Genomic DNA, 56,366 nt, shown 5'->3' on the forward strand with positions numbered 1-56,366 from the left:
TGAGGCCGGCGAGGCCGCACTTCAGCGCCAGTAGTTGCGCGACCGAGAGCTGGGCGACCAGGAACCCGGCGTCCTGCGCCGTGGTGAACAGGGCGATCTGCTTGGTGGACAGGGCGGCGATCTGCGCCAGCGTCAGCGTGCCGATCTGGGCGGTCGTCAACGCGGCGATCTCGGTCGCGGTGAGGCCGGAGATCTGCGTCGTCGACAACAGCCACAACCTGAGTGCGCCGAACTGGGTCGCGTTCATGGCGGACAACTGGCTCGCCGACAGCGTCTGAACCTGCGCCCGCGTCAAGACGGCGATCTGGGCCGTGGTCAGCGCTGCGATTTCCGTCGTCGGGACCAGCGCGATCTGCGCGGCGGCGACGCCGCCGACCTGATCCGCGCTCAGCGTGTGGAACACGCCGGCGACGCCGGCCTTGAACTGGTCGGCCGACAGTTTGCCGACGGTGGCCCACGTCATGGACGCAATCTGCGCCGCCGACAGATAAGCGCCGTTGACCGCCGCGAGCGCCGACGTCGACAGCGCGTTGACTTGAATCGCCTGGAACAGGCTCTTGCTCATCCCTCGGATCTGCGCGGCGGTGACGGCGGCGGTCTGCGCGGCGGTCAAAGACGCCAGCGCAGTGGCCGACAGGCCGGAGAACGCGGCGGCGCTCACGGCGGCGATCTGGGCCGTCGACAGCTTGGGAACCTGCTTGTTGGTGAAGCCGGACATCTGGCCCGCCGACAGCCAGCCCATCTGTTTGGCGGTCAGGCCGGACACGCTGGCCGCGCCGATCGCGGCGACCTGTTTGGCGGCGAGGCCGGCGATCTGCGCCTGGGTCAGCGCCGCGATCTGGGCGACGCTGAAGGCCCCGACGGCGCTGACGGAGAGCGCGGCCACCTCGGCGGTCGTCAGCGCGGCGGCCTGACCGGTCGTCATCACCGCGATGTCCGCCGCCGTCAGGCCGGCGATCTGGGCGGTGGACAGGGCGGCGATCTGGGCGGCCGACAGGCCGGACAAAATGGACGTCATGGACGGTGGGTTCCTGGCTGGAGAACTTCGGGGCCGAACTCATTTCGGACGGGACTCGCCAGACGCCATCATGTCGTCCGCTAAGCGTTGGAAGCCTTAGCGCCTCCGCTGGGTCGCCACGCAGGACGCGCGATGCGTGCGCATGGGATCGGCGGCGGCGCGAGCGGCGGCGTCGGCTCGGCGCGCTCGGGCCAGATTGCGGCTCCGTCATTCCGATCCGGTTGTTGCGGATGATAAAATTCTAGGGAGTTCGCCGCCCGCCGCCGCGTGGTGAACAAGACGTTTCGCCGGCGTTTCCGGAGGGCCGCGTCAGCGTTCCTTCAGCGCCTTCGACGCGGTCTCCACCAGCGGCGAAAACACATATTCGAGGATGCGCCGCTTGCCGGTGGCGATCTCGATTTCCACGGTCATGCCGGGGCTCATCGGGATGCGCTCGCCCTCGATGGCGAGATGATCGGACTCTGGAGTGAGCGTGACGGGAAACACCAGATTCTGCACCCGCTGCGCCCCCGCGAACGTCCGGGCGTTGCGGTTCGATTTGGTCGCGTCTGCCTCCGCGTTCTGCGCGTCGGGTTCGGGAATGGCGTCGAAAGCGATGCGCTCGACCGTCGCCGCCAGCGAGCCGTAGCGCGTGAAGGGAAAGGCGTCGACCTTCACCACGGCGGCCTGTCCCTTTTTCACAAAACCGATGTCCTTGTTGGCGAGATAGGCCTCGATTTTCAGCCGCGCGCCCTCGGGCACGATTTTCGCCACATCCTCGCCGCTCCCCAGCACCTGGCCGATGGTGGTGACGGACAGGCCCATCACCACGCCGTCGATCGGCGAGGTCAGCGCCAGCCGGCCCGACTTGAGCCGGGTCTTGATGTGCTTCTGCTCGAAATCGTCGGTCTGGCGCTGGGCGTCGGCGAGCTTTTGCGTGTTTTCGGCGACAAAGGACGAGATGGTCTTGCGCCGGTCCTCCGTCAGAACCTTGATGGCGGCGATGGTCTGGGCGCGCTGGGCGATCTGGCCGTTCAGCGCGGTGGTTTCGCTCTGCATCCGTTCGGTGGCGTCGATCACCGACGCCTTGGAGCCGGCGCCGCTGGGCACCAGCGCCGCGCGCATGTCCACGCGCTGCCGCAGCGTGGCGATCAGCGCCTGTTGCGAGGCGATGGTGGCGGCGAGCTGGTCGCGTTCGGTTTCCTTCTGGGCGATCTGGGCGTCGAGCGAGGCCAGCGCCGAGGCGAGTTGCGCGAGGTCGCTGTCGAGCACTTTTTCCTCGCGCGCGCGATTGGCGGGCGGGATGTCGGCGGGCCAGACGATGGCGGCGGGCTCCGAGGTTTTTGGCGCGGCGTCGATCGCGGCGCGGCGGCGCAGCGCTTCGGCGCGCCACGCCGCCAGCGTCCCCGCGGCGTCGGTTTCGTCGGCCCTGGCGTCGCCGGGGTCCAGCTCCACGAGGATGTCGCCGGCCTTGACGTGCTGGCCGTTCTCGACATGCAGGGCGGCGACCTTGCCGCCTTCGAGCGGCTGGATGATCTTGGTGTCGCCGACCGGCTTGAACTTGCCCTGGGCCACCGCGACAATGTCGATCTTGCCGAAATAGCTCCAGGCCAGCGCGGCGGTCGCCAGCGCGCAGATCGTGACGATCATGGCCATGCGGACGGGGGAGGGCGGGGTGTCGAGAATCTCGATGTCGGCCGGGTGAAACTCCATGTCGGCGGCATGGGTGTCGTAGCGCGTCAGCGAGGGGAGGGACGGGGCCGGCTCCAGTCCCGCGCGCAGTTTGTTCAGCAGGGCGCGGGCGGTCATGCGACCTCCTTCCGCGCGCCGGTCGCGCCGTCGTCTTCGTCGCCGGTCGCGTTTTGCAGCTTCCACAGATAGGCGTAGAGGCCGTTCGGCTTCGCCAGCAGTTCGGCATGCGTTCCCGCTTCGGCGATGCGGCCGTCGAACATGCCGATGATCGTGTCGCAGTCGCGCACGGCGGCGAGCCGGTGGGCGATGATGAAGACGGTGCGCCCCTGGACGATGGCGCGCATGTTGCGCTGGATGATGCGTTCGCTCTCGTAGTCGAGCGCCGAGGTGGCCTCGTCGAAGATCAGGATGCGGGGATTGGTCGAGAGCGCCCGCGCGATGGCGATGCGCTGGCGCTGCCCGCCGGACAGATTGGCGCCGCGCTCCTCCAGCACCGTCTCGTAGCCTTCCGGCAGCTTGTTGATGAATTCCTCCGCGCCCGCGAGTCGGGCCATGGCGATGACATGCGCGCGCGACATCGACGGGTTGGCGAGCGCGATATTGTCGTGGATGGAGCGGTTGAACAGCAGGTTCTCCTGCAGCACGACGCCGATATTGGCGCGCAGCCACGCCGGGTCGAGATGGGCGAGATCCGCGCCGTCGAGCAGCACCTGGCCTTCCTCGGGACTGTAGAACCGCTGCGCCAGCTTGGTCAGGGTGGACTTGCCGGAGCCGGAGGGGCCGACAATGCCGATGCAGCGCCCCGGCGACACCGCGAACGAAATGTTCTTCAACACCTGCGGCGCATTGGGACGATAGCGGAAGCAGACATTTCTGAATTCGATATGCCCGCGCGGCGGCGGCAGCGGCGTCGAGATGGTCGGCGCATGTTCCGGCGCGCTGTTGAGGATATCGCCGAGCCGCTCGACGGAAATCTGCACCTGCTGGAAATCCTGCCACAGCTGCGACAGCCGCAGGATCGGCTGCGACACCTGTCCCGCGATCATGTTGAAGGCGACGAGTTCGCCGACGGTGAGTTCGCCGTCGATGACGGCCTTGGCGCCGAACAGCAGCAGCGCCGCCGACGACAGTTTCGACACGAACTGGATCGCCTGTTGCGCCTTGGCGCCGAGCATGGAGGCGCTGAACGAGGCCCGGACATAGGCCGCGAGCCGGTCCTCCCATTCCCGCGCCATGATCGGCTCGACGGCGGCCGCCTTGATGGTCTGCATGCCCACCACGGATTCGACCAGCATCTGCTGGCTTTCGGCGCCGCGATTGAATTTCTCGTTGAGCTTTTCCGACAGCAGCGGCCGCGCCAGCGTGGCGATCAGCAGGTAGAGCGGAATGGTGGCGATCACCACCAGCGTCAGCTTCCAGGAATAGGCGAACAACACGCCGATGAAGATGAAGCAGAACAACAGATCGAGCGCGGAAAACAGGCCTTGTCCGGTCAAGAAGCCGCGAATGCTCTCCAGCTCCCGCATGCGCGCCACGGTCTGCCCGGTGGCGCGGGTCTCGAAATAGGAGACCGGCAATTTCGCCAGATGCCGGAACAGCCGCTTGCCCAGCTCGACGTCGATGCGGTTGGTGGTGTGGGTCAGGGCGTAGCTGCGCAGATATTGCAGCACGGCGTCGAACACGCCGATGACGACGAGGCCCGCGACCAGCACGAACAGGGTGGAATAGCCGCGCTGCGTCAGAACCTTGTCGACGACGACCTGGAAGAACAGCGGCGACACCAGCGCGAAGATCTGCACGAACAGGCTGGCGAGCAGAACATGGCCGAACGGTTTGCGGTAGCGCCACAGCGAAGGCAGGAACCAGCGGAACCCGAACGTGCGGGGGTCGGCGCCGAAGCCGATGCGGCGGGTGACCAGCAGCACATGCGGCTTGATCGCGGCGGCGAGGTCGTCGAGCGCAAAATCCGTAGGCGCTTGCGTGATCGGGTTGAGCGTGCGCCATTGGGCGTCGGGCGTGCGTCCGGTGAGGATGAGGAACCCGCCGGTCTTGAGTTCGACCAGCGCGGGAACCGGCATGCCCGCGAGCCGCTCGGGCTTGCCGAAGCTGGTGAGGCGCGCCTTGAGGCCGAGGAAACGCGCGGCGATCATCAGATCCTTGCCGTCGGCGGCCGTCTTGTGCAGGGCGAGCTCCCGCAGCAGATGGGCGGGATCGGCGGCGATGCGGTAGTAGCCGGCGATGGCGCAGAGGCCGCACAGGCCGGATGCGTCCGGGGCGTCCAGAACAGGCTCTGACGAAACGCTGGAACTCATGAGGGATGTTGCAACCTTTGGGTGTATTAATTGACAAAATACAATTCCTGAGTGTCAATCCGGTTAATGGGCCGCCGGCGCGACGCGCGTCATCTTTATGTTTTCCTTATGCGGACGCATCGCATTCCACATCGCTTCCTTACGCGGCTTTGTGCGACTGTGCGGAAAACAGATCGTGACCGCCACGACAAAGGCCCAGCAGGATGCGTTGATGTCGCAAGACGCCTTAGAAGAGCCTTCCATCGAGTCTGCCGTTTCCGCCCCCTCGACGCTCCCGCAAGTCCCCGCCGGCCCCGACCCTCATCCCGAAGGGTTCTGGACCATGATGCTCGGCTCGATGGGCGTGGTGTTCGGGGATATCGGCACCAGCCCGCTCTATGCGCTGAAAACCGCGCTCGACCACATGAAGGCCGACGGCGTGGTGGAATCGGAGGTGATCGGCGTCGTTTCGCTGCTGATCTGGGCCTTGTTCATCACGGTGACGCTGAAATATGTCGCGTTTTTGATGCGGGCCGACAACAAGGGCGAAGGCGGCACGCTGTCGCTGATGGCGCTGGCGCGCAAGTCGCTTGGCCGCGGCTCGAAACTGATTTTCGTGCTCGGCGTCGCCGGCGCGGCGCTGTTTTCCGGCGACGCCATCATCACCCCGGCGATCTCGGTCCTGTCGGCGGTGGAGGGCCTCAACACGGCCTCGCCCGCGTTTCAGCCCTATGTCCTGCCGATCGCCGTGGTCATTCTGGTGTCGCTGTTCGTGGCGCAGAGCAACGGAACCGCGCGGGTGGCGTCGTTCTTCGGGCCGGTGATGGTGGTGTTTTTCGGCCTGCTCTCCGTGCTCGGCGTCGCCCACATTTCCGATGCCCCGCGCATTCTCACGGCGTTCAACCCTTTGCTGGGCCTGAGCTTCCTGTTCGGCCACGGCGCCGCGGGCTTTGTCACGCTCGGCCTCGTCTTCCTCGCCGTGACCGGCGCCGAGGCGCTTTACGCCGACATGGGCCATTTCGGCCGCAAGCCGATTCAAATCGCCTGGCTGTGCTTCGTGCTTCCGGCCTTGGTGTGCAATTACCTCGGGCAGGGCGCGCTGGTGCTGAACGACCCCGAGGCGGTCAAGGATCCATTTTATCTGATGGCGCCGCAATGGGCGCTGATTCCCTTCGTCCTGCTCGCCACGGCGGCGACCGTCATCGCCTCGCAGGCGGTGATCACCGGCGCGTTTTCGCTGTCGCGTCAGGCGATCCAGCTCGGTCTGCTCCCGCGCCTGGAAATCCAGCACACCTCCGCCAGCACGGAAGGGCAGATCTACGTGCCGCGTGTGAATCGGATGCTGCTGATCGGCGTGCTGCTGCTGGTGTTCCTGTTCCGCAGTTCGGACAATCTCGCCAACGCCTATGGCATCGCCGTCACCGGCACCATGCTGGTCACCACCAGCCTCGCCTTTTTCGTGGTGCGCAATTCATGGGGCTGGCCGCTCCGGGTCGCGCTGCCGGTGATCGGCTTCTTTCTGGCGGTCGATCTGGCGTTTATGGCGGCCAATCTGGTCAAGGTGTTCGAGGGCGGCTGGGCGCCGCTGACGATGGGCGCGCTGGCCATGGTCATCATGTGGACCTGGGTGCGCGGCTCCGACCTCCTGCGCAAGAAGACGCAGCGCGATTCCATTCCGACCGCCGATCTCATCCGGCTGCTGGAGAAATCGAGGCCGCAGCGCGTCGCCGGCACGGCGGTGTTCCTCACCGGCGATCCTCAGGTCGCGCCTTCGGCGCTGATGCACAACCTCAAGCATAACAAGGTGGTGCATGAGAATGTGGTGATCATGAACATCGTCACCGAGTCGATCCCGCGCGTGTCCGAGGCCTGCCGTTTCGAGATCGGAAAGCTGTCCGGGGATTTCCTCCAGGTCACCCTGCATTTCGGCTATATGGAAAGCCCGCGCGTGCCCGCCGCCATGGCGCTGATGCGCAAGGCCGGCTACAAGTTCGACATCATGACGACGTCGTTCTTCCTCGGCAAACGGACGCTGAAAACCTCGCCGGCGTCGGGAATGCCGGTCTGGCAGGACAAGCTGTTCGTCACGCTGGCGAAGCAATCGGCCAACGCCACCGACTTCTTCTCAATCCCGTCGGACCGGGTGATCGAACTGGGCGCGCAAGTCACCATCTGATACGGCGCTGTTCATTCGCCCGCGCACAGCCGATAGCCGACGCCGGCCTCGGTGCGGATCAGGCGGGGCGCGTCGGCGTCGGGTTCGAGCTTGGCCCGCAACTGGCCGACGAAAACCCGCAGGTATTGCGTGTCTTGCCGATGCGCCGGCCCCCAGACCTGCGTCAGGATTTCGCGGTGGGTGACGACCTTGCCGGCGTGGCGCACCAGAACCGCGAGCAGGTCGAATTCCTTCGGCGTCAGCTTGATCGACTGGCCGTCGCGGCTGACCAGCCGGGCGTCGAGATCGACGCTGAGGCCGTCCGCCTCGAACCGGGCGATCTCCTTTTCCGCAGTTGCGGCGTGGCGCAGCGCCGCCCGCAGCCGCGCCAGAAATTCGCCGATAGCGAAGGGTTTTTCCACATAATCGTCGGCGCCGAGGTCGAGCGCGGCGATCTTCTCCGCCTCGCGGTCCCGCGCCGACAGCACGATCACCGGCGCCTTCGAGAAAGCGCGCGCGCGTTCCAGCACCTCCTTGCCGTCCATGTCCGGCAGGCCCAGGTCGAGCACGATCACGTCGGGCGCGGCGGTGGCGATCAGATGCAGCGCCTGCCGGCCGGTCTCGGCCGTCAGCACGTCATAGCCGCTGGCGGCCAGCGCGGGCTTGAGGAAACGATGGATCGGGGCCTCGTCGTCGACCACCAGCACGCGCGCGTTCATGCCGGGTCGACCTTCAGCCGCGCGGCGGGAAAGCGCAGCAGGATTCGCGCGCCGCGCCGGCGCGTCGCCGGGCTTTGCGCCTCGATGGTTCCGCCCATGGCTTCCACCAATCCCTTGCAGATCGACAGGCCGAGGCCGGTGCCGGCCTTGCGCCCGTCGGGCCGCCCGCCGCGATAAAATTTCTCGAAGATGCGGGCGAGATCGGCCGGCTTCACGCCAGGACCGTCGTCGGTGACGCTGATGACCACGGTTTCGCTCCCGTCGCTCTGCTTCTCCCGCCGCGCGTGGATCGCGGCGTTTCCCGCATATTTATGCGCGTTGTCGAGCAGGTTGAACAGCACCTGCTCCAGCATTTGCGCGTCGCCGCCAATAAAAGGAAGGTCTGGCGCCACGCTGGTCTCGATGGGGAAGCCGGGAAAGGTTTTTTGGATGCGCTCGGCGGCGGCGCGCACGCTTTCCGACGGCTCGATCAGGTCGCGCCGCAGTTTTAACGCGCCCGATTCAATCCGCGACATGTCCAGCAGATTGGCGACGAAGCGCGACAGGCGCGCGGCCTCCTCCTCGATCGACGCCAGCAGGTCGTCGCGGTCCGTCTCCGGCATTTGCGCGCCGAGCTGCCGCAGCGTGGTCACCGCGCCGGTGATCGAGGACAGCGGCGTGCGCAAATCGTGCGACAGCGATGACAACAGCGTGGTGCGCAGCTTCTCGTTGTCTTCCAGCGCGGCGGCGCGCACCGCCTCGCCAATCAGCAGCGAACGGTCGATGGCCAGCGCCGTCTGTTCGAGCAGGGCGGCGAGTTCGCGCTCCTGCTCGGGCGCGAGCGGCGCGTCCGGCTGTTTCGGCGTGAAGCCGCACACGCCCACCGCGCCGCGCGGACTGAGCAGCGGGCGGAACTGCATGGCGAGATCGGGCAGGGTGTGCGTGCGCCAGCCCGAAACCTCCTGCTTGTCGAACGCCCATCGCGCCGCGCCGACTTCGCCCGCCGACAGCGCGCGGTCGGGCGGGCAGGCGACGCGCAACTGGAGGTCGCCGTCCTGCGGCAACAGCAGCGCGACGGCGTCGCCCTGCGTGCGGCGCAGATGGGTCGCGGAGGCCTGGAGCACGTCGTCGAGCCGCGCGGCGCCGGCGAGCTTGCGCGAGAAATCGTAAAGCGCGGCGATGGCCTCGGCGCGCTGGCTCGCCGCCGTCGCCTGATCGTGGACGCGGCCCGCCAGCGAGCCCGTCAGCACCGCGACGATCAGGAACACCAGCAGGGACAAAACCTCCTGCGGCTCGGCGATGCTTAAGGTGTGGAGCGGCTGGATGAAGAAGAAATTATAGGCGAGCGCCGACAGCAACGACGCCGCCACCGCCGACCACGGGCCATAGGTCGCGGCGCAGCCGAGCACCGCCAGCAGGAACACCATCGACAGATTGGGCAGGTCGAGCGCCAGCGTCAGCGCCTCGCCGACGCCCACCGCCAGCGCCACCCCGGCGAAGGCCGCCGCGATCCCGGTCCAGAGCCGGGCCGGGGGCGCCGGGATCGCCAGCGCGCGGCGGCGCGGCGGGGGCGCCGGCGCGTTGACCACATGCAGCGAAACGTCCGGCGCCCGTTCGGCCAGGGCGGCGACGAAACCCGCGCCGGTCAGCCGCCGCCATAGCGTTTGTCGCGGACGGCCCACGACGAACTGGGTGACGTTTTCGCGGCGGGCGAGCCGCAGGATTTCGCCGACCGTGTCGACCGCGATCAGCCGCCGCGTTTCCGCGCCGAGCCGCTCGGCCAGATGCAGGGCGGAGTCGAGCCGCTTCAGCCGGACGGGGTCGGTCTCCTCGCGGCCGGGGCGTTCGGCGTGGACGACGATCCACGCCGCGTTGAGCCGCGTGGCGAGACGACCGGCGGCGCGGATCACGATCTCGGCGCCCGCGTCGGCGCCGACGCACGCCAGCAGGCGGTCGGAAACCTCCCATGGCGCCTCGATGGCGTTTTGGCGCGGCGTATCGGCCATCGGGTCGTCGATCCCGTCTTTGGCGGTTGCGGTCATGCCCCATGTTAAAGCGTTTTCGAGCGAAGTGGATTCCGGTTTGCGCCGCCATCCCCGCGCGCGGAAAGGCGGCGTCGATCCCGCCGCGTCGATTCACATCGTATGCTTAAATTATAGGCAATTGTTGCCGAAAACATCATCAGCGCCCGACTAGGCATTTGGGGTTTGTCGCCGTAACCTATGAGGAGAGTTGGCGGCTAGGGTTCCGGTCTTTTTAAGAGACGCTGGTCCGAGAGTCGCCGCCCGAAGGGAGACATCCTTCGGAGCCACGGCGGGACAAAAACCCGGGAGACCTCGTAAAGCCAAGGGATTGGCGGTACGATGGTTTCTGCCGATCCCTCATCATGTCAAAATCTGTTCGTCAGATTCGAGGGATCATCATGCGCAAGACCTTCCTCCGCACCCTTCTGCTCGCCGGTTCGGCGCTCGCCCTGAGCCTCGGCGGCGTCCAGGCCGAACCCAAGAAAAGCTTCAAGGTCGCGTGGTCGATCTATGTCGGCTGGATGCCCTGGGGCTATGCCGCCGACGCCGGCATCGTCAAGAAATGGGCCGACAAATACGGCATCGCCATCGAGGTGAAGCAGTTCAACGACTATGTCGAGTCGATCAATCAATACACCGCCGGCGCCTATGACGCCGTGACCATCACCAATATGGACACGCTGTCCACCCCCTCCGCCGGCGGGGTGGATTCGACCGCCGTCATCGTCGGCGACTTCTCCAACGGCAACGATGCGGTGATCCTGAAGGGCAAGGACAAGCTCGCCGCCATCAAGGGCCAGAAGGTCAATCTGGTCGAGTTTTCCGTGTCGCATTACCTGCTCGCCCGCGCGCTCGAAAGCGTGAAAATGAGCGAGAAGGATGTGAAGGTGGTCAACACCTCCGACGCCGACATGGCGGCCGCCTACAAGACGTCCGATGTCACCGCCGTCGTCACCTGGAACCCGATCGTGTCGGAAGTCCTGGGCGACAAGGACGCGAAAAAAGTGTTCGATTCCTCGCAGATCCCCGGCGAGATCATGGATCTGATGGTCGCCAACACCCAGGTGGTCAAGGACAATCCCAATTTCGCCAAGGCGCTGGCCGGCATCTGGTACGAGACGATGGACAAGATGGCCGGCGCCGACGGCAAAGCCGCCAAGGAGGCCATGGCCAAGGCCTCGGGAACCGATCTCGCGGGCTTCGAAAGCCAGCTCGCCTCGACCAAATTGTTCGCCAAGCCGGCCGACGCCGTCGCCTTCGCCGAGAGCAAGGATGTCGGCGCGACGATGAACCACGTGCGCAGCTTCCTGTTCGACAAGGCGCTGCTCGGCAAGGACGCCAAAAGCGCCGACGCCGTGGGCATCGAACTGGCCGACAAGAAAGTTCTGGGCGACGCGAAAAACGTCAAGTTCCGCTTCGACGCCAGCTTCATGAAGCTGGCCGCCCAGGGCAAGCTGTAAGAATTTCGGCCGCCGTCGACAGGACCTGACCCATGCGTCTGTTGAATCGAAAACCCACCCGAGGGCAGGAGTTGGCGTTGATCGCCTTGCCGTTCCTGTTGACGGCGGCCGTCTATCTGGTTTTTTCCGCGCTGCGGCTTGCGGACAATCCCAACGACAAGCTGCTGCCCTCGCCCGCCGCCATGGTGGAGGCCGTGCGCACGCTGGCGTTTCACGCCGATCCGCGCACGGGCGCCTATATTTTCTGGGTCGACACGTTCGCCAGCCTGCAACGGCTGTTCGTCGCGCTCGGCCTCGCCACGGGCCTCGCCCTGGTGATCGGCCTCGCCATCGGCGTGCTGCCGGTCATGCGCGCGCTGCTCCACGATTTCGTCGCGGTGGTGTCGATGGCGCCGCCGCTGGCCTTGCTGCCGATCCTGTTCATCGCGCTCGGCCTCGGCGAGGCGTCCAAGATTGCGCTGATCGTGATCGGCTGCGCCCCGGTGATGATCCGCGACCTCGCTCTGCGGGTCGATGAATTGCCGCGCGAGCAATTCCTGAAAGCGCAGACGCTGGGCGCCAGCACATGGCAGATCGTGCTGCGCGTGGCCTTGCCGCAAATGCTGCCGCGCCTGATCGACTCGCTGCGGCTGTCGCTGGGCCCGGCCTGGCTGTTCCTGATCGCGGCCGAGGCCATCGCCTCGGATTCCGGCCTCGGCTATCGCATCTTCCTGGTGCGGCGCTATCTCGCCATGGACACGATCCTGCCCTATGTCGCGTGGATCACGCTGCTGGCCTTCGTCTCCGACGCCGCGCTGCGCTTTGTGCAGGCGCGCGCCTTCCCCTGGTTCGCTGCGGCGAGGGCGTCATGAGCGCGATCAAGGTCGAAAAGGTCTGGAAGGAAATCGGCGACCAGATCGTGCTGGAGAACATCAGCTTCGAACTCGCCTCGCGCGAATTCCTGATGCTGGTCGGCCCTTCGGGCTGCGGCAAGACCACGTTTCTGCGCATGTTGCTCGGCGAGACCGCGCCGACGCGCGGACGCATCCTGCTCGACGGCGAACCGCTGCCCGCCGAACCCGACAGCCGCCGCGGCATTGTGTTTCAGCGTTATTCGGTGTTCCCGCATCTGACCGCGCTCGGCAATGTGATGCTGGGCGCCGAATTGCGCGAGGCGCCGCTGCTCGGAAAAATTTTCGGCGCGCGCCGCAAGGTTCTGCAGGAGGAGGCGCGGGCTCTGCTGGCGGAGGTCGGCCTCGATCACGCCGAAAACAAATATCCGGCGGAAATGTCCGGCGGGATGCAGCAGCGGCTGGCGCTGGCGCAGGCGCTGATGCGCCGCCCGAAAGTGCTGCTGCTCGACGAGCCGTTTGGCGCGCTCGATCCCGGCATACGCGGCGACATTCAGGCGCTGATGCAGAAAATCTGGAACGAGAGTCCGCTGACCGTGGTGATGGTCACGCACGACTTATCGGAAGCGTTTCGGCTGGGCACGCGCATCCTCGCCTTCGAGCGTCGGCGCGACCGCCCGGAAGAAAAGACGCGTTACGGCGCCACGCTCGCGCAGGACATTCCGATCTGGCCGCGCCGCATCGCCGGAGCCCTGAAGATTTGAAACCGCCCCGGCCGGGACGACCCGGCCACATCGGGGGCAAGCCGGGACGGCCCGGAATTTTGGACCGAGGCAGCCATGAGTCTGACCGAAGCGCAACAGGCGGAAATCGCCGTCAATCGCGCCAATTACGAAAAGCTGAAAAGCGCGGGGCAGGAGGCGCGCGCCCTGCCGCCGCTGACGCCGAAGGATGGCGCGGCGCTTTCGCCAGAGCATGCGCTGGCGCGCGAAACCATTCCCGGCGGCTGGTACTGGTACGGCAAGGTTTTGAGCGGCGAGACCTTGCGTCTCATCAATTCCGAGGGTCGCTCGTCGGCCTCGATCCTCGCCTGGAACGCGCAGGACGTGTCCGAGCGCATCAACCACGCCGATACGGTGAAGGTGCAGTGGAGCGCCGCGCTGCAAAAGGGCCGCGTGATCCTGTCCGACATGGGCAAGGTCGTTTTCTCCATCACCGAGGATACGTCGGGCGCGCATGACGCGCTGGTGGGCGGCTCCACCGCCGCGAGCAATGCGAAAAAATACGGCGGCGACTTTCGCAACACCCGCGACAATTTCATCCTGGCCGCGGCCAAGCTCGGCTTGTCGCGCGCCGACATTCCGCTGCCCGTCACGTTTTTTGCGCCGGTCGAAACCGACGCCGACGGCGTGTTCGTGTGGAACGAAGCCAAGCGGGCGAACAACGATCTCGTCGATTTGCGCGCGGAGCAGGATCTGCTCGTCGCCATCTCCAATTGCCCGCATCCATTCGATCCCGCCCCGGATTACGCGCCGGGTCCGCTGCGCCTGATCATTTCGCGGCAGCCAATCGCCGCCGACGATTTCTGTCGCAGCGGCAGTGCGGAAAGCATCCGCGCCTTCGAAAACACGTTTGCTTGAGGGAGGCCATCATGAGCAAGATCATCTGCGCCCCCTCCAAGCTCGACCCCGCTAAGGCGGCGCAAACATTTCATATCCCTGCGAAAAAGCCGTGGTCGGCTTTGGTTCGCAAAGGCCAGACTCTGCGCATCGTCGATTGCTGCGGCCAGCAGGCGGTGGACACGTTGTTTTACAACGCCGCCGATTATTCCGAACGCTATTCCGTTAACGATACGTTGCGCGAGCAGGGTTCGGCCTATGTGGTGATGGGCACGAAACTCGTCTCCAACGAGGGCCGCGTGATGGCGTGCATTGTCGCCAACACCGGCGGCGCGCATGACACTTCGGCGGGGGCGTGCTCCTGCGAGAGCAACACGGTGCGCTTCGGCCATCACGTCAAATACCAGCACGCCTGCCGCGAGAATTTCGTGCTGGAGGTCAGTAAATACGGCATGACCAAGCGCGACATTGCGCCCAACATCAATTTCTTCATGAACGTGCCGGTCGAACCGGACGGCAAGCTCGCCATCGTCGATGGCGAATCCAAGCCCGGCGACTATGTCGAACTGGTCGCCGAAATGGACATTCTGTGCGTGATCTCCAATTGCCCGCAGATCAACAATCCCTGCAACGGCTTTATTCCGACGCCGGTGCAGGCTCTGATCTGGGACGCGCCGGAGGCATAGATGTTCACGAAAATCCTGATTGCCAACCGGGGCGAGATCGTCTGCCGGATCGGGCGAACCTGTCGCAAAATGGGGATTTCCAGCGTCGCCGTCTATTCCGACGCCGACCGTTTCGCGCGCCCCGTGCGCGACGCCGACGAGGCTGTCCGCCTCGGCCCGGCGCCGGCGGCCGAAAGCTATTTGCAGGCGGAGAAAATCATCGCCGCCTGCAAGCAAGTTGGCGCGCAGGCGGTGCATCCCGGTTATGGATTCCTGTCCGAAAACGTCGGTTTCGCGGAGAGGCTGGCGGCGGAGGGAATCGCCTTCATCGGCCCGCGTCCCGAGCATTTGCGCGCCTTTGGCTTGAAGCACACGGCGCGCGAAATCGCCGAAAAGGCGGGCGCGCCGCTGCTGCCGGGAACGGGCGTTCTCGACGACGTCGAACAGGCTTTGGCGGCGGCGGAAACCATCGGCTATCCCGTCATGCTGAAAAGCACGGCGGGCGGCGGCGGCATCGGCATGCAGCTTTGCGAAGGGCCGGAGTCGCTGCGCGAAAAATTCGACAGCGTGCGCCGCACGGCGCAGGCCGGATTTGGCGATGCGCGGCTGTTCCTGGAGCGCTTCGTCGCGCGCGCGCGTCATGTCGAAGTGCAGATTTTTGGCGACGGCAAGGGCCGCGTGGTGGCGCTGGGCGAGCGCGATTGCTCGCTGCAACGCCGCAACCAGAAGGTGATCGAGGAGACGCCGGCGCCCGGCCTGTCCGACGCTTTGCGGGCCGAGTTGCGGGAGGCCGCCTGCGCGCTGGGTCGAGCGGTCAATTACGAATCCGCCGGCACCGTCGAATTCATCTACGATGTCGCGCGCGAAAAATTCTATTTCCTCGAAGTCAACACGCGCTTGCAGGTCGAGCATCCCGTGACGGAAGCCGTGTTCGGCGTCGATCTGGTGGAATGGATGATCCGTCAGGCTGCGGGCGAGGACGTGCTCACCGGCTTTGAACCGAAGCCGCGCGGCGCGGCGATGGAGGCGCGGCTTTACGCCGAAAATCCCGCGCAAAAATTCCGGCCGAGCGCCGGCCTGCTGACCGAAGTCGTTTTTCCGCAAGACGCGCGCATCGACGGCTGGATCGAAACCGGCGCCGAGGTCACCGCGAACTACGATCCGATGCTGGCGAAGATCATCGTCCATGGCGAGACGCGCGCCGACGCGCTCACAAAATTGCGCGCCGCCCTCGACGCCACGCGCGTCGCCGGCATCGAAACCAATCTGGCTTATCTGCGCGCCGTCGCCGCCTCCGACATTTTCGCGCGCGGCGAGGTCGCCACCAACGTGCTGCCGCATTTCGCCTTCGCGCCTGACACCCTCGACGTGCTCAGCCCCGGCGCGCAATCGACGATCCAGGAGCTTCCGGGGCGCCTGGGCCTGTGGGACGTCGGCGTGCCGCCGAGCGGCCCGATGGACGAAAAAAGTTTCAGACTCGCCAACCGCATCGTCGGCAATGCCGAGACGACCACCGCGCTGGAAATGACCGCGCGCGGCGCCACGCTGCGCTTCAATTCGGATGTGATTTTCGCGCTGGCCGGGGCGCGGATGAAGGCGACGCTCGACGGCGCCGACATCGCCAACAACATTCCGCATCAGGCCAGAGCCGGGCAGGTGTTGGCGCTCGGCGCGGTGGAAGGGCCGGGGCTGCGCACCTATCTCGCGCTGCGCGGCGGTTTTAACGCGCCGGAGTTTTTGGGCTCGCGCGCCACCTTCACGCTGGGCGGTTTCGGCGGCCATGCGGTGGGGGCGCTAAAAGCCGGCGACGTGCTGCATTTCGGCGACGCCCCCCCCGTCAGCGAACCCCGGCCGGCGCAAGACGACGAACTGCCGCCGCTGACGCGCGACTGGCGCCTGTCGGTGATTTACGGCCCGCATGGCGCGCCGGATTTCTTCCTTGAGGACGACATCGCAACGCTGTTCGCCGCCGAATATGAGGTGCATTTCAACTCCGCCCGCACCGGCGTTCGGCTCACCGGCCCCAAGCCGAACTGGGCGCGCGCGGACGGCGGCGAAGCCGGACTGCATCCCTCCAACATTCACGACAACGCCTATGCCATCGGCGCGGTGGATTTCACCGGCGACATGCCGATCCTGCTCGGTCCCGATGGCCCCAGCCTCGGCGGCTTCGTCTGCCCCGCCGTGACCGCGCGCGAGGATTTGTGGAAGCTCGGCCAGCTCAAGCCCGGCGACAAGCTGAAGTTCGTTCCGGTGGCGCGGCCAAACGATCCGGTCGCCGGCCCCACTGTGAAAGCCGCCTCGGGCTCGGCCATACTCGGCAAGGTCGAGGGGGAAATCCCCGCCGTCTATCGCCGCGCCGGCGACGACAATCTGCTCATTGAATATGGCCCGATGGCGCTCGACATCGGCCTGCGCATGCGGGTGCATCTGCTGGCGCAAAAGGTGCGGGAGGCGAGACTTCCCGGCCTGATCGACATGACGCCGGGCATACGCTCGCTTCAGGCGCATTACGACAGTTCCGTGCTGTCGCGCGGAAAGCTGCTGGACGCGTTGCGCGCGATCGAGGCCGACATGCCCTCGACCGAGGCGATGAAAGTGCCGAGCCGCATCGTGCATCTGCCGCTGTCTTGGAACGATCCGCAGGCGCAGCTCGCCATGCGCAAATATCAGGAGCTGGTGCGCCCCAATGCGCCCTGGTGCCCCGACAATATCGAGTTCATTCGCCGCATCAACGGCCTCGACGATGTGGCGTCGGTGCAGAACATCATCTTCGACGCCAACTATCTCGTGCTCGGCCTCGGCGACGTCTATCTCGGCGCCCCCGTCGCGACGCCGGTCGATCCGCGTCATCGCCTCGTCACCACCAAATACAATCCGGCGCGCACCTGGACGCCGGAAAATGCGGTGGGCATCGGCGGCGCCTATATGTGCGTTTACGGCATGGAGGGGCCGGGCGGCTATCAGCTGTTCGGCCGCACCATCCAGATGTGGAACAGCTGGCGCACGACGCCGGAGTTCAAATCGGGCGCGCCGTGGCTGCTGCGCTTTTTCGACCAGATCAAGTTCTTCCCGGTCAGCGCCGACGAGCTTTTGGAGGCGCGGGCGGCTTTTCCGCACGGCGCCTATCCCGTAAAAATCGAGGAAACGGAATTTTCCTACGCCGATTACAAGGCGTTTCTCGCCCGCGAGGCGGACGGGATTTCCGCGTTCAAGACGAAACAGCAGGCCGCCTTCGAGGCCGAGCGCCAGCGCTGGCGCGACGCCAAGATCGACGACGCCCCGCTCAATGAAGCGGCGAGCGCGCTCGGCTCCGGCGGCGAGGTTCCCGACGGCTGCATCGGGCAGTTTTCCGAGGCGCCGGGCAATGTCTGGCAATGGCGGGTCAACGAGGGCGAGCACGTCGAGATCGGGCAGACTTTGGTGGTGATCGAGTCGATGAAAATGGAAATTTCCATTCCCGCAACGGCGCGCGGAATCGTCCGCAGCCTGTTGGTCAAGCCCGGACAGACTCTTCGCGCCGGCGATCTCGTCTGCGCCCTGGAGGAAGTGTGATGGCGCTGTTCACCCTGGACTCCCTGCGCGGTCGCTACGCGGAGAATCCCGAAAATCTGTTCGAGGTTGTCGAGGAGGTTTTGGCGCGGATCGACGCCTGCGACGATCCCGCGATTTTCATCAGCCGGGTCGCGCCGGACGATCTGCGCGCCGCCGCCCGCGCTCTACTTTCGCACGCGCCCGATCCGAACAGTCTGCCGCTGTGGGGCGTTCCCTATGCGGTCAAGGACAATATCGACGTCGCCGGCATGGCCACCACCGCGGCCTGTCCCGACTACGCTTATGTCGCGGAAAAGGACGCCGCCGTGGTCGCCCGCCTGCGCGCGGCGGGCGCGCTGCTGGTGGCCAAAACCAATCTCGACCAGTTCGCCACCGGCCTCAACGGCACGCGCTCGCCCTATGGCGCGCCGCGTTGCGTGTTCGATCGCGATTATGTGTCGGGCGGTTCGTCCTCCGGCTCGGCGGTGGCGGTCGCGCGCGGGCTGGTCGCCTTTACGCTCGGCACGGATACGGCGGGGTCGGGCCGCGTGCCCGCCGCGTTCAACAATATCGTCGGCGTCAAGCCGACGCCCGGCCTCGTTCCTTCGACCGGCGTCGTTCCCGCTTGCCGCAGCCTCGATTGCGTCAGCGTGTTCGCGGCTGATGTCGCCGACGGCGTGGCTTTGCGCCGGGTGATCGAAGGGTTTGATGCGGACGACGGCTATTCCGTCGCGCCGGCGCGCGTCGGGCTGCCGCCTCGTCCGCGCGTCGGCGTTTTGAGCGCCGGAGATCGCGAATTTTATGGCGCCGCCGAAAACGAAAAACTCTACGCTCAAGCTGTCGCGCTGGGCGAAAAGTTGGGCTGGCGCATGGTCGAATTCGACTACGCGCCCTTCGCCGAAATCGCGGCGCTGCTTTACGAGGGGCCGTGGCTGGCGGAGCGCCTCGCGGCCCTCGAAATGTTTCTCGCGCAAAAGCCGGAGGCGTTCGAGCCGACCGTGCGCGGGCTGATCGAAAGCGCGAAAAAATTCTCCGCCGCTGACGCTTTTCGCGGACACTATCGGCTAAAAGAGCTTTTGCGCGCGGCGGAACGGGAAGCCGAAAAATTCGACGTCATGCTGCTGCCGACCTCGCCCATTCAGCACACGGTCGCGGCGATGTTGGCCGATCCCGTGCGGCTCAACGCGCAACTCGGCCGCTACACCAATTTCGTCAATTTTCGTCGCATGGCGGCGATCGCGGTTCCCGCCGGTTTTCGCGGCGACGGCCTGCCGTTCGGCGTCACCCTGATCGGCTCGCCGCATAGCGACGAAGCCCTGGCGCCGCTTGCGGCGGCGTTCCATGCCGCGACGGGATGCGGCGCAGGTTTCGCGCGCGAGAAAATTGCTGCGGTCCCGCACGCGCCCTTGAGCGATCGAATCGACATCGTCGTGGTCGGCGCCCATCTCGCGGACCAGCCGCTCAACTGGCAATTGACCCAGGGCGGCGGCTGGCTGGCGGAGGCGACCCGCACCGCGCCGGACTATCGTCTCTACGCGCTGGCCAACACCACGCCGGCCAAGCCGGGGCTGATCCGCGAGCCGGGCTTTGCCGGCCCAGGCCTGGAGGTTGAGGTCTGGTCGCTGCCCGCCGACGCCTTTGGCCGCTTCGTCGATGCGATCCCCGCGCCGCTCGGAATCGGCAAGGTGACGCTGGCCGATGGCCGGAGGGTCGCCGGATTCCTCTGCGAGAGCCACGCCCTGGCCGGCGCGCGCGACATCACGGATTTCGGCGGATGGCGGGCGTTTCTGGCGGGGTCGGCCTGAGAGCCGCCTTCGCTCACGCGCGCGCGGATCCGGCCTTGCGCAATCGGGCGCGCAGATAGAGCAGCGCGATCTCGACGCCGAACTGGCCTTCGGCGGCGAACAGGGTTAGAGGCGCGCGGCCGTTGAACGGCGCCTCGGCGATCCCCGCGCGCAGCCAGGACAGGGTCGCCTCCGGCGCGCCGCACAGGTCGAGCGCCGCGCCAAGAGTTTCGAGCGCCAGAATCACCCGCGAGGGATCGCGCTGCACGCCGAACAGGGCGGCGCGCTCCTGCGGGGCCAGACCGACGATATCGGCGATGCGGGCGAAGGCGTTGGCGATGTCGGCGTTTTCGAGCCGGATCGTTTCCGGCGACGCCTCCGCCGTGGGGCGCGCGCCTGCGCGATGCGCGGGTCGCGCCAGCCAGTCGCGCGCCGCGCCCGCCCATTCCGCCATGGCGATTCCGCCGGGGCGCGCGGTCGGCGCGAAGCCGGGAATGAACCGCGGCGCGCTCATTTCCTCGGGATCGAATTCCACGCCAAACGCCAGGGCCATGCCCGTCTCCATCCGTTCTTCAGGATGGAACAAAAAAAGAACAAAACAGGCGCATTGTCAAGTGCTCCGATCCGGTCTCGCCAAGGCTATCGTTCGCTGTGCAGCGGGGCGCCGGCGCGCCGCGTGCGCAGAAACTCCTCGGCGTAGGGAAGGAACTCGAACACGACGATCAGGCCGAGAATGGTCGCCACATAGGCGCCGGAAAGCGGCTGCTGCTTCCAGGCCAGGGCCAGACGGGCCGGCTCGTCGCCCAGCCCGAACAGCGCCAGAAACTGCCCCCAGTGCAGCGTCGCCATCGTGACGATCGCCAGCAGCGGAATCATTTCGAGGAAGCTGTGCACATGCTGTTCGATCGGCGTCACCTCACGCCGGGACACGGCGTAGGTCACATCCCACATCGCCGTCGCTTCATGCACGAAAAACGCGACGATCATGACGGCGAGGATGAGCGCGTTGACGTCGAGGAACAAGGCCGCGAGAAGGGGCGCGCCGACTTCGGCGAACATCAGCAGGTGGATCAGCGATTCCTTGACGCCCGACGTCGATTCGATGTGCGAGGCGCGATGGCACAGCCAGTCGGCGAATCCCGCCGCCAGCCAGACGGGCAGGACGAAATACATCAGGATCAACGTGGCCGGGTCAGTGGGCGTCATGCTTCAGTTCCTCCTGCGGCCGGCGCGGCGCACGGCCAAAACGAGCGCGACGGCGCCAACCGTCGCCGCAGCCAGTTGAGTCATTTGGGTCGCGGGCGGCAGGCCTTTTCGCGCCAGCCAGCCGCCGCTGGACGACCGGCCCTGCGGCGCCGGTTGCAGCAGGGTTCCCTGGCTTTTCGGCGCCGCGCTCGCGCGCGCGAGCAGGAAGCGCAGGCCCGCGCCGAACAGGCGTTCGGTCGGCCCCGGCGCCAGCGCATAGGCGATTTGTCCCGCCCGCGCCGGCCAGCCCACCGCGATCTCGTCGCGGGGATCGCGAACGAGGCGCACCAGCGCCTGGGCCACGTCTTCCGCCTGGTAGAGCAGCGGGCCGGGGTCGAGCCGGCGGCCCGACATATTGGCGCCGTGGACGAAGCCGGGCGTGTCGACCATGGCCGGGAACACGCCGCACACTTTTATGCCGGGCCATTCGGCCAGTTCCTGGCGCAGGCTGGCGGAGAAGCCGCGCAGGCCGAACTTGCTTGCGGTATAGGCGGCGGCGAACGGGGCCGGAGCCCAGCCGCCGAGCGAAATCATGTTGATCAGCACGCCGCGCCGCTGGCGCAGGAACACTGGCAGCGCGGCGGAGGCGCCGTGCATGGCGCCGAACAGATTCACTTCAATGGCGCGCCGGTGCAGCGCGATGTCGGCGTCCCGCCACGCGCCGAACACGCCCGTGCCCGCATTGTTGATCCAGACGTCGATTCCGCCAAACGCTTGATCGGCGCATTCGCCGAGGCGCATGACCGCCTCTGCGTCGGCGACGTCGGTTGCAACGGCGAGCGCGCGGCCGCCGAGCGCTTCGCATTCGGCCGCCAGTTCGCGCAGCGCGGGTTCGCGGCGCGCGGCGAGGGCGACGCTGGCGCCGCGTCGCGCGAAGGCGAGCGCCGTGGCGCGGCCGATGCCGCTCGACGCCCCGGTGATCACCACGCGCAGGCCGCGCAGGTCGTCGCGCCGGGTCTGGCGCGCGCGCCGGCTGATTTCGCCGCCGCTCTGGCCGCCGGGGCGCCCGCGAACGCGGCCGCGACGCGGCGTGCGCGGCGCGAGCAGCCAGTCGAGCGCGCGACGCAGCCGCTCGGTCCCCGCCTCCTCGAACCAGCGCCCATGCGCGAAAATCACCCGCTCGGGCCGCAGCGCCACCAGCCGCGCCGCGGCTTCGCGCGCGGCCTGCCCGCCGAGATGGATCAGGCCGCGCAAATAGGCCGGCGCCCTGCCGTTTGGCGCGGTCGAGCCGAGCAGGTCGGCGAGACCGCGCGCCAGCGGCGGCAGCGTCTCGGGGTCGAGATTTTGCACGAGATCGGTCAGGACCAGGGTGTGGCTCGGCTTGTGAAACAGCGCGACCTCGGCGAACAGCGGCGCCTGGATAAGAACGGTCTCGATCTCGCCGCCCCATTCGTCGAGCGGGCCGTCGTTCAGTTCGCGGTCGATGCGCAGGCCCGACGCGCGCACCTGTCCGCGCCGCGACAGGCCGGGCGCCGCCACGACCATCGCGTCGGGCAGGGCGGCCTGCCAGTCGGGCAGGAACATCCAATGGGCGACATTCGGCGCCATCAGATAGGCGATCCGGCCGAGCCGCTCGATCTCGTCGCGCAGTTCGCGGGAATAGCGCGTGGGAGAATGCAGCAGCACGGCGCCGTCCGCCAGCCGCAGGATCGTCATGCGGATCGGAACCGGAGCGCCCAGCGGCTTGATCGGCCGGTCGTCGAAAATCCAGACGTTGTCGGCGACGGATTTCAACGCGCCCCCGTTGGCGACGGCCCTCGCGACCATGATCGTCTCCCTGGCTGCGGTTCGTTGCGGAAGGGTTCGAGCTTGAAACGGGCGAGGGCGGGAAAGGTTCACGCGCGGCGTGAACGCGGCGGCCTCAGCGCCGCAGCTTGTCGAGCGTGATGGGCAGGTCGCGGACCCGCGTTCCCGTGGCGTGATAGACGGCGTTGGCGATGGCGGCGGCGACGCCGACAATGCCGATTTCGCCCAGCCCCTTGACGCCGAGATGGTTGATCTCGGCGTCCGGCTCGTCGACGAAAATGACCTCGATGTCGTGGATGTCGGCGTTCACCGGCACATGATAATCGGCGATATTGGCGTTCATGATCCGGCCGAATGCGGGGTCGATCAGCGTCTCCTCGTGCAGCGCCATGCCGACGCCCCAGACCACGCCGCCCATGATCTGGCTGCGCGCGGTCTTGGCGTTGAGGATGCGCCCGGCGGCGACGGCGCTGACGACGCGGGTGACGCGGATGAGGCCGAGATCCTCGTCGATCCGCACTTCGGCGAACACGGCGGAATGGGTGTTGTGCGCCAGTTTTGGGGCGGCGAATTCGGTCAGATGCTCGCGCTCGATGCGTTCGAGCCGGGCGTGGCGCAGCGCGTCGGCGATCGGCGTCCGGCGCGACGGATCGGCGCGGCTAACCACGCAGCCTTCCGCCAGCTCGACATCGTCGGGGCCGGCGCCCGCCAGCGGCGCATGGGGCAGGCCCTGGGCGAGGCGCAGGACGTCGGCGCGGATCGCGTCGGCGGTGGCGGCGATGCCATTGGCGACCGAGGCGGCGATCCATGAGCCGCCTTCCACCGGCGAGCGGGGCAGGGTGGAATCGCCGAGCCGGATCGAAATGTCCTGCAACGGCAGGCCCAGCATGTCGGCGGCCACCTGCGCCATGATGGTGTAGGTTCCCGTGCCGATGTCCGACGTGGCGCAGGACACTTCCGCATGGCCGTTGGCGGAGAGAACGATGCGCACGCCGATGGACATTTGCAGCGCTTCCCACACGCCGGTCGCCATGCCCCAGCCGATCAGTTCGTCGCCGTCGCGCATGGCGCGCGGTTCGGGGGCGCGGCCGGCCCAGCCGAACGCCTCGGCGCCCTGTTCGTAACAGGCGCGCAGGTTCTTGCTGCTGTAGGGATCGCCGCTGTGCTGGTCGCGCTCCGAATAGTTTTTCAGGCGCAGCGCGATCGGGTCCATGTTCAGGGCGACGGCGAGTTCGTCCATCGCGCATTCGAGCGCATAGACGCCGGTCGCCGCGCTGGGCGCGCGCATGTCGCAGGGCGTGGGCAGATCGAGCCGCGCCAGCCGATGCGCGTAGCTTGCGTTGGCGCAGGCGTAGAGCAGGCCGGACCAGCCGGTCTCCTGCCGATAGAAATCCTCGTAGCGCGAGGTCATGGTGACGGCGTCGTGCGCGATGGCGCGCAGCGTTCCGTCGGCGTCGGCGCCGAGGCTGATCCGCTGGATCATGGCGGGCCGGTAGCCGAGTTCGAACATTTGCGCGCGGGTCAGCACGACCCGCGCCGGGCGCCGCAGGGCCTTGGCCGCGAGCACCGCCAGAACCACCTGATATTGCGGCCGCAGGCCGGAGCCGAACCCGCCGCCCATATAGGGCGACATCACCCGGAGATCCTCGGGTTTCAGGCCGAACACGCCGCACAGATAAGTGTGCGCGTTCTGCACGCCCTGCGTCTTGTCATAGACCGTCAGCCGGCCGTCGGCGTCCCAGATCGCGGTGGTTGCGTAAAGCTCCATCGGATTGTGGGTTTCCGCCGGAACGTAATAATCGGCGTCGTGGCGCACGGGCGCCGCCTCCAGCGCCGTCTCGACCGAGCCGCGCGCCGGGGGCGGGCCGAACGCGCCCTTCGGCGCGGCGACGGCGGCGTCGCGCTGGCCGAGAAAGTCCGTGACGTGGGGCTCCTCGTCGTAATCGACGCCGAGCAGCGTGGCGGCGAAGCGGGCCGCCTCCGGGTCTTCCGCCAGCACCACCGCGATTGGCTGGCCGCTGAACAGGATGCGGTCGTTGTAGAGCGGACGGAACGGCGCGCCCTCCGGCGCGACGTCGTCGCGATAGGCGTCGTCCTGCGCCGCCATCTGCGGGCGGTTGTCGTGGGTGAGGACGTCGATCACGCCGGCGACGCGCCGCGCGCGGCTGACGTCGATGCGGCGGATGCGGCCCCTGGCGATGCGCGACGTGACGACATAGCCATGCGCCAGATCGGGCGCGACATATTCGGCGGCGTATTTGGCGGCGCCGGTGACTTTCGCGGGACCGTCGATCCGGGAGACGGACGCGCCGATGCAAGTGGGGGCGGAGAGGCTCATCCGATGCGCTTGTCCGTCTGGGATTGCGGCGTTCCCCGCGCCGCCTGGGTCAGCGCGCGGACGACGGTCCGGGCGGCGAGGTCGATCTTGAAAGCATTGTGCGCCAGCGCGCGCGCGTCGCGCAGCAACGCCTGCGCCGCCGCGCCGAATGTCGCGGCGTTGGCCGGCTCGCCGCGCATCGCGTCTTCGACCCGCGCGTCGCGCCAGGGTTTGTGCGCGACGCCGCCGAGGGCGATCCGCGCTTCGCGGATGCGGTCGCCGTCGAGGTCGAGCGCGGCCGCGACCGAAACCAAGGCGAAGGCGTAGGACAGGCGGTCGCGGATCTTGAGATAGCTGTAATGTTCGGCGAACCCCTTTGGCGGCAGTTCGACCGCCGTGATCAACTCGTCGGGTTCAAGGTTTGTATCGCGGTCCGGCGTGTCGCCCGGCAGCCGGTGAAAATCGGTCAGCGCCAGCGCGCGCCCCTCCGTCGGCCCCCGCACATGCACAATGGCGTCGAGCGCCGCGAGGGCGACGCACATGTCGGAGGGATGGGTAGCGACGCAGGCGACGCTGGCGCCGAGAATGGCGTGGGCGCGGTTGAGGCCGTCGCGGGCGGAGCAGCCGTCGCCGGGCCTGCGCTTGTTGCAGGGCGTGGCGAGGTCGTAAAAATAGCAGCAGCGCGTGCGCTGCATCAGATTGCCGCCGACGCTCGCCATATTGCGCAATTGCCCGGAGGCGCCCGCGCGCAACGCGTCGCCGAGCAGCGGATAGCGCTGCGCCACCGGCGGGGCGCCGGCGAGATCGGCGTTGGCGATCAGCGCGCCGATCCGCAGGCCGCCGCCTTGGATGTCCTCGACCCGGTTGAGCGGCAGGCGGGAAATGTCGATCAGGCGCGGCGGGCGCTCGACATCCTCCTTCATCAGATCGACGAGATTGGTGCCGCCGGCGATGAATTTCGCGCCGGGAAAGGCGGCGATCCGGCTCACGGCGTCGGCGGCGCTGGTCGCCCGGACGTAATCGAAATTGATCATGTCCGCCCCATCGCCTGTTCGATCGCCGCCACAATGTTCGGATAGGCGCCGCAACGGCAAATATTGCCGCTCATCGCCTCGCGGATCTCGTCCCGGGTCAGGGGCTTGCCTTCGGCGAGCAGGCCGGCGGCGGAGCAGATCTGGCCGGGCGTGCAATAGCCGCACTGGAACGCGTCATGGTCGGTGAACGCCTGTTGCAGCGGATGCAGCACGCCGTTGCGCGCCAGCCCCTCGATCGTCGTGATCCTCGCGCCGTCCTGCATCACGGCGAACGTCAGGCAAGAATTGATCCGCCGCCCTTCCACCAGCACCGTGCAGGCGCCGCATTGACCGTGGTCGCAGCCCTTCTTGGTTCCCGTCAGGTTCAGATGGTCGCGCAAGGCGTCGAGCAAAGTGGTCCAGGGCGCGAGGCGCAGCGTCTGCTCCACGCCATTGACGATCAGGGTCACCGCGAGTTTATCCGGCGGCGCGAGCGACGGATTTTTTGCGGCTGGGACTTCGGTGGTTTGGAGTTGGGTCATGGCTGGGTTTCGCGTCGGTTGACGGCTGCAGGGCGAACCGCCCGCGCGCCTCTCAAACGCCGCGTCGCCCGCGCGGTTCCGCCGCCGGCCGGCGGCGCGCCTGCGCGTTTCGTTTCAGCCGGTCGGTCCGGCGCCCGGCTGTTCCAGGATGGTCGCCACGCGGTCCGCCAGAGCGGAGCCGGCGATCGGCTTGCGCAGCAGGCAGATCGAGCCTTGCGCCTGGCTGCCGATGGCCAGGGCGGCGGCGTCGCCGACATAGCCCGTGAGCAGAATCGTCGGCAGCCGCTTGCGCCGCTCCTGCGCGGCGCGGATCAGCGTCATGCCGTCCATTTCGGGCATGGACAGATCCGACACCAGCACATCCACCTGCTCTCCGGCGTCGATGGCCGCCAGCGCCATGGCGCCGCCCGAGGCTTCCGCGACCTGGAAGCCGGCGTCCTCCAGCTCGCACTTCAGCACTTCGCGCACGGCGTCCTCGTCCTCGACCAGCAGGACGCGCGGCGTCGCGCCACGGGGCTTCGCCGGCGCGGCGGCGCGGGACGCCGCCGCCCGCACCCGCTCGCCCACCGGCAGCCAGATCGACACGGTGGTGCCGGCGCCCATGGCGCTGCGCACCTGCAGCGCGCCGCCGGACTGCTCGGCGAAACCGCGAGCCATCGGCAGGCCCAGCCCCGTGCCTTTTCCCGGCGCCTTGGTGGTGAAGAACGGCTCCAGCGCGCGGTCGAGCGTCGCCGCGTCCATGCCGGCGCCGGTGTCCGCCACCGTGATCGCCACATAGTCGCCCGCCGCGAGGCCAAGGTCGTCCCGGCCTTGAGCCGGCGCCCTGTCCGCCGCGAAGGTGATGGCGCCGGTCGCCGCCATGGCGTCGCGCGCATTGGTGGCGAGATTGACCAGGACCGTCTCCAACTGGCCCTTGTCGACGAACACCGGCGGCAGATCCGCCGCGACGGCGACATGCAGGGTCAGGTTGGCGCCGAGCGTCTGGACGAGCAGGTCGCGCAGCCCTTCGAGCAGGGGCGCGAGCGCGACGACTTCTGGCCTGAGATCGCCGCACCGGGCGAAGGACAGCAGGCGCCGCGTGATCGAGCCGGCGCGCGCGCCGGCTTCGGCGATCATCTCGGCGAAATGGCGCACGCGCGTCGCATTATCGGCATGGCGGCCGATCATGCTGGCGCCGCCCATGATCGCCTGCGCGATATTGTTGAAGTCATGCGCGACGCCGCCCGCGAGTTCGCCGAGCGCGGTGAGTTTTTGCGCCTGCGCGAGGCGCGTCAGCGCCGTCTCGCGCTCCTTGACCGCCGCGCGGATGCGCTGCTCAAGCGTGACGTTGAGGCTGAGCAGGGCCGCCTCGACCTGCTTGCGGCCGGAAATGTCGACGCAGAACTCGACGCAAACGCCGTCCCCCAGCGAGCTGCCGGCGATGACCAGCCATTGCCGCGCGCCGTCCTTGCGCACATATTCCTTTTCGTAGGGGCCGAGGCGTCCGGTCTCCTGCAGCGCGCCCAGCTCCGTGAGGCTGGCCTGGTGAAATTCCGGGGGCGTGAGGTTGCTCCAGGTCATATCGCCCCGCGCGAGGTCGTCGCGGCTGTAGCCCATCATGGTCAGGAACGCGTCGTTGGCGTCGGTGAGGCGGCCGCTCGCCATGTCCCAGAACATCACCCCGAGGGTTTCGACCTCCAGCACTTTTTCCAGCCGCGCCTTGCTTTCCCGCAGCGCGGTCGCCGCCTGCTCGGCTTGCCGGCGCGCGCTTTGCGCCTCCGTCATCGCGTTGCGCAATTCCGCATTGCTGCGCCGCAATTCGCTTTCGCTCTGGCGCAGCGCGCCATTCATCAGGCGCCGCACGGCGATTTCATGCATGATGGATTCCGCCAGATCGCCCATGATGGCGACGTCGTTCGGCGTCCACGCCTTCGGCTTGGCTTCAATGGCGCACAGGCTGCCGATCCTGTGCCCGTCCGGCGTCCGCAGCGGCACGCCCAGATAGGCGATGACGTTCAAATCGCGCACGGCGAGATTGTTGCGCAGGGCGGGGTGCTGGCGCGCGTCCTCGACCACCAGCGGTTCGCCCGACGCGACGACATACTGGCAGAACGAGTGTGAGAGGGGCGTCTGGCGACGGCTGGCCCACGGCTCCGGCAGACCCGGACAGCTTTTGAAATATTGGCGGTCGACGTCGACCAGCGAGACAAGGATCACAGAGGCGCCGAGCACGCGCTGGGCGAGATCGGCGAGCCGGTCGAAGGCGCTGTCGCTCGGGCTGTCGAGCAGGCCGGTCTCACGCAAGGCGGCGATTCGCGCGGGATCGCGGAGGACTTCGGCGAGAGGCGGAGGCATGGCTACAGGGCCTCTTTCAGTAAAGCCCTCAATGGCTTATGGCGGGGCCAGCGGAATGGAAAGACACAAACGAGTGATCGCCCCGCCCGGAGCGGCCGCGCCGGGGGAGGGCGGACGCCCGGACTGGGGCGGAGCGTCTCCGAACGGTTCATCTCGCCCTGAAGGAACGAAAGAAAAGAGATCTTGTTTCTGTCTCCTAAACTTCATGGAGTCCAAAATGGCGAAGCTTCGCAGAATTTCAGTAACGGCCGTAGCGTTGCTTCTCGGCTCATCGACTCTGGCCTGTTCGGCCACGGCCGCCACCCTGGCGCAAGCGACCAGCCCCTCGGGCGGCGGCATGGGCGGCAAAAGCGATCCAAGCAAGGACGGTTCCGGCAAGAGCGACAGCGGCAAAACCACGGGACCGGCCAGCGGCGGCAATGTCGCGCCGGGCGGGTCGCCCACGTCGAGCGGAAATCCGGGACAGCCGGGGATGCCGGGCAACAAGAACGGCCCTCCGGTCCGGGCGCCCAAATAGGGCCGCGCGATTGTTCGTTTTTTTCACGCGCGAATTCCGCGTTGGTCGGCGTCTTACGTGGTCGCTTGCGGGATAGCGCCGGAGCCTCGCGGTTTTCTTCGCGCTAAAATCGCGCCCAGCCGGATGGCGGGGCGTTCGACCAGCAGAAAACTGGCGGCGGCGACCAGCGTCACGACCAAGGCGGCTGGCGGAAGCAGCAGCGTCATCTGCGCGGCGGACAGCGGCCCGACAGCGGCGCCCAGATCGACATAAAGAAGCGCCAGCGCGAGGCCGTGCAGCAGATAGATGCTGTAGGAACACTCGCCCAGCGCCAGCGCGCCGCGCGTGCGCAAAACGCCGCCGAAATCATTGCCGCAGGCGACGCAGGCGAAGAAAAAGCCGAACAGCGGCAGGGCAGCGCCATAGGGCTGCGCGAACAGGGTCATGCCCGCCAGCAGCGACAGCGCCGCCGCGAGCGTCGCGCGCGGGCCGCGCAGCCAGGACGACAGGCGCGGATGGGCGCGACATTCATAGGCCAGCATGCCCATGGCGAAACTGGGCATATACACCGGCGGCGTCGCCGACGGCGCCAGCGCGCGCGCCAGCAGCGCGACGCCCAGCAGGGCGAGCGGGATCAGCCAGAGCGGCTGGCCGAAGCGCCGCAGCAGGTCGGCGGCGGCCGCGCAGGCCGGCAGGATCGCCAGATAGAAAATCCATTCCTGATGCAGCGACCACAGGACGTAGGCGTTCAGGCGCCCGCTGTCGGGATAGCCGAGCAGCGGCGGTTCGGCCCAGGCGGCGATCCAGCTCAGGGCCGGCAGGATGTCGCGCGGGGAGGGATGAAGGCCGGTCCGCGCCATGATCAGCGCCATGACCAGCGCCACCGCAAGCATGACGGCGGGCGTCAGGCGAAACAGGCGGGACAGATAGACCGCGCGCCAGTCGCAGGCGCGGAAGCCGGCGCGAATGCGCGGATAGAACACCAGCCCGGTCGTCATGAAGAACAAGCCGACGCCGCCGGCGCCGAACTGGTTGAACAGTTTGACGTCGGGCGCTTCCCAGCCGCCATGCAGCTTGGCGATGCGCAGCCAGATGATGAAATGATGCGCCATCACGCACAGCGCGAGATAGCCGCGCAGCCCGTCGACGCAGCCGATGCGCCGTTCGGCGGGCGGCAGGGGAAATCCGGCGCGGACGAGGCCGCCCGCGACCAGGGTTGCGAGAACAAAGGCCGCGAAAACGGCGGCGAGAATCGCGAGGACCGGATCGTGCAATGGCGGCCTGTCGGGCAGGACGAGACTATGCCAGACGGATATCAGCTTAACGCAGGCGCCACAATCCGCGCCGGCGTTCAGCCCTGCCGCGCCCGGTCGGCCGCCACCAGGGCGAGGCCGCAGGCTACGGAGGCGAAGGCGTCGCCGAACCGGAGCTTGTCCTCTCCGAACCGGCCTGCGAACAGGCGCCGCACCGCCGGAACGTAGGACGTGCCGCCCGTCAGGAACACGGAATCGATTTCGGCAGGCGTCGCGCCGGCGCGCGCCAGCGCGAGATCGACCGCCTCCTCCATGCTCGCCACGTCGTCGGCGATCCAGCGCTCGAAATCCGTGCGCGCGACCACGGTTTCGATAGCCAGCCCGGCGGCCGAAAACTGAAACGGGGCATGGGTTTCGCTCGAAAGCCGCGCCTTCAGTTTCGACACCGCGAGGTAGAGTTCGTAGCCGAGATCGTGGTCGATGATCTCGATCAGATGTTCGATCTCCTCCGGCCGCTCGGCGTCCCTGGCGAGGCGGTGCAGTTCGGCCATCGTGTCGGCGCTCTTGAGCAGCGACAGCTTGTGCCATTGCGCGAAGGCGGCGTAATAGCGCGCCGGCATCGGCAGCGTCTTGCCGAACGAGCGATAGCCGGAATTGCGGCCGAGCCGCGGCGAAACCAGATTGTCGATCAGGCGGAAGTCGAACGTGTCGCCGGCGACGCCGACGCCCGCATGGGACAGCGCCTCGGCGGCGAGGCCGGCGCGGCCCGGCTCGAATCGCATCAGCGAGAAGTCGCTGGTGCCGCCGCCGAAGTCGGCGACCAGCACCGTTTCCGGCCGGGTCAGCGTGCGGCCGTAGGCATAGGCGGCGCCGAACGGCTCATAGGCGAAATCGACCTTTGCAACCCCGGCGTTGCGATAGGCCGCGCCGAGACGCTCCAGCGCGAGCTCCTCGTTGGGGCGCTCGCCGGCGAACACGACCGGGCGTCCCGAGACGACGGGCAGATTCAGCAAATCCGGCGGCAGGATGTCGGCGAGGAACACGCCGATCAGATCTTCGATGAGAAATTTAACGCCGAACAGCCGCGTTTCCTGAAAAGCCGGGCTGGAGACATAGGTTTTCAGCGATTGCAGGAAGCGATGCTCTCCGTTGACGTCGAGGGCGCGGTCGAGCGCCGCGGGCCCGGAAACATGGCGGACTTTGGCGCGCGGCGGCCGGCCCTCGCGAAAGAACAGCAGGGCGGAGCGATAGGCTTCCACCGTCCCGGCGGGCGCGTCGAAACGCCGGACGGCGATCTCGCCGGACGCATCCGCAATGGCGACGACGCTGTTTGTCGTCCCAAAATCGACGCCAATGGCGATCGGGTTCATCAATTTCGTAATCCTGTCTTGCTGGCGCCGGTCTGCGCATCCGTTCCGGCTTGCGTTCCGGGACGCGCGCCAGGGGCCTCGGCCAGAGCCAGAGCCTCGGAACGAGCCAGACTCGATGCGTCGCGGGAACAATCCGGGGCGCAGCTATCGCGGCAAAAGCCCGGCCCGTCAATCTTGGGAAGATCGCCGTCCGATCCGCGCTCGCCGGGTGACATAAGGAACCCGCGCATTATTGCTGCAACGGGCCGCGCTGAGTTGAAATAGCTCAAATATTTCTTGCGAGTCTCACGGCGTGGCATGTTTTCATACGAATGTCACATGGATCGTCCGCTTGCGATTATTTGTTCATGCCCTTGACGTAAATGTATAGCCATCCGGTCGGCGTCGGCGGCGTTCGCTTTGGCAGTCTAACCCTTGAAAACTCTTACAACCTGGCCCGTGTATGTTTAAAGTCGTGTTGACCTAATGCCCCTGTAACGATAAGGTCGAGCTGTCCCGCGCTTTGGCGGATTCAGATTTCGGCTCGCGTAAGAAGCTCAAATAATTCGTAAGGGGTGGCCATGGTTGTGCAAGTCTCTACATCTTCCACCAATCCGACAACTTCCAATTCCGACGGGTCCAAGGACACGATAGTGTCGAGGGACGGGACATTTTGGGGCGTTTCCTACGACAAGGTGGATACGCATGTCACCGCCGAGGGGTTCAACGACGTCACCAGCTATTACAAGAACGGCGCTTGCGTCGTGCGGCAGATCAACAATCCGGCCGGCGGTTTCACCTTGACGACCTATGACGCCGCGGGCGCGTGGTTGTTGGCGTTCAACCAGAACGCCGACGGCTCCTATGACGGCAAGCACAATACGGCGGGCGATTTCTGGGGCGTTTCCTACGCCTCCTACGATCGCGCGGTGAACGCGAAGGGCGTTGTCGTCAGCGACACCTATTACGACACGTGCGGCGACGTGCTGGTCAAGAAGACCTACACCAAGGTCGGCTCGACGGTGGAAATGTTCGATTCGTCGGGACAGCGGACGCTGGTCTACAACCAGAACGCCGACGGCTCTCACTCCGAGCAGCATTTTCTCCCCGGCTCCTTTTGGGGAATCGGCTACGCCAGCGTCACCTGGAAAGACTCCGCCTCGGACTTCAATTATGAAAATGATTATTTCGATGCGTCCGGCCATGAAGTCGCGCAGCAAATCTACAAGACTTGCGGCGGCTTCGTGGTGACGACCTATGACGTCAGCGGTTCGGCCGCGATCGTCTTCAACCAGAATGCCGACGGCTCGTATGACGGCAAGCATTTCGTCGCCGGAACGCACAATGGCCTGGACTATGCCGCTTACGATCGCGCGTTCGACAAGACGGGCGTGCATGTCGCCGACACCTATTTCGGCGCCAACAACAATATCCTGCTGAAAGAGACCTTCTCGGCCTCGGGCGCGACCACCAGCGTCGACACCTACGCCGCCGATGGAAGCCACGATGTGTGGAGCGCGACGTCCGGAACTTTCTGGGGTCTGTCCTACACTTCGCGCGAAAGTTTGTACGACGCCAAGGGCTTCAATTACGACATCAAGCTCCTCGACGCTTCGCGCCATGTGATCGCCGAAAAGAGCAACTTCTGCGATGGCGGCTGGGAGGTGCAACTCTACGCCAATGGCGGTTCGACGCCGACGTCGACGCTCTACCAGAACGCCTGGACCGGCGCCGGCTACGAGGCGGTCAAGCCGATCACCAACAGCGCGATCGCCGATCAGCAGGCCTATTTCTACGACGCGTCCGGCGCGATACAGACGCTGGTCTCGACGGAGAAGGGCGTCGGCGTGCGCGTCGACAATTACAGCGGCGGCGTCCAGGCCAACTCGCAGCGCTTCAGCGCGAATGAGTCCGCGCCGCTCGGCGCGTCGAACCAGATCGACTTCTTCGCGCTGGACGCCTCCAAGACCACGCTGGCTTTCCACGAAGACGCCTCCAACGCCTTCGCCACGCTGACGCTGACCCAGGGTCACGAAACCCTGAGCTTCGCTCTGCTGGGCCAGTATTCCGCCGGTCAGTTTGGTCTGGCGGCGGATGGGCACGGCGGCTCGCTGCTGACGTTCACCAAGACGCCCGCGCTCACGCTGGCGGCCTGATCCTGACCTCGGACACGCCCATCCCCGAGCGCCGGCCCACTTTTTGGGCTGGCGTTTCGTTCGACGCCTTGGCCGCGCGATTGCCTCGCGCGCTAAAGTTCTGGCGTTCCCGGTCCGTCGCCGATGCGCCGGGGCCGTCGGATTCGTCGCCTGATTCCAAGACGCCGCAGCCAGAGCCGCCGGAATCGCCCCAGTCCGAAACGCCCGCGTCGGACAGTGGCGCTTTCGCGCTCAGCATTGTGCTGCGCATGCTCGGCCTCCCTGCCGACGCCGAGCGCATCCGGCATTTGTCCGGCAAGTCAGGCCAGCTTTCGCACGAGGATCTGTTGCGCGCGCTGCGCGCCGCCGAAGTCAAGGCGCGCCTGGTGCGGTTGCCGTTCGAGCGCATGGTCAAGGCGCCGTTGCCGGCGCTTGCCGGCGCCCGCGATGGCGGCTGGATGGTGGTGGGTCGCGCCGCCGACGATCATGTGATCGTGCTTAAGCAGATGGAGGTCAAGCCGACCCTTCTGTCCCACGCCGAATTCGAGGCGCTGTGGGACGGGCGGATCATTCTGGTGACCCGGCGCGCCGGGCTGCGCAATCTGGCGACCCGGTTCGGTCTGTCCTGGTTCATCGACGCCGTCGCCAAATATCGCAAGCCCTTGCTGGAAGTGCTGACGGCCTCGTTCTTCCTGCAGATTTTCGGCCTGCTGACGCCCTTGTTCTTCCAGGTCGTCGTCGACAAGGTGCTGGTGCATCGCGGCCTGTCCACGCTGGAAGTGCTGGCCGCCGGGCTCGCGCTGCTGTCGATTTTCGAGGTCACGCTGGGCGGCTTGCGCTCCTGGCTGTTCGCCCATACCGCCAATCGCATCGACGTCGAACTCGGCGCCCGTCTGTTCCGCCATTTGCTGGCGTTGCCGATGGCCTATTTCGGCGCGCGCCGCGTCGGCGACACGGTGGCGCGGGTGCGCGAACTCGAAACCATCCGGCAGTTCCTCACCTCCTCGGCCTTGACGCTGGTCCTGGATCTTTTCTTCGCGCTCGTCTTCATCGGCGTGCTGATCGTCTATTCGCCCGCGCTGACGCTGATCGTCGTCGCCGCCATTCCGGTTTACGTGCTGATTTCCGTGCTGGCGACGCCGCTGTTCCGGCGCCGCATCGAGGAGAAATTCGCGCGCGGCGCCGAAAATCAGGCGCTGCTGGTCGAATGTGTTTCCGGCGTCGAAACCGTCAAGAGCATGGCGCTGGAGCCGGTGCTGCAGCGGCGCTGGGAGGAGCAGCTCGCCGCCTATGTCACGGCGTCGTTCCGCGTGGTGAGCCTGGGAACCTGGGCGCAGCAAAGCGTGCAGGGCGTCAACAAGATCGTCACCGTCGCCATTCTTTTTCTCGGCGCGCGGCAGGTGATTTCCGGCGAGCTCACGGTCGGCGAGCTCGTGGCCTTCAATATGCTCGCCGGGCAGGTGACGCAGCCGGTGCTGCGGTTGTCGCAGCTGTGGCAGGATTTCCAGCAGGCGCGAGTGTCCGTCGAACGGCTCGGCGACATTCTCAACACGCCGCCCGAACCGTCGTCGGGACAGGCCAGCCTTCCGCCGATTCGCGGCGCCATCCAGATCCGCCACGTCACCTTCCGTTATCGCCTGAACACGCCCGCCGTGCTCAACGACGTCAGCCTCGACATTGCGGCCGGCGAAGTGATCGGCATCGTCGGCGCTTCCGGGTCCGGCAAGAGCAGCCTGGTCAAGCTGGCGCAGCGCCTGTTCGTGGCCGAGTCCGGCCAGGTGCTGGTGGACGGCATCGATCTCGCCCAGGCCGATCCCGCGTGGTTGCGGCGCCAGCTCGGCGTGGTGCTGCAGGATAATGTGCTGTTCAACCGCTCGGTGCGCGAGAATATTTCGCTCGCCAATCCGGCCATGAGCATCGAGCAGATCATCGCCGCCGCGCGGCTGGCCGGCGCGCATGACTTCATCCTCGGCCTGCCCGAAGGCTATGACACGGTGGTCGGCGAACGCGGCGCGACCCTGTCCGGCGGCCAGCGCCAGCGCATCGCCATCGCCCGCGCCTTGGCCAACCAGCCGCGGATCCTGATTTTCGACGAGGCGACTTCGGCGCTCGATTACGAGAGCGAGGCGGCGATTCAGGAGAACATGGCGGATATTTGCCGGCAGCGGACCGTGCTCATCGTCGCTCATCGCCTGTCCACCGTGCGCGCCGCGCATCGCATCGTGGTGATGGACCAGGGCCGCATTGTCGAAGAGGGAACGCATGAGCAGCTGGTGGCGCGCGGCCAGCGCTACGCCCAGCTCTGGCGCATTCAGAACGAGGGGCCGCGCCGGCTTGATCCGGGCGCGGCCGAAATGACGAGAGAGGCCAAATGACCGGCGCCGTCGCGCCCGCGCGCCGCGCGCCGGCGCCGATCGAACGGGCTTTTTTACCGGCGGCGCTCGAAATCGTCGAGACGCCGGCCTCGCCCACGCTGCGCTACACCGGCTGGACCATTTGCCTGTTTCTGACCACTGCTCTGGTTTGGGCCTGGTTCGGCAAGGTGGACATGATCGCCGCGGCGGCGGGCAAGGCCGCTCCGGCCGGGCGCACCAAGCAGATTCAGGCTTTTGAGGCCGGCGTGGTGCGCAAGATCCTGGTCGAGGACGGCGACCGCGTTCAGGCCGGGCAGCAGCTGATTCTGCTCGATCCGACGCTGGCCACGGCGGATCGCGATCGGTTCGCCGACCAGTTCATGCGCGCGCGGCTCGATGTGGCGCGGCTGACGGCGCTGCTGGCCGAGACCGAGGGCGGAAAGGTCGGCGATCCCTTCGCCGATCTCGCGGCGCCGGACGAGGCCTTGCGCGAGATGCGCGGCCGTTTCGCCGCCGACCGCGCCAACCGGCAGGCGCGGCTGGCCGCCGCCGACCGCGAGATCGCCGGCAAGCGCTCGGAGCAGGCCAGCCTCGACGCCGAACTCGCCAAGATCGACGCCACCCTGCCGATGACGATGGAGCGCGCCAACATCCGCAAATATACTTTCGAGAAAGGCGTCGGCTCCAAGCTGGATTATCTCAACGCCGCCCAGCAAAAGGCCGAACTCGAGAACGAGCGCAAAGTGACGGCGGCGAAGGCGTCGGCGACCGAGGCGGCGCTGCAGGCCGCCATCGCCGCGCGGGCGCAGATCGCCGCCGAAACCGAGCGCGACTGGCGGTCGGATTTGCAAAAAGCCATGCGCGACCGCGCCGAGGCGCAGAGCGAACTCGCCAAGGCGGAGAGGCGCACCGGCCTCACCTCGGTGACCGCGCCGATTGAAGGCGTGGTGCAAGATCTCGCCGTGCATACCGAGGGCGGCGTGGTGCAGGCCGGCCAGCAATTGCTGCGCGTGTCGCCGACCGACGGCGCGCTGGTGATCGAGGCCGTGGTTGAGAACAAGGACGCGGGCTTCGTCCGCGTTGGCCAGGAAGCCGAAATCAAGGTGGAGGCGTTTCCCTTCACCCGCTACGGCTTCCTTCACGGACGCGTGGCTTCGATTGCGCGCGACGCCACGTCTGATCCCGAGGAACAGCAATCGCGCGGCGCGACGCTCGACCGAAGCCCGAATGAATTGCGCCGCTCGCATGACCTCATCTATGTCGCGCGGATTGCAGTGGACAATCCCACGCTCGACGTGGACGGCGTGGCGACCCGGTTGGAGCCGGGCATGGCCATTACGGCGGAAATCAAGACCGGGCGACGCCGGGTGCTGGACTATCTGCTCTCGCCCATCGCCCAGCGCGGCCATGAGGCCCTGCGCGAGCGCTGAAGCGCTGCGCCGGAAAATGCGATCCGCTCAGTTCAGATTGAAGCGGATGCTGGTCATGGTCGAGAAACGCCCGCCCGGCGGGGGCGGGGTGTGAATCGCGGCGAGAATCGCCCGCGCGGCGCCGTCGAGGGCGGCGTTGCCGGATGAGCGGGTGATCGACCCGCTGACGACGCGCCCGGAGGCGCCAATGGTGAAAGCCACGCCGACGGCGCCGGTGACGCCCGCCTCCCGCGCGGCGGCGGGGAAGAATTTGTGGCGGTTCAGCTCCGCGACCACCAAACCGCCATAGGCGGCAACCGACATGCCGCTGGCGCGCGCGGCGCCTTGGGCCGCGCCGCGTCGCGCCTCCTGACGCGCCTCCTGGGCTTCGCGACGCTCGCGGGCCTGTTCGCGCGCCTCGCGCCGCGCTTCCTCCCGCGCCCGTTCGCGCTTTTCCTCGGCTTCGCGCTTGCGGCGCTCAATCCGGCGCAATTCGGCCGGGCTGGGCCGGTCGTCCGGCCTGGTGACGGGCGGAGGCGGGGCCTCGGGCGCGACGGTCTCGGGCGGCGGCGTCAGGTCGGCGGCGGGCGGATCGGGGGGCGGCGGCGGTTCGGGCGTCTCGGCGGGCTTGATTTCCTCCAGCCGCTTCTGGTCCGCCTCGGAATCGCCAAGCGGGACCAGGCCGACCTCAAGCGAATCCAGTTGCGGCGCCGAGTCCAGCGTGGGCTTGAGCGTGATGAGCGCGGCGGCGTGGGCCGCCAGAATCAGCGCCAGAGCGGTCGGGCGCAGCCAGAAGGGACGCAGGCGCGGCGCGGCTGACGCCGAAACAGGCTCAAGCGCGATCTCGCTCAATTCCGGGCCTCCGCGCCTGCGCGTCGCCGCGCGGGCCGGGCCGGCGCGGTCCCGACAGGCGCGAGCGTTGGGAAAAGGGCGTTCATGGCGATACCTTGACTGACGGGCGGCTTGACGGCGGCTGGCTTGAGCGGAGATGGTGACTTCGGGCGGCTTGTCGCACGTTTCCGATAGTCTTGCGACAGACTAGCGCCGCGCGCAGGTTCGCGCCACAGGCGCTTTCGGGAAAAAGTCCCGGCGCGCGGCTGGGTTTGCGGGCGCCACATCGTGGCGCATGAGGCGGCTTGGGGGAGGGATCATGGCGCGGCGCGCGGGCGGGGCGGATTTGCCGCTGCATGGCGGGCGGGTTCCGGCCTGGCTCGGCCAGCGCATGACCCGGCTCGGCGCGGTGATGGCGCAGGCCATCGTGCATCATTACGGCCGCGACGAATTCTTGCGGCGGCTGGCGCATCCGTTCTGGTTCCAGTCGTTCGGCGCCGTCATGGGCATGGATTGGCATTCCTCCGGCGTCACCACCAGCGTGATCGGCGCCTTGAAGCGCGGACTTACGCCGCTTTCGGGCGAACTCGGCCTGCATGTCTGCGGCGGGCGCGGCAAACATTCGCGTCAGACGCCGCTCGAATTGCAGGAAATTGGCGGCCGCGTCGGCTTCGACGGCGCCGCGCTGGCGCAGGCGAGCCGCATGGTGGCCAAGGTGGACAGCGCCGCCGTGCAGGATGGCTTCGACCTTTATCTGCACGGCTTCATCGTCGCCGACGACGGCAAATGGGTGGTGGTGCAGCAGGGGATGAACGCGGACGCGCGCACGGCGCGGCGCTATCACTGGCTGTCCGAGGGGTTGCAGGATTTCGTCGATGCGCCGCACGCCGCCATCGACGGTGAGGCCGGCGGCGAGATCGTCAACCTGACCGACCGCCGCGCCCGGAAATCCCGTGCGCGGCAACTCGACCTGTTGCGCGATCTCGGGCCAGACGGGGTCGCGCGCGCATTCGCCGCGCTGGAGCCGCGGCCCGAGCCGGCGCAGATGACCTTGCCGCACCTCGTCATGCCCGCGCATCATGACGTCAGGCCGCAGGATGTGATGTCGCGCCGCCTGCATGGCGCGCTGGCGGCGGCGGCGGAATGCGGCCCGCGCGATTTTTCCGAATTGCTGAGCGTTCCCGGCGTCGGCGCCCGCACGGTGCGCGCCTTGGCGATGGTCGCGGAGGTCGTGCATGGCGCGCCCTGCCGCTTCGCCGATCCGGCGCGGTTTTCGCTGGCGCATGGCGGCAAGGACCGCCATCCCTTCCCGGTGGCGACCGAGGTTTACGACAAGACCATCGACGTGCTCAAACGCGCCGTGGCGCAGGCGAAGCTCGGTCAGGACGACAGACTGGAAGCGCTGCGGCGGCTGGACGCGCAGGCGCGGCGGCTGGAGCGGGCCGATGGCGCGACCTTCGAGGATTTCGTGGCGGCGGAGCGGCGGCGCTCGGCGGATTATGGCGGGCGCAGCGTGTTCGGGTGGGAGCGTGCGGATGACGGCGGATAACAAGGCGGCCTGGGCGTCGGGGATCGCGGACGAGCTGGCGTTCTGGACGCATTGGCTGGCGACGCGCGGCGGTGCGTGGCCGGACGATTTCGCGCTGCGCTGCGATCCCGCCGCGCCGCTGCAGGACGAGATCGCGCGCTTTCTGCCGCAGCCGGCGCCGTCGCCGCTGGCGCTGCTCGACGTCGGCGCGGGGCCGATGACCTATGTCGGCAAGACGTTCGGCGGCGCGCCCATCGCGCTGACCGCCGTGGATGCGCTCGGCGACGCCTACGCCCGGCTCGATTTTCCGCCCGGCTCGCCGTTGGTGCGGACCCAGACCTGCGACAGCGAGGCCTTGTCGAGCCTTTTTGCGCAGGATTGTTTCGACGTCGCCTTTTCGCGCAACGCGCTCGATCATGGCTACGATCCGATCAAGGCCATTGTCGAAATGATCGCGGTGGTCAAGCCGGACGGGCTGGTCATCACCGTCAACTGGCCCGACGAGGCGCTGCGCGAAAACTGGCGCGGGTTCCACCAGTGGAATTTTCGGGTCGAGCGCGACCTTTTCGTGATCGCCGACCGCACGCGCCGCTTCGTGGTCAACGACGCCGTGCGCGATCTCGCCGACATCGTTTATCTCAGCGGCGAGGACTCCGGCGTCGTGCATTGCGTGATGAAAAAGCGGGCGCGCTGACGCGGCGGCGCGACGGGCCAAATTTGATGCGCCTCGGCTCCGCCGCCGGAACCGCTGCGGGCGGCGCACGTTACAGGTTCGCGGCCGGGACGGATTGCCGGCGCGCCAAAGTCTCAGTGTGACACGCGGTTTTCGCGCCGCGCCGCGCGAAGGGGGCGCCGGTTCGCCGGCGGCTGCGCATGATTATTGCCGGACTGATCATCCTCCTGGTCATCGCCTCCGTCCTGTTCCACCTCTACAGTCCGTGGTGGACGACGCCGATCGCGACCAACTGGACCAATATCGACTCCACGCTTTCGCTGACCTTCTGGCTCACCGGCGTCGCCTTCGTGCTGGTGATTTCCTTCCTGGGCTGGTGCGTTTGGCGCTACCGCCATCATGCGGGCCGCGTCGCGCATTACGAGCCGGAGAGCGGCCGGCTGGAAATGTGGCTCGGCGCCATCACCGCCGTCGGCGTCGTTTTTTTGCTGGCGCCGGGCCTGATCGCCTGGGGGAAATTCATCAACCCCCCCGCCGACGCCGCGACGGTCGAAATCGTGGGCCAGCAGTGGGCCTGGTATTATCGGTTGCCCGGGCCGGACGGAAAACTCGGCCGCGCCGACGCGCGTTTCGTCACGGCGGACAATCCGCTCGGCGTCAATCCCTACGATCCCAATTCCAAGGGCAATCTCATCGTCAATGGCGGCGACCTGCATCTTCCCGTCAACAAGCCGGTGAAGATCCTGCTGCGCTCCATCGACGTGATCCACAATTTCTACATTCCGGAATTCCGCGCCAAGATGGACATGCTGCCGGGTTCGGAATCGTATTTCTGGTTCACGCCGACCAAGACCGGAACTTTTGAAATCCTGTGCGCCGCCTATTGCGGCGTCGGACATTCCTACATGCGCGGCAATGTCGTGATCGAGAGCGACGACGACTACCAGAAATGGATCGCGCAACAGCAAAGCTTCACTCAGGCGCGGAACGGCGCGGGCGATCGCGTGCGCGCGGCGGCGCGCGGCCCCGGGGAGGACTGACGATGGTGGACGTTCGCGCGGGCGCAGGCGGGTTTCACCCCGAGGACTTCGAGGAGGAGGAAGTCCCTCATCCGCGAAGCTGGTGGACCAAATATGTGTTTTCGCAGGACGCGAAAGTGGTGGCGCTGCAATATGCCGGCACCGCCGTCTTCGTCGGCCTCATCGCGCTGGTTCTGTCGTGGCTGATGCGGCTGCAACTGGCGTTTCCCGGCGCGTTCGCCTTCATCGACGCCGATCACTACTACCAGTTCATCACCATGCACGGCATGATGATGGTGGTTTACGTGCTCACGGCCATCTTCCTCGGCGGCTTCGGCAATTACCTGATTCCCTTGATGATCGGCGCGCGCGACATGGCGTTCCCCTTCATCAACATGCTCAGCTACTGGACCTATCTGCTGGCGGTGCTGGTGCTGCTGTCGGGCTTCTTCCTGCCGGGCGGGCCGACCGGCGCGGGCTGGACGCTCTATCCGCCGCAGGCGCTGCTGGCGGGTACGCCGGGCAGCAGTTACGGCATTGTGGTGATGTTCGTCTCGCTGGTGATTTTCATCGCGGGCTTCACCATGGGCGGGCTGAATTACGTCGTGACGGTGCTGCAATTGCGCGCGCCGGGCATGACGATGATGCGCCTGCCGATGACGGTCTGGGGCATTTTCATCGCCACCATCATGGCGCTGCTGGCGTTTCCGGGCCTGTTGGTGGCCTCGCTGATGATGCTGTGCGACCGATTGCTTGGCGCCAGCTTCTTCATGCCGGCCATCGTTCAGGACGGCGCGCCGCTGGCCAACGCCGGCGGCAGCCCGATCCTCTATCAGCACCTGTTCTGGTTTTTCGGCCACCCGGAAGTCTATATCGTGGCGCTGCCGGCCTTCGGCATTGTCGCGGACCTGCTCAGCACGCACGCCCGGAAAAACCTGTTCGGCTATCGGCTGATGGTCTGGGCGACCATCGCCATCGGCGTGTTGAGCTTCATGGTCTGGGGCCATCACATGTTCATCAGCGGCATGAATCCGATTTTCGGATTCTTCTTCGCCACCTCGACGCTGCTGATCGCGATCCCGACGGCCATCAAGGTTTACAACTGGATCTTCACGCTGTGGCGCGGCGACATCCGCCTCAATCCGCCCATGCTCTATTCGCTTGGCTTTATCGTCACTTTCGTGGTGGGCGGCCTCACCGGCCTGTTCCTCGGCAATGTCGTGGTGGACGTGCCGCTCAACAGCACCTTGTTCGTGGTGGCGCATTTCCACATGGTGATGGGCGTTGCGCCGATCCTGGTCATTTTCGGCGCCATCAGCCACTGGTTCCCGCTGATGTCGGGCCGGATGCTGCATGACGGGCTGGCCAAGCTCCATTTCTGGATCACCTTCCTCGGAACCTATTTCATCTTCTTCACCATGCATTATCTCGGGGTGCTCGGCGTGCCCCGGCGCTATTACGACCTGGGGCAGACGGCGTTCATTCCGCCTTCGGTGGCGGCCCTGAACATCGCCATCACCGTGGCCGCGCTGATCGTCGGCGCCGCCCAGTTCGTGCTGATCTACAATTTCATCCGCAGCTGGCGCCATGGCGAGGCGGCCAAACCCAATCCGTGGGGCGCGACCACGCTGGAATGGCAGACGCCGGAAATGCCGCCGCCGCACGACAATTGGGGCAAGCAGGCGCCGACCGTCTATCGCTGGGCCTATGATTACAGCGTGCCCGGCGCCGACAGGGATTTCATTCCGCAGAACCAGCCGGAACAGGGAGCGCGCGCATGATCCTCGCCGTCGCCTTCGTGTGGCTGCTGGCGCTCGGCGCCGCCATTTTCCTCGCCCGGCAGGACATCGCCGCCAAACCCTGGCTGGAGCGCGGCGAGATCGGCGGCTACTCGCCCGACCGGCGCGAGCCGGCGGCGCGGACGGGGTTGATCTTCGTGCTCGCCATCGTCGGCGTGCTGTTCGCGCTGATCGCCAGCGCCTTCGTGATGCGCGCCGGCGACGCCGACTGGGTGGCGGCGCCCGCGCCGCGCCTGCTGTGGTTCAACACCGGATTGTTGTTCGCGGCCAGTTTCCTGCTTGAAGGCGCGGCCCGCGCTTCGGCGGGCGTCGACGCGCGGCGCGCCGACGCGCTGCTGCTGGCCGGCGCGCTGGCCTCGGGCGCCTTCCTGATCGGCCAGATCGTCGCCTGGCGGGAGCTGGCGGGCGAGGGGTTCGGCCTGGGCTCGGGCGTCGCCGCCGCCTTTTTCTATCTGATGACTGGCCTGCATGGCGCGCATCTGCTCGGCGGCCTCGTCGCGCTGGCGATCACGTTTGCGCGGACGCGGGGCGACGTGGTCAGCCGTTCCGCCGCGCTGCGGTTCAAGCTCTGCGCGGCCTATTGGCATTTCCTGCTGCTGGTCTGGCTGTTGCTGTTCGCGCTGCTGCAAGGCTGGGGCGGCGGCCTCGTCGCGCTGTGCCGCACTTTGATAAGAGCGTAGCGCTTGGGTCGGAGGGTAGCCATGTCCACGGATCTGACGGCCGGTCCCCAGGAGGAGAAGAAGCAGGGCCTGCAGCTGATGGCCGACGACTGGTCGGCCGACAAACGCGTGTTCCGGGGCGTGACCTGGGGCAAGGCGATGATGTGGGTGTTCATCCTCGGCGACGCCTTCATCTTCGCCTGTTTCATCCTTGGCTATCTCGCGGTGCGCGAAACCACCACGGAGGCGTGGCCCAATACGGCGGAGGTGTTCACGCTGCATGTCGGCGGCAAGCCGATTCCGCTGCTGCTGATCATCGTCATGACCTTCCTGCTCGATTCCAGTTCGGGCACGATGGCGCTGGCGATCAACGCCGCCCATCGCCGCGAGCGGAAAAAGTGCGCGGCGCTGCTGCTCGCCACCGTGCTGCTCGGCCTGACGTTCGTCGCCCTGCAGGCGACCGAATGGACCAATCTGATCCGCGAGGGCCTGCGCCCCTGGCATAACGACTGGGGCGCGCCGCAATTTGGTTCGAGCTTCTTCCTGCTCACCGGATTTCATGGCGTCCATGTCACCGTCGGCCTGCTGTTCATGGCCAATATCGCGCGCAAGGTGGCGCGCGGCGATTTCGACACGGGGCGGCGCGGCTTTTTCACGGGGCGGCGCGGGCGCTACGAAAGCGTCGAGATCATGGGCCTTTACTGGCACTTCGTCGATCTCGTCTGGGTGTTCATCTTCGCTCTGTTTTACCTGTGGTGACGCCATGACCCAAACGACTCCCGACCTCGCCGCGCGTCCGGAGCAAGACCCGCAACATTCCGGCCGTCTGTTCTTCATCGTCTGGGCCTGGCTGTTCGGCCTCAGCGCGCTGTCCTGGCTGGTCGCCTATTTCGGGATTTCGGGGATTCCGCGCTGGAGCCTGATTACGGTCTTCATGATAGCCAAGGCCGTGCTGATCGTCGCCGTGTTCATGCGGCTGGCCTGGGAGCGGCTGGCGCTGGTGTTCGCCATCGTGGCGCCGCTGCTGGCGCTGATCGCCTTCATCTCCGCGCTGAATTTCGAGTCGGCCTATATCCATTCGCAGCGCAGCAATTATCAGGGCGGGCCGACCTCGCCTTGACGGCAAGCCGCATGGCTTTCTCCCGATGCGGGAGTTGCGCTAGAGTGCCGGCGAAGGAGTTCGCCGCATGAATGGTCCCGTCCGTTATGTCGAGCCGGTCTATCGTCCGCCGAGCGAGGCGGATTCGCTGATCCTGCCCGTCACCGACGGCTGCTCCTGGAACCGCTGCACGTTCTGCGACATGTACACAGCGCCGCAGAAGAAATTCCGGCCGCGCGACGAGGCGGAAATTTTTGAGACCATCCGGCGCTGCGGCGCGGTCTATGGGGGCGAGGTCCGGCGCGTTTTCCTCGCCGACGGCGACGCCATGACGCTTTCGACGCGGCGGCTCCAGGCCATTCTCGAAGCCATCCGCCGCGATCTGCCCGGCGTGCGGCGCGTGTCGAGCTATTGCCTGCCGCGCAATGTGAAGAAGAAATCGGTCGAGGAGTTGCGCCAATTGGCCGATCTCGGCCTGAGTCTGGTCTATGTCGGCGCCGAATCCGGCGACGACCTCGTGCTCGACCGCATCGACAAGGGCGAGACCTTCGATTCCAGCCGGGAGGCGCTGCTGAAACTCGGCGAGGCCGGGATCAAGCGTTCGGTGATGATCCTCAACGGGCTCGGCGGCGCGGTTTACAGCCGCCAGCACGCGGAAAATTCGGCGCGCCTCGCAAACGCGACCCAGCCGGAATTCCTGGCGACGCTGGTGGTGAGCTTCCCGAACGGCGAGGCCCGGCTGCGGGAGCGGTTCCCGGAGTTTGCGCCGCTCGACATCGCGGGCCTTCTGCGCGAAATGGAGACGTTGGTCTCCGCGCTCGACTTGCGCCGCACCGTGTTCCGCAGCGATCACGCCTCCAACTGGCTGGTGTTGAAGGGAACGCTCGGCGCTGACAAGGCGCGGCTGCTGGAGCAGTTGCGCGCCGCCATCGCCGCGCCGGAGGCGGCGCCGTTGCGGCCGGCCTGGGCGCGCGGGCTATGACGTTGCGGCAGATTTGCCACAGCCGCGCGGAATTGTCGCAATTTTGTGGCGGCTCATTGATTTTCGTCAACTAGAGCCGGGTTCGCTCGGTTAAGCTCGGCGCCGAACTCTGGAGTCCGGCTGTTGCGGCGTTTCCTCGCCATTGTCCCGCTGTTCCTGGCCGCCCTTCTGGCGCAGGTTTACGCGCCGGTCGGCGCGAGCCTCGCCATGGGCGCGGCCGGACCCGGACTCGCGCCGATTTGCGCCAGCCATGCCACCCCGGACCAGAACCAGCCGAAAGCGCCGGACGCGTGTTGCGATCTTTGCGCCTTCGTGTCGTCGGGCGCGGCGCCGGTTCCGCCGGTTGCGGCGCCGTTCGCGTTTCAGCGCGCCGAACCGCACCGCGTCGTCTGGGTTTTCCGCACGCTGCGCGGATTTGGCGACGCCCGACGCGGCGCCGCGCAGGCCCGCGCCCCGCCTTTCGCAAGCTGATCTCGACGCCTCTCTGGTGATCGCCGGGCGCGCGAAAGCAAGCGCGCCTCTCGGATTCCGCTTGTGAAAGTCTCCCATGATTCGTTTGTCCACCCTGCTTCTTGCGGGCGTTTCGCTGTCGCCCGTCGCCGCCTTGGCGCAAGCCCTGCCGCCGATCGAGGTCAACGCCGAACGCGCGCCGCCCCCCGCCGCCGCGCCTGCCTCTGAACCCGCGCCCGACGGGACCACGCGCGCCGAAATTCTCAATTACACGCCGCGCGGCAATGATCTTGCGGCGGCGCTCGGCGACGCGCCGGGCGTCAGCCTCGCTAGCGGCGGCGGCGTGTCCAGTTTGCCGGTGATCCACGGCCTCAACGACGACCGCAACGCCATTGTGCTCGGCGGCGTGCCGATCGCCTCCGCCTGCGCCAACCACATGAATCCGCCGCTGTCCTACATCGACCCGCTCGCGGCGGGGGAGGTCGAGGTGCTCACCGCCAATGTCCCCGTGAGCAAGGGCGGCGATTCGATCGGCGGCGCCATCATCGTCAAGCCGCGCGCGCCGATCTTCGCCGCTCCGGCGGAAAAGGGGCCGGGCTTTGTCGCCAGCGCCACGGTGTCCAGCAGCTTCCGCTCCAACAATGGCGGGGTGAGCGTCGGCGGCCACGCCGCCATCGCCAACGACCATTTCAGCCTGAGCTATGACGGCGCCTGGAGCAAGGCGGGCGATTATCACGCCGGCGGCGGCGCGGAGGTGCGCGCGACCCGCTACGAGGCGCAGAACCATTCGGCGACGCTGGCCTATCAGAACGACGGCCACCTCATCGCCTTCCGCTACGACCACCAATATATCCCGTATCAGGGCTTTCCCAATCAATACATGGACATGCTGCTAAACCGCGGCAATACGTTCGACCTGTCCTACAAGGGCGCCTATGGCTTCGGGCGGATCGAGGCCAACGCCTATTACCACCTCACCCAGCACTACATGAACTTTTTGGCCGAGCGCGTCGGCTACGCCACCTCGCCCGCCAGCGGCATGCCCATGTATGTCAACGGCCAGGATTTCGGCTATCGGCTGAAGGCGGAGATCGACGCCAGCGCCGACGATCTGGTGCGGCTCGGCAGCGAATTGCACCTGCAGCGCCTCAACGAATGGTGGCCGACCCCGGCCAATATGGTGATGATGGGGCCGGGCATGATGTGCTGCGGAACGTTCGTCAATGTGAACGACGGCCGGCGCGACGTGCTCTCCACCTATGCCGAATGGGAGCGCCGCTGGAGCCCGCAATGGTCCACGCGGCTGGGCTTGCGCAACGACGTCGTGTGGATGAACGCCGGCGACGTGCAGGGCTACAGCCCGATGATGTATGGCGCCGACGCGGCGGCCTTCAACGCCAGGAGCCACGACCGCACCGACATCAATTTCGACCTGTCAGCGCTCGCCCGCTACGCGCCGTCCGACGCCGCCAGCTATGAGTTCGGCTATACCCGCAAGACCCGCTCGCCCGCGCTTTACGAGCGCTACACCTGGGCGACCTCCGCCATGGCCGCGCATATGATCGGCTGGTTTGGCGACGGCAACGGCTATGTCGGCGACGTCAATCTCAAGCCGGAGGTCGCGCACAGCCTCGCCGTCACCGGGCGATGGGGCGGGCCGGACTGGTCGGCCAGCGCGACGCCTTATTATTCCTATGTGCAGGACTTTATTGACGTCGATTACGTCAAGACGCTCGGCTCGGGCGTCAATGCGACGAACCTGCTGCGCTTCGCCAATCACGACGCCGAACTCTATGGCTTCGACCTGTCGGGGCGCGCATTGATCGCCCGCACCGTCGAATATGGCGACTTCTCGCTGTCGGGCCGGCTGAATTATGTGCGGGGACGGCGGACCGACGGGTTGAACCTGTACCATATGGCCCCGCTCAACGGCAAAGTCGCGCTGGAGAACAGCATCGCCCTGTTCGGGGGGCGGCTCACCAGCGCGGCGGAGGTCCGCGCCGTCGCGGCCAAGACCGACGTCCAGTCCGTCCGGCTGGAGCCGACCACGCCGTCCTTCGCCGTGTTCAACCTGCGCGCGGCTTTCGAGGTGCAGAACCTGCGCTTCGACCTCGGGGTCGAGAATCTCGCCGACAAGCTCTATTACGAGCCGCTCGGCGGCGTGGACGTCGCCGATTGGCGCGCCGGGGCCAACAGCCTGCTGCACAGCCCGCTGGCGGCGCAGGGCCGGACGGTCTATGGCGGCGTTACGGTCAAGTTCTGACGGGGGCGCGGCGTTTCGCCGCGCTTTCTACCCCTGAGTGGGGCCGCGCATCAGCTTGATCGCCGCTTCGATATGGCGCCAGGTCCGCGATTGTTCCTGGTCGCCCTTTTCCTCGAAGACGCGGGCCTTTTGCGCCGCCTCGGCGGCGGCCCTGGCGCCATGCGCATCGTAAAGCTGGCGCGCGTAGCTGTGGATTTCGGCTTCCTGCATGCTGGCTTGCATGGCGATTCCCCTCGCGAAACGCCGGCTTGACGCCGGCCGCAGGCCAGAAACGTGGAGGGTCGCGAAAAGTTCAGCCCCGGTCGAGCCATGCCCGGGGATTCGCTGGCGGAATCAGCCCGCCAGCGCCTTTTCGATGTCTGCGGCGATATCCTGCGGCTTTTCGGTCGGCGGGTAGCGGTGCAGCGGCTTGCCGTCGCGGCCGATCAGGAATTTGGTGAAATTCCACTTGATCGCCTCGGTGCCGAGCAGGCCGGGAATGGCGCGCTTCAGTTCGCGGAACAGCGGGTGGGCGTTGTCGCCGTTGACGTCGACCTTGGCGAACATCGGGAAGGAGACGCCGTAGTTGACAGTGCAGAACGTCTTGATCTCTGCGTTTTCGCCGGGCTCCTGATGCCCGAACTGGTCGCAGGGAAAGCCCAGCACCACGAAGCCTTGCGGCCCGTAGCGCCGATAAATCGCCTCCAGACCGGAATATTGCGGCGTAAAACCGCAGCGGCTGGCGACATTGACGATCAGCAGCGCCTTTCCGGCGAAATCGCGCAGGGTGCGCGTTTCGCCGTCAATGGTGCGCAAGGAAATATCGAGGAGATCGGTCATGTTCTCACTATGACAGAAGCGGCGGCAAAAATCACGCCGCCCCTTCTGCTAATTGCCCGTCATCGTCGGGCGAGGCGACGATCAGGCGGCGCGCGCCGACGGCTTCGAACGCTTCGCGCAGGGCGTCGCGCGCGGCGCAGGGCTGCCCGAGCACCACCACCGCGTCGGCCTGACGGGCGAGGCCGAGGCCGAGGGCGTCGGCGCCCGCTGCGATCAGGACGAAATCGTAGGTCGCCCGCAACACGTCGATGATCATGCGCAGATCCTCGGCGTCCGCGTCGAAACGGCCGCCGCTGGCGAGCAGATGCAGCCGGGATTCGCCGTCGCGGAAAATGGCTTCGGCATAGGAGGCCTCGCCGGCCAGCAATTGCGCCAGACCCGGTTGCGCCGGCGCCTGGCCGGGCTCTGCTTGCGCATCGGCTTTGACGCCCAGCCCCTGCAGCAGCGCGGCGTCCAGATGGCGATCCGCGCCGGCCTGAACCAGAATGGCGCGGCCTTCGCGGCACAGGGCGCGCGCCGCGACCAGCGCGTAGAGCGGCGAGGCCTCGGAGGCCTCCGTGAACAGGGCGGTGACGCCGTGGGCGTCGCCGGCCGCGACGATGCGGGCGATCAGGTCGCGCGACACCTGCGGCTGCGCGCGCCGGAGCGGGGAGGGGGCGGCCAGGGCGGTGGATTCGGCCGGGGCTGGGACGGTCGCTTCAACCGGCGCAGGGGCGGGCGCCGCCGCGGCGTCCGGGGCGGGGGCGCTGGCGGAGAACGGGTCGCGCGCCCAGATGTCGTCGTATGGCGGTTCGGCCTGCCGGCCGGGTTGCGCCGGCGCCTGCTCCAGCTCCAGCTCCTGCTCTAGCTCTTGGCGCGGCGTTTCTGGCGGCTCGTCCGCCTCCAGCTTCAAGGCCGGCGCGCCGAAATCGGCCAGGGCCTGTTTCAGCCGCGCGAACAGTCCGCCGGCCGGCGCGGCGGGCGCTTCCGCGTCGAGCGCGGCGGGCGGGGGCGCTTCGGCCTCGGCCTTGGCGCCGGCTTGCGCGGGCGGGGCCGACGCGGCCGGTGCGGCGGCGGCCGCGCCGCGTGCGCGCGCCCGGCCGAAAACGCCGGCGCCGCTGTCGCCCGGCTCGGGGGCCGGAGCCGGGGCGCGCGGCGTCGCCGACGACAGCTCGCGCGCGATCACGAAAAAGCTCGAAAAGAACAGGCCCGCGAGGGCGCCGAACAGCGTGATCGGGACGACTTTCGGGAATACCGGGGCGCTGGGCGCCAGCGCGCGCGACACGACGCGGGCGTCGGCGGGGGTGTTCTCGGCGGTTCCACGCGCCAGGGCCACCTGGTATTTGGTGGATTCGTTCTCCAACTGGTCCTTCAGCGTCTTGGCCTCGCGCTGCAACTCGCGCAGCTTGGTCTCCTCGCCATTGGCGAGGCCGACCATTCTCTTTTGCTCGTCGAGCAGGGCGGACAGGTTGACGACGCGCGAGGCGGCGACGCGCGCGTCATTGTCGAGGCCGCGCGCCGCCTTTTCCACGGCGGCGCGCAATTGCGTCTCAATGTCGGACAGCTGCGCCTGCAATTCCTTGATTCGCGGATGGGCCGGCAGCAGCGTGCGCGATTCCGTGGCGAGCAGCGCCTGCGCCGCCGAGCGGCGCCCCGCGATGGTGCGCACCAGGTCGTTGTTGGCGATCTCGCCGGCGTCGCTCAGGCGGCCCCGCGACAGAAGGTCGCGCAGCGACTTGGCCTTGGCCAGCGCCTCGGACTGGGCGGCGCGGGCGTCGGCCAGCTTGCTGGCGAGTTCGCCGAGTTGCTGGGCGGGCAGGCTGCGGTTTTCCGACGATTCGAACAGCCCGTTGGCGACGCGGAAGTCCGCGACCTTGGACTCGGCGTCCAGCGCGCGCCGCTGCAGATCGGCGATCAGCGGCTTCAGGCTCTGCGCCGCCTGACGCGCCTCGTCGCGCTTGGCTTGCTGCTTCATGTCGATATAGACGTCGGCGACCGTGTTGGCGGCCCTGGCGGCGAGATCGGGGTCCCGCGCGGTGAACTCGATCTGCAGAATGCGCGATTTGGCCGGCGACAGCACGGTGAGATGGTCGAAATAGCTGGTGAGCAGGCGATCCTCGCCCGCCAGTCCGCCGCCCAGCAGCGACAGGATCGCGCCGAAGCCGCTGGCGGCCTCGAATTCCGGCTGCTTCTGCAATTGCAGCATCGTCACGGCCTTGCGGGCGAGGTCGCGGGAATTGACGAGCTGGATCTGGCTGTTGATCGCCTCGGCGTCGATGACCTGCGGACCTTCGCGCAGCGCGGGATCTGCGCGCGTGAAATAACTTTCCTGATCCTCGATGAGGACGCGGGCTTCCGCAAGGTAGCGTGGCTTGACGACCATGCAGAAGGCGGCGGCCGCAACGGCGCAGCCGGCGGTCGCGCCGAGCAGCAAGCCCTTGTTTCGGGCCAGGGCGGTCAGAATTCCGCTGAGATCGACGTCCTCGCGCCCGCCATGAGGATCGTAATCAGCAATACCCGCACTCATCGCCTACTCCCGGCCAACTCATGGACGGGACCGTAAGCATTTATGGTTGAGGCCGGGTTAATCGGCGCGCGGACAGCGGCAAAGCTTCGTTAACCATAAGCGATTAGTTTGCCGATGAAAGATTTGGTTTGGAGTTGGGACGAATGCGCTTGATCATGCCCTTGCTGTGCCTTGCCGTGGCCGGGATGCTCCAGGGCTGTGCGCGCCTGCACGCGCCGACGGAGTTCCAGGCGGTCGCCAGCCAGCCCTATACGCTTGACTCGGGCGACCGCGTCCGGGTGATCGTGTTCGGGCAGGATTCGCTGTCCAATTCCTTCGCCGTCGATTCCTCGGGCCAGATCGCCATGCCGTTGATCGGGCTGGTGCCGGCGCAAGGGCGCACCCCCGCCGATCTCGCCCGCGCCATCGAAGGCCGCCTGCGCGCCGGCTATGTGCGCGAGCCGCGCGTGTCGGTGGAGGTCGAGGCCTACCGGCCGTTCTTCGTGCTCGGCGAAGTCACCACCTCCGGGCAATATCCCTATGTCAACGGCATGACCGTCGAGACCGCGGTGGCCATCGCCGGCGGCTACACGCCGCGCGCGGCGCGCGACCGCGCCGAACTCACCCGCACCCAGGAGGGCCGCACCGTCACCGCCGACGTGCCGATGTCGCAACCCGTCAGGCCCGGCGACACCATCGTGGTGCGCGAACGGTATTTCTAATCGGATGCCGCTCGGCGGGGCCGGGCGGCATTAAGGTTAATGAAAAATTAACAGCCCCTATCGAGGCTTGACCCGGCGAAGCCGGTTAAAAATCGGTTAAGCTCGCGCCATATGAAAAAGCGGCGGCGCAAACGCCGCGACGTGATGGGCGCTTCATGAAACATGTGACTCCGGCGGAGGCCGTCGTTCGGGCGGTCCGTCCGCCGCGTCGGTCGGGAGCCGTGCTGTGCGGCTGCGTCCGCGCGGCGGAGGTTGTCGCGTTGGCGCTGCTCGCGCTGGCGCTTTATGCCGACAGGGTGGGACGTCCGCCCGAGGCGGGCGATTTTCTGGCGTTTTTCGCGGTCGCGCTGGCGGCCGGCGCCGCGTTCAAGGCCGGCGGCGTCTATCGGCTCGACGCTCTGCGCGGTGGTCTCCGGAATTTGCCGCGGGTGGCGCTGATCTGGTGCGGCGTCATGCTCGGCGCGCTGGCGCTGGACGCGCTCTTGCGGCTGGACGGCCGGTTTTCCCGCGACTTCCTTGAGCAATGGGCGCTGTGCGGGCTGGCGTTCCTGGCGGCGGAGCGGACGGCTCTGAGCCTGTGGACGCGGCGCTTGACCCGGCTCGGGCGTCTCGACCGCTATGCGGTGATCGTGGGCGGCGGGCCGATGGCGGAATTGCTGCTCGACTCGCTGTCGCGGCATCAGCTCAACGATTTGCGCATTCTCGGCGTGTTCGACGACCGCGGCGACGAGCGCACCCCCGACGTGATCGCCGGCTATCCCAAGCTCGGAACCGTGGACGATCTGGTCGGCTTCGCGCGCAACGTGAGGCTCGATCAGGTGATTTTCGCTCTGCCGGTCAGCGCGGAAGGCCGGATTCTCTCCATCCTCCGCAAATTATGGGTGCTGCCCGTCGACATCCGATTGGCGGCGCACGCCAATCGGCTGCGTTTCCGGCCGCGCGCCTATTCGTTCATCGGCTCGGCCCCGATGCTCGATCTGCTCGACAAGCCGCTGAGCGACAGCGCGCTGTTCTTCAAATCCGCCTTTGACCGCTGCGTGGCGACCCTGCTGCTAGCCGTCTTCGCGCCGTTGATGGCGGCGATCGCGCTCGGCGTCCGGCTCACCTCGCCCGGCCCGGCGCTGTTTCGGCAGGAGCGGCTCGGCTTCAACAACGAGCGCATCGTCGTTTACAAGTTCCGCACCCTGTATCATGACCAATGCGATCCCGCCGCCCGCGTGCAGGTCACGCGCGACGATCCGCGCGTGACGCCGTTCGGCCGGCTTCTGCGCCGGTCGTCGCTCGACGAATTGCCTCAGCTTCTCAATGTGGTGAAGGGCGACCTGTCGCTGGTGGGGCCGCGCCCGCACGCGGTCGACGCGCGCGTCGTCGATTGCGAATATCACAAGGCGGTGGACGGCTATTTCGCCCGCCATCGCGTCAAGCCCGGCCTGACCGGCTGGGCGCAGGTCAATGGCTGGCGCGGCGAAACCGACACGCTGGAGAAAATCCAGCGTCGCGTCGAATATGATCTCGACTATATCGAGAACTGGTCGATGCCGCTTGACCTGTATATTTTGGCTTTGACGCCATTCGCGCTGGTCTTTGGCGTTAACGCGTACTAACTTCCTTGCCGACGTCAGGTTCGCGCCCCGGCCTGTTTTATTAACGCCTCCCGCCTAGTCTTGACGCCGGTTGGAATCAAGGCGTGCGCGTTGAGCGAAAAATCTTTGAGAATCATCCACGTGCTGCGCGCGCCGGTCGGAGGGCTGTTTCGCCACGTGGTCGATCTCGCCACGGGGCAGGCGAAGCTCGGCCATCAGGTCGGTTTGATCGCGGATTCCTCGACCGGCGGCGAGCCGGCTTCGCGCATGTTCCAGGCGATTTCGCCGCTGCTGGCGCTGGGCGTCGAGCGTTTTCCCATGCGCCGCCCGCCGCATCCCCGCGACATCGACGCGATTGTCCGCGTCTCCCGCCTGGTGCGGCGTCTGCGGCCGGACGTGTTGCACGGCCACGGCTCCAAGGGCGGGCTTTACGCCCGCGCCGCCTGTTTCTTGGCGGGCCGCCGCCAGACGACGGCGCGCGCCTACACGCCCCATGGCGGCAGCTTCCACCAGCAGCCGTTCCATTCGCTTTACATGTGCGTCGAGCGTCTCGCGGCGTCCTGCACCGACGTGCTGTTTTTCGAGAGCGACTATATCGCCGCCGAAGTGGCCAAGGGCTTGAGAGAGATCAAGGGCTTGACCCGCGTGGCCAAGAACGGGCTGCGTCCCGACGAGTTCGCGCCGGTCGCGACCCCGGCCGACGCCGCCGAATTTCTCTATGTCGGCGAATTGTCGACGCACAAGGGCGTGGACACGCTGATCAAGGCGCTGGCGCTCATCCATGGCGGCGGCTTATGCGCGCCGCACCTCGCTATCGTCGGATCGGGGCGTGAGCTGAACCGGGTCGCCGCCCTCGTGCAGCGGTTCAACCTCAACCGCTACGTTTCGTTTTACGGGGTGCTGCCGGTGCGCGAGGCGTTCCCGCTGGGGCGGATCGTGGTCGCGCCCAGCCGCGCCGAAAGCCTGCCCTATCTCGTGCTTGAGGCGCTCGCGGCGGAAAAGCCGCTGATCGCCACTGATGTCGGGGGCGTCGGCGAGATTTTCGGCCCGCATCGCGATCGGTTGATTCCGCGCGACCGCGCCGACCTGCTGGCGGAGGCCATGCTGCGCGCGCTGGCCCGCGCGCCGGAGGCGGCGCAAGCGGAAAGCCTGGCGCTCAAGACCTGGGTCGCCAAGCATTTTTCCGTGGACGCGATGGTGGGCGAGGTGCTTGCGGGTTACCGCGAGGCGCTGGCCGCCAAGGGCGCAGAAAAGCGCGCGGAAAAACACGCTTGAGTTTGCCCGAAAAGCTCTCTATTGAGCGCCCTCGTTGGATTCTCATGCCGGTCCTTCCGCGGGAGGCCGGTCAGGAGGGAACGCGATTGGATCGTTGACCACGACTCGTCGCAAGATTGGTGAAGCCTGCATTCGGAACGAGGGCCATGGCCAAGGAAAAATTTACGCGTAGCAAGCCGCACTGCAACATCGGCACCATCGGTCACGTCGATCATGGCAAGACCTCGCTGACGGCGG

44 protein-coding genes and 1 riboswitch (1 of these 45 cut by a window edge) are annotated in these 56,366 nt (G+C 67.0%); of the genes, 26 read left to right on the forward strand and 18 right to left on the reverse strand.

All coding sequences use genetic code 11. From position 1 onward, the window contains the following. From CFB24_RS16910 to CFB24_RS16920, 3 genes are all read right to left on the reverse strand, one after another. A protein-coding gene (locus CFB24_RS16910) for a C2 family cysteine protease (RefSeq protein ID WP_088521821.1) crosses the window boundary here: on the reverse strand, window positions 1-1,018 show its start. Its footprint begins 1,640 nt before the window's first position; the window shows 1,018 of its 2,658 coding nt (coding positions 1-1,018); the start codon lies at window positions 1,016-1,018; its stop codon lies off the left edge, out of view. Window positions 1,019-1,327: 309 nt separating this feature from the next. Then, a complete protein-coding gene (locus tag CFB24_RS16915) occupies window positions 1,328-2,806 on the reverse strand; it encodes an HlyD family type I secretion periplasmic adaptor subunit (RefSeq protein ID WP_088521822.1) in 1,479 nt (492 codons plus the stop codon). Then, the gene (locus CFB24_RS16920) at window positions 2,803-5,001 is read right to left on the reverse strand and encodes a type I secretion system permease/ATPase (RefSeq protein ID WP_088521823.1); all 2,199 of its coding nucleotides are present in this window, start codon (window positions 4,999-5,001) and stop codon (window positions 2,803-2,805) included. The genes CFB24_RS16915 and CFB24_RS16920 overlap by 4 nt, the downstream gene beginning before the upstream one ends. Before the next feature lie 211 nt (window positions 5,002-5,212). Between CFB24_RS16920 and CFB24_RS16925 the strand changes: the two genes are divergently transcribed. Continuing rightward, the gene (locus CFB24_RS16925; RefSeq protein WP_088521866.1) at window positions 5,213-7,156 is read left to right on the forward strand and encodes a potassium transporter Kup; all 1,944 of its coding nucleotides are present in this window, start codon (window positions 5,213-5,215) and stop codon (window positions 7,154-7,156) included. A gap of 11 nt (window positions 7,157-7,167) precedes the next feature. On the opposite strand, the gene CFB24_RS16930 is transcribed toward CFB24_RS16925, so the two are convergent. Next, on the reverse strand, window positions 7,168-7,854 hold the full coding sequence (locus CFB24_RS16930) for a response regulator (protein WP_088521824.1): 687 nt from the start codon (window positions 7,852-7,854) through the stop codon (window positions 7,168-7,170). Next, window positions 7,851-9,875: a DUF4118 domain-containing protein gene (locus CFB24_RS16935; protein WP_088521825.1), complete on the reverse strand. Its 2,025-nt coding sequence runs from the start codon at window positions 9,873-9,875 to the stop codon at window positions 7,851-7,853. Before CFB24_RS16935 ends, CFB24_RS16930 begins: the two co-directional genes overlap by 4 nt. A gap of 186 nt (window positions 9,876-10,061) precedes the next feature. Continuing rightward, a riboswitch (guanidine-I (ykkC/yxkD leader) is annotated at window positions 10,062-10,168 on the forward strand. 87 nt (window positions 10,169-10,255) lie between these two features. On the opposite strand from CFB24_RS16935, the gene CFB24_RS16940 reads away from it, so the two are divergent. The 7 genes from CFB24_RS16940 to atzF all read left to right on the forward strand — a co-directional run bounded on the left by CFB24_RS16940 (window position 10,256) and on the right by atzF (window position 19,770). Then, window positions 10,256-11,317, forward strand: a complete 1,062-nt coding sequence (locus CFB24_RS16940) for a putative urea ABC transporter substrate-binding protein (RefSeq protein WP_088521826.1) — start codon at window positions 10,256-10,258, stop codon at window positions 11,315-11,317. Between the two features lie 32 nt (window positions 11,318-11,349). Next, window positions 11,350-12,168 (forward strand): ABC transporter permease, encoded by an 819-nt coding sequence (locus tag CFB24_RS16945; protein WP_088521827.1) that lies wholly within the window; start codon window positions 11,350-11,352, stop codon window positions 12,166-12,168. Beyond that, the gene (locus CFB24_RS16950; protein WP_088521828.1) at window positions 12,165-12,911 is read left to right on the forward strand and encodes an ABC transporter ATP-binding protein; all 747 of its coding nucleotides are present in this window, start codon (window positions 12,165-12,167) and stop codon (window positions 12,909-12,911) included. Before CFB24_RS16945 ends, CFB24_RS16950 begins: the two co-directional genes overlap by 4 nt. Before the next feature lie 75 nt (window positions 12,912-12,986). Beyond that, window positions 12,987-13,787 carry an urea amidolyase associated protein UAAP1 gene (locus tag CFB24_RS16955; RefSeq protein ID WP_088521829.1) on the forward strand — a complete coding sequence of 267 codons (801 nt, stop codon included), beginning with the start codon at window positions 12,987-12,989 and terminating at the stop codon, window positions 13,785-13,787. Window positions 13,788-13,798: 11 nt separating this feature from the next. After that, on the forward strand, window positions 13,799-14,452 hold the full coding sequence (locus tag CFB24_RS16960; RefSeq protein ID WP_088521830.1) for an urea amidolyase associated protein UAAP2: 654 nt from the start codon (window positions 13,799-13,801) through the stop codon (window positions 14,450-14,452). Continuing rightward, window positions 14,453-17,986: an urea carboxylase gene (uca, locus tag CFB24_RS16965; RefSeq protein ID WP_088521831.1), complete on the forward strand. Its 3,534-nt coding sequence runs from the start codon at window positions 14,453-14,455 to the stop codon at window positions 17,984-17,986. Further along, window positions 17,986-19,770, forward strand: a complete 1,785-nt coding sequence (gene atzF, locus CFB24_RS16970) for an allophanate hydrolase (RefSeq protein ID WP_088521832.1) — start codon at window positions 17,986-17,988, stop codon at window positions 19,768-19,770. The genes uca and atzF overlap by 1 nt, the downstream gene beginning before the upstream one ends. A gap of 13 nt (window positions 19,771-19,783) precedes the next feature. Here the strand turns inward: atzF and CFB24_RS16975 are convergent, their stop codons facing one another. The 7 genes from CFB24_RS16975 to CFB24_RS17005 form a co-directional block, all read right to left on the reverse strand. Next, window positions 19,784-20,302, reverse strand: coding sequence for a hypothetical protein (locus tag CFB24_RS16975; protein WP_141098477.1), 519 nt, complete (start codon window positions 20,300-20,302; stop codon window positions 19,784-19,786). An 86-nt stretch (window positions 20,303-20,388) separates the two neighbouring features. Beyond that, entirely contained in the window at window positions 20,389-20,955 is a 567-nt protein-coding gene (locus CFB24_RS16980) for a diguanylate cyclase (RefSeq protein ID WP_088521834.1), read from the reverse strand. 3 nt (window positions 20,956-20,958) lie between these two features. After that, complete coding sequence (locus tag CFB24_RS16985) at window positions 20,959-22,761, reverse strand: SDR family oxidoreductase (RefSeq protein ID WP_088521835.1); 1,803 nt, start codon at window positions 22,759-22,761, stop codon at window positions 20,959-20,961. Between the two features lie 94 nt (window positions 22,762-22,855). Beyond that, complete coding sequence (locus CFB24_RS16990; protein WP_088521836.1) at window positions 22,856-25,078, reverse strand: xanthine dehydrogenase family protein molybdopterin-binding subunit; 2,223 nt, start codon at window positions 25,076-25,078, stop codon at window positions 22,856-22,858. Continuing rightward, window positions 25,075-26,091: an FAD binding domain-containing protein gene (locus CFB24_RS16995; protein WP_088521837.1), complete on the reverse strand. Its 1,017-nt coding sequence runs from the start codon at window positions 26,089-26,091 to the stop codon at window positions 25,075-25,077. The genes CFB24_RS16990 and CFB24_RS16995 overlap by 4 nt, the downstream gene beginning before the upstream one ends. Next, window positions 26,088-26,612, reverse strand: coding sequence for a (2Fe-2S)-binding protein (locus tag CFB24_RS17000; RefSeq protein ID WP_088521838.1), 525 nt, complete (start codon window positions 26,610-26,612; stop codon window positions 26,088-26,090). Before CFB24_RS17000 ends, CFB24_RS16995 begins: the two co-directional genes overlap by 4 nt. A 114-nt stretch (window positions 26,613-26,726) precedes the next feature. Then, window positions 26,727-28,946 carry an ATP-binding protein gene (locus CFB24_RS17005; protein ID WP_088521839.1) on the reverse strand — a complete coding sequence of 740 codons (2,220 nt, stop codon included), beginning with the start codon at window positions 28,944-28,946 and terminating at the stop codon, window positions 26,727-26,729. A 217-nt stretch (window positions 28,947-29,163) separates the two neighbouring features. Between CFB24_RS17005 and CFB24_RS17010 the strand changes: the two genes are divergently transcribed. Continuing rightward, window positions 29,164-29,463 carry a hypothetical protein gene (locus CFB24_RS17010; RefSeq protein ID WP_141098478.1) on the forward strand — a complete coding sequence of 100 codons (300 nt, stop codon included), beginning with the start codon at window positions 29,164-29,166 and terminating at the stop codon, window positions 29,461-29,463. Between the two features lie 53 nt (window positions 29,464-29,516). Here CFB24_RS17010 and CFB24_RS17015 read toward each other — a convergent pair whose 3' ends face one another. Together CFB24_RS17015 and CFB24_RS17020 are read right to left on the reverse strand one after the other, a co-directional pair. Then, the gene (locus tag CFB24_RS17015) at window positions 29,517-30,716 is read right to left on the reverse strand and encodes an acyltransferase family protein (RefSeq protein WP_088521841.1); all 1,200 of its coding nucleotides are present in this window, start codon (window positions 30,714-30,716) and stop codon (window positions 29,517-29,519) included. A 77-nt stretch (window positions 30,717-30,793) separates the two neighbouring features. Continuing rightward, complete coding sequence (locus CFB24_RS17020; protein ID WP_088521842.1) at window positions 30,794-32,065, reverse strand: Hsp70 family protein; 1,272 nt, start codon at window positions 32,063-32,065, stop codon at window positions 30,794-30,796. A 632-nt stretch (window positions 32,066-32,697) separates the two neighbouring features. Here CFB24_RS17020 and CFB24_RS17025 point away from each other — a divergent pair. The 3 genes from CFB24_RS17025 to CFB24_RS17035 all read left to right on the forward strand — a co-directional run bounded on the left by CFB24_RS17025 (window position 32,698) and on the right by CFB24_RS17035 (window position 37,963). Beyond that, window positions 32,698-34,200, forward strand: coding sequence for a hypothetical protein (locus CFB24_RS17025; protein WP_141098479.1), 1,503 nt, complete (start codon window positions 32,698-32,700; stop codon window positions 34,198-34,200). An 80-nt stretch (window positions 34,201-34,280) separates the two neighbouring features. Continuing rightward, the gene (locus CFB24_RS17030) at window positions 34,281-36,554 is read left to right on the forward strand and encodes a type I secretion system permease/ATPase (protein ID WP_425332136.1); all 2,274 of its coding nucleotides are present in this window, start codon (window positions 34,281-34,283) and stop codon (window positions 36,552-36,554) included. Beyond that, complete coding sequence (locus CFB24_RS17035; RefSeq protein WP_088521844.1) at window positions 36,551-37,963, forward strand: HlyD family type I secretion periplasmic adaptor subunit; 1,413 nt, start codon at window positions 36,551-36,553, stop codon at window positions 37,961-37,963. Before CFB24_RS17030 ends, CFB24_RS17035 begins: the two co-directional genes overlap by 4 nt. A gap of 27 nt (window positions 37,964-37,990) precedes the next feature. Here the strand turns inward: CFB24_RS17035 and CFB24_RS17040 are convergent, their stop codons facing one another. Then, on the reverse strand, window positions 37,991-38,794 hold the full coding sequence (locus CFB24_RS17040) for an energy transducer TonB (protein WP_088521845.1): 804 nt from the start codon (window positions 38,792-38,794) through the stop codon (window positions 37,991-37,993). Between the two features lie 298 nt (window positions 38,795-39,092). Between CFB24_RS17040 and CFB24_RS17045 the strand changes: the two genes are divergently transcribed. The 10 genes from CFB24_RS17045 to CFB24_RS17095 all read left to right on the forward strand — a co-directional run bounded on the left by CFB24_RS17045 (window position 39,093) and on the right by CFB24_RS17095 (window position 49,245). Beyond that, window positions 39,093-40,322 carry a DUF763 domain-containing protein gene (locus CFB24_RS17045; protein WP_088521846.1) on the forward strand — a complete coding sequence of 410 codons (1,230 nt, stop codon included), beginning with the start codon at window positions 39,093-39,095 and terminating at the stop codon, window positions 40,320-40,322. Beyond that, entirely contained in the window at window positions 40,309-40,995 is a 687-nt protein-coding gene (locus CFB24_RS17050) for a methyltransferase domain-containing protein (RefSeq protein WP_158255373.1), read from the forward strand. The genes CFB24_RS17045 and CFB24_RS17050 overlap by 14 nt, the downstream gene beginning before the upstream one ends. A gap of 179 nt (window positions 40,996-41,174) precedes the next feature. Further along, the gene (locus CFB24_RS17060; protein ID WP_088521848.1) at window positions 41,175-42,014 is read left to right on the forward strand and encodes a cytochrome c oxidase subunit II; all 840 of its coding nucleotides are present in this window, start codon (window positions 41,175-41,177) and stop codon (window positions 42,012-42,014) included. 2 nt (window positions 42,015-42,016) lie between these two features. Next, complete coding sequence (locus CFB24_RS17065; protein ID WP_088521849.1) at window positions 42,017-43,774, forward strand: cytochrome c oxidase subunit I; 1,758 nt, start codon at window positions 42,017-42,019, stop codon at window positions 43,772-43,774. Beyond that, entirely contained in the window at window positions 43,771-44,472 is a 702-nt protein-coding gene (locus CFB24_RS17070; RefSeq protein ID WP_088521850.1) for a cytochrome c oxidase subunit 3, read from the forward strand. The genes CFB24_RS17065 and CFB24_RS17070 overlap by 4 nt, the downstream gene beginning before the upstream one ends. 21 nt (window positions 44,473-44,493) lie before the next feature. Continuing rightward, on the forward strand, window positions 44,494-45,210 hold the full coding sequence (locus CFB24_RS17075) for a cytochrome c oxidase subunit 3 (protein WP_088521851.1): 717 nt from the start codon (window positions 44,494-44,496) through the stop codon (window positions 45,208-45,210). A gap of 4 nt (window positions 45,211-45,214) precedes the next feature. Further along, entirely contained in the window at window positions 45,215-45,571 is a 357-nt protein-coding gene (locus CFB24_RS17080) for a cytochrome C oxidase subunit IV family protein (protein WP_088521852.1), read from the forward strand. A gap of 67 nt (window positions 45,572-45,638) precedes the next feature. Next, window positions 45,639-46,532 (forward strand): radical SAM protein, encoded by an 894-nt coding sequence (locus CFB24_RS17085; protein WP_088521853.1) that lies wholly within the window; start codon window positions 45,639-45,641, stop codon window positions 46,530-46,532. A gap of 123 nt (window positions 46,533-46,655) precedes the next feature. Beyond that, window positions 46,656-47,003 (forward strand): DUF2946 family protein, encoded by a 348-nt coding sequence (locus CFB24_RS17090; protein ID WP_088521854.1) that lies wholly within the window; start codon window positions 46,656-46,658, stop codon window positions 47,001-47,003. A gap of 76 nt (window positions 47,004-47,079) precedes the next feature. Next, window positions 47,080-49,245, forward strand: a complete 2,166-nt coding sequence (locus CFB24_RS17095; protein ID WP_088521855.1) for a TonB-dependent receptor — start codon at window positions 47,080-47,082, stop codon at window positions 49,243-49,245. Between the two features lie 27 nt (window positions 49,246-49,272). Here the strand turns inward: CFB24_RS17095 and CFB24_RS17100 are convergent, their stop codons facing one another. The 3 genes from CFB24_RS17100 to CFB24_RS17110 all read right to left on the reverse strand — a co-directional run bounded on the left by CFB24_RS17100 (window position 49,273) and on the right by CFB24_RS17110 (window position 52,570). Next, window positions 49,273-49,467 (reverse strand): hypothetical protein, encoded by a 195-nt coding sequence (locus tag CFB24_RS17100; protein WP_425332137.1) that lies wholly within the window; start codon window positions 49,465-49,467, stop codon window positions 49,273-49,275. Between the two features lie 111 nt (window positions 49,468-49,578). After that, on the reverse strand, window positions 49,579-50,064 hold the full coding sequence (locus CFB24_RS17105) for a glutathione peroxidase (protein WP_088521856.1): 486 nt from the start codon (window positions 50,062-50,064) through the stop codon (window positions 49,579-49,581). A gap of 31 nt (window positions 50,065-50,095) precedes the next feature. Next, window positions 50,096-52,570 (reverse strand): exopolysaccharide transport family protein, encoded by a 2,475-nt coding sequence (locus tag CFB24_RS17110; RefSeq protein WP_088521857.1) that lies wholly within the window; start codon window positions 52,568-52,570, stop codon window positions 50,096-50,098. 143 nt (window positions 52,571-52,713) lie between these two features. On the opposite strand from CFB24_RS17110, the gene CFB24_RS17115 reads away from it, so the two are divergent. The 4 genes from CFB24_RS17115 to CFB24_RS17130 all read left to right on the forward strand — a co-directional run. Continuing rightward, window positions 52,714-53,271 carry a polysaccharide biosynthesis/export family protein gene (locus CFB24_RS17115; protein ID WP_088521858.1) on the forward strand — a complete coding sequence of 186 codons (558 nt, stop codon included), beginning with the start codon at window positions 52,714-52,716 and terminating at the stop codon, window positions 53,269-53,271. A gap of 155 nt (window positions 53,272-53,426) precedes the next feature. Next, window positions 53,427-54,875 (forward strand): undecaprenyl-phosphate glucose phosphotransferase, encoded by a 1,449-nt coding sequence (locus CFB24_RS17120; protein WP_088521859.1) that lies wholly within the window; start codon window positions 53,427-53,429, stop codon window positions 54,873-54,875. 90 nt (window positions 54,876-54,965) lie between these two features. Then, the gene (locus CFB24_RS17125) at window positions 54,966-56,129 is read left to right on the forward strand and encodes a glycosyltransferase (RefSeq protein WP_244593371.1); all 1,164 of its coding nucleotides are present in this window, start codon (window positions 54,966-54,968) and stop codon (window positions 56,127-56,129) included. A 146-nt stretch (window positions 56,130-56,275) separates the two neighbouring features. After that, on the forward strand, window positions 56,276-56,366 hold a 91-nt coding region (locus tag CFB24_RS17130; RefSeq protein WP_245295401.1), incomplete at its 3' end, for a GTP-binding protein.

This window comes from Rhodoblastus acidophilus, from assembly GCF_900187365.1.
GTDB lineage: Bacteria > Pseudomonadota > Alphaproteobacteria > Rhizobiales > Beijerinckiaceae > Rhodoblastus > Rhodoblastus acidophilus.

Bases quoted from the DNA above. Each gene is read 5' to 3' on its own strand.
- CFB24_RS16915 (WP_088521822.1), bottom strand. From the start codon at position 2,806: ATGACCGCCCGCGCCCTGCTGAACAAACTGCGCGCGGGACTGGAGCCG.
- CFB24_RS16920 (WP_088521823.1), bottom strand. From the start codon at position 5,001: ATGAGTTCCAGCGTTTCGTCAGAGCCTGTTCTGGACGCCCCGGACGCA.
- CFB24_RS16925 (WP_088521866.1), top strand. From the start codon at position 5,213: ATGTCGCAAGACGCCTTAGAAGAGCCTTCCATCGAGTCTGCCGTTTCC.
- CFB24_RS16930 (WP_088521824.1), bottom strand. From the start codon at position 7,854: ATGAACGCGCGCGTGCTGGTGGTCGACGACGAGGCCCCGATCCATCGT.
- CFB24_RS16935 (WP_088521825.1), bottom strand. From the start codon at position 9,875: ATGACCGCAACCGCCAAAGACGGGATCGACGACCCGATGGCCGATACG.
- CFB24_RS16940 (WP_088521826.1), top strand. From the start codon at position 10,256: ATGCGCAAGACCTTCCTCCGCACCCTTCTGCTCGCCGGTTCGGCGCTC.
- CFB24_RS16945 (WP_088521827.1), top strand. From the start codon at position 11,350: ATGCGTCTGTTGAATCGAAAACCCACCCGAGGGCAGGAGTTGGCGTTG.
- CFB24_RS16950 (WP_088521828.1), top strand. From the start codon at position 12,165: ATGAGCGCGATCAAGGTCGAAAAGGTCTGGAAGGAAATCGGCGACCAG.
- CFB24_RS16955 (WP_088521829.1), top strand. From the start codon at position 12,987: ATGAGTCTGACCGAAGCGCAACAGGCGGAAATCGCCGTCAATCGCGCC.
- CFB24_RS16960 (WP_088521830.1), top strand. From the start codon at position 13,799: ATGAGCAAGATCATCTGCGCCCCCTCCAAGCTCGACCCCGCTAAGGCG.
- uca (WP_088521831.1), top strand. From the start codon at position 14,453: ATGTTCACGAAAATCCTGATTGCCAACCGGGGCGAGATCGTCTGCCGG.
- atzF (WP_088521832.1), top strand. From the start codon at position 17,986: ATGGCGCTGTTCACCCTGGACTCCCTGCGCGGTCGCTACGCGGAGAAT.
- CFB24_RS16975 (WP_141098477.1), bottom strand. From the start codon at position 20,302: ATGGCCCTGGCGTTTGGCGTGGAATTCGATCCCGAGGAAATGAGCGCG.
- CFB24_RS16980 (WP_088521834.1), bottom strand. From the start codon at position 20,955: ATGACGCCCACTGACCCGGCCACGTTGATCCTGATGTATTTCGTCCTG.
- CFB24_RS16985 (WP_088521835.1), bottom strand. From the start codon at position 22,761: ATGGTCGCGAGGGCCGTCGCCAACGGGGGCGCGTTGAAATCCGTCGCC.
- CFB24_RS16990 (WP_088521836.1), bottom strand. From the start codon at position 25,078: ATGAGCCTCTCCGCCCCCACTTGCATCGGCGCGTCCGTCTCCCGGATC.
- CFB24_RS16995 (WP_088521837.1), bottom strand. From the start codon at position 26,091: ATGATCAATTTCGATTACGTCCGGGCGACCAGCGCCGCCGACGCCGTG.
- CFB24_RS17000 (WP_088521838.1), bottom strand. From the start codon at position 26,612: ATGACCCAACTCCAAACCACCGAAGTCCCAGCCGCAAAAAATCCGTCG.
- CFB24_RS17005 (WP_088521839.1), bottom strand. From the start codon at position 28,946: ATGCCTCCGCCTCTCGCCGAAGTCCTCCGCGATCCCGCGCGAATCGCC.
- CFB24_RS17010 (WP_141098478.1), top strand. From the start codon at position 29,164: ATGGCGAAGCTTCGCAGAATTTCAGTAACGGCCGTAGCGTTGCTTCTC.
- CFB24_RS17020 (WP_088521842.1), bottom strand. From the start codon at position 32,065: ATGAACCCGATCGCCATTGGCGTCGATTTTGGGACGACAAACAGCGTC.
- CFB24_RS17035 (WP_088521844.1), top strand. From the start codon at position 36,551: ATGACCGGCGCCGTCGCGCCCGCGCGCCGCGCGCCGGCGCCGATCGAA.
- CFB24_RS17045 (WP_088521846.1), top strand. From the start codon at position 39,093: ATGGCGCGGCGCGCGGGCGGGGCGGATTTGCCGCTGCATGGCGGGCGG.
- CFB24_RS17050 (WP_158255373.1), top strand. From the start codon at position 40,309: ATGACGGCGGATAACAAGGCGGCCTGGGCGTCGGGGATCGCGGACGAG.
- CFB24_RS17060 (WP_088521848.1), top strand. From the start codon at position 41,175: ATGATTATTGCCGGACTGATCATCCTCCTGGTCATCGCCTCCGTCCTG.
- CFB24_RS17065 (WP_088521849.1), top strand. From the start codon at position 42,017: ATGGTGGACGTTCGCGCGGGCGCAGGCGGGTTTCACCCCGAGGACTTC.
- CFB24_RS17070 (WP_088521850.1), top strand. From the start codon at position 43,771: ATGATCCTCGCCGTCGCCTTCGTGTGGCTGCTGGCGCTCGGCGCCGCC.
- CFB24_RS17075 (WP_088521851.1), top strand. From the start codon at position 44,494: ATGTCCACGGATCTGACGGCCGGTCCCCAGGAGGAGAAGAAGCAGGGC.
- CFB24_RS17080 (WP_088521852.1), top strand. From the start codon at position 45,215: ATGACCCAAACGACTCCCGACCTCGCCGCGCGTCCGGAGCAAGACCCG.
- CFB24_RS17085 (WP_088521853.1), top strand. From the start codon at position 45,639: ATGAATGGTCCCGTCCGTTATGTCGAGCCGGTCTATCGTCCGCCGAGC.
- CFB24_RS17095 (WP_088521855.1), top strand. From the start codon at position 47,080: ATGATTCGTTTGTCCACCCTGCTTCTTGCGGGCGTTTCGCTGTCGCCC.
- CFB24_RS17100 (WP_425332137.1), bottom strand. From the start codon at position 49,467: ATGCAAGCCAGCATGCAGGAAGCCGAAATCCACAGCTACGCGCGCCAG.
- CFB24_RS17105 (WP_088521856.1), bottom strand. From the start codon at position 50,064: ATGACCGATCTCCTCGATATTTCCTTGCGCACCATTGACGGCGAAACG.
- CFB24_RS17110 (WP_088521857.1), bottom strand. From the start codon at position 52,570: ATGAGTGCGGGTATTGCTGATTACGATCCTCATGGCGGGCGCGAGGAC.
- CFB24_RS17115 (WP_088521858.1), top strand. From the start codon at position 52,714: ATGCGCTTGATCATGCCCTTGCTGTGCCTTGCCGTGGCCGGGATGCTC.
- CFB24_RS17120 (WP_088521859.1), top strand. From the start codon at position 53,427: ATGAAACATGTGACTCCGGCGGAGGCCGTCGTTCGGGCGGTCCGTCCG.